The organism is Bacteroides sp. AF32-8BH (assembly GCF_003435205.1).
Classification (GTDB): Bacteria; Bacteroidota; Bacteroidia; order Bacteroidales; family Bacteroidaceae; genus Bacteroides; species Bacteroides ovatus.
On record NZ_QVLZ01000006.1, the window covers coordinates 1 to 57,671 of the forward strand.

37 protein-coding genes and 2 pseudogenes (1 of these 39 running past the window's edge) are annotated in these 57,671 nt (G+C 41.3%); 30 read left to right on the plus strand and 9 right to left on the minus strand.

Annotated features, from left to right (window positions below; genetic code table 11):
• Positions 1-579 precede the first annotated feature (579 nt).
• Positions 580-2,097: a sulfatase-like hydrolase/transferase gene (locus DWZ47_RS05485; RefSeq protein WP_117512502.1), complete on the plus strand. Its 1,518-nt coding sequence runs from the start codon at positions 580-582 to the stop codon at positions 2,095-2,097.
• A 101-nt stretch (positions 2,098-2,198) separates the two neighbouring features.
• Here DWZ47_RS05485 and DWZ47_RS05490 read toward each other — a convergent pair whose 3' ends face one another.
• Positions 2,199-4,013: a glycoside hydrolase family 2 protein gene (locus tag DWZ47_RS05490; RefSeq protein WP_117512572.1), complete on the minus strand. Its 1,815-nt coding sequence runs from the start codon at positions 4,011-4,013 to the stop codon at positions 2,199-2,201.
• A gap of 282 nt (positions 4,014-4,295) precedes the next feature.
• Here DWZ47_RS05490 and DWZ47_RS05495 point away from each other — a divergent pair, with 282 nt between their 5' ends.
• Positions 4,296-5,858, plus strand: a complete 1,563-nt coding sequence (locus DWZ47_RS05495) for a sulfatase (RefSeq protein WP_117512503.1) — start codon at positions 4,296-4,298, stop codon at positions 5,856-5,858.
• A 114-nt stretch (positions 5,859-5,972) separates the two neighbouring features.
• Here the strand turns inward: DWZ47_RS05495 and DWZ47_RS05500 are convergent, their stop codons facing one another.
• Complete coding sequence (locus DWZ47_RS05500; protein ID WP_117512504.1) at positions 5,973-7,082, minus strand: family 43 glycosylhydrolase; 1,110 nt, start codon at positions 7,080-7,082, stop codon at positions 5,973-5,975.
• A 164-nt stretch (positions 7,083-7,246) separates the two neighbouring features.
• Here DWZ47_RS05500 and DWZ47_RS05505 point away from each other — a divergent pair, with 164 nt between their 5' ends.
• The 16 genes and pseudogenes from DWZ47_RS05505 (at position 7,247) to DWZ47_RS05580 (ending at position 34,310) form a co-directional block, all read left to right on the plus strand.
• Positions 7,247-8,236: a glycoside hydrolase family 43 protein gene (locus tag DWZ47_RS05505; protein WP_117512505.1), complete on the plus strand. Its 990-nt coding sequence runs from the start codon at positions 7,247-7,249 to the stop codon at positions 8,234-8,236.
• A gap of 105 nt (positions 8,237-8,341) precedes the next feature.
• On the plus strand, positions 8,342-8,914 hold the full coding sequence (locus tag DWZ47_RS05510) for an RNA polymerase sigma factor (RefSeq protein ID WP_055235137.1): 573 nt from the start codon (positions 8,342-8,344) through the stop codon (positions 8,912-8,914).
• A gap of 113 nt (positions 8,915-9,027) precedes the next feature.
• Positions 9,028-10,230 carry a FecR family protein gene (locus tag DWZ47_RS05515; RefSeq protein WP_055235268.1) on the plus strand — a complete coding sequence of 401 codons (1,203 nt, stop codon included), beginning with the start codon at positions 9,028-9,030 and terminating at the stop codon, positions 10,228-10,230.
• A 159-nt stretch (positions 10,231-10,389) separates the two neighbouring features.
• Positions 10,390-13,821, plus strand: coding sequence for a TonB-dependent receptor (locus DWZ47_RS05520; RefSeq protein ID WP_117512573.1), 3,432 nt, complete (start codon positions 10,390-10,392; stop codon positions 13,819-13,821).
• An 11-nt stretch (positions 13,822-13,832) separates the two neighbouring features.
• Positions 13,833-15,752, plus strand: a complete 1,920-nt coding sequence (locus DWZ47_RS05525; protein ID WP_055235139.1) for a RagB/SusD family nutrient uptake outer membrane protein — start codon at positions 13,833-13,835, stop codon at positions 15,750-15,752.
• 23 nt (positions 15,753-15,775) lie between these two features.
• Positions 15,776-17,098 carry a glycoside hydrolase family 76 protein gene (locus DWZ47_RS05530; protein ID WP_117512506.1) on the plus strand — a complete coding sequence of 441 codons (1,323 nt, stop codon included), beginning with the start codon at positions 15,776-15,778 and terminating at the stop codon, positions 17,096-17,098.
• A 25-nt stretch (positions 17,099-17,123) separates the two neighbouring features.
• Positions 17,124-18,266: a DUF4972 domain-containing protein gene (locus DWZ47_RS05535; protein ID WP_052587962.1), complete on the plus strand. Its 1,143-nt coding sequence runs from the start codon at positions 17,124-17,126 to the stop codon at positions 18,264-18,266.
• A 22-nt stretch (positions 18,267-18,288) separates the two neighbouring features.
• Positions 18,289-19,755 (plus strand): DUF4972 domain-containing protein, encoded by a 1,467-nt coding sequence (locus tag DWZ47_RS05540; protein WP_117512574.1) that lies wholly within the window; start codon positions 18,289-18,291, stop codon positions 19,753-19,755.
• Positions 19,756-19,987: 232 nt separating this feature from the next.
• Positions 19,988-21,247, plus strand: coding sequence for a glycoside hydrolase family 76 protein (locus DWZ47_RS05545; RefSeq protein ID WP_117512507.1), 1,260 nt, complete (start codon positions 19,988-19,990; stop codon positions 21,245-21,247).
• Between the two features lie 28 nt (positions 21,248-21,275).
• Positions 21,276-23,447 (plus strand): hypothetical protein, encoded by a 2,172-nt coding sequence (locus DWZ47_RS05550; protein ID WP_117512508.1) that lies wholly within the window; start codon positions 21,276-21,278, stop codon positions 23,445-23,447.
• 30 nt (positions 23,448-23,477) lie between these two features.
• Positions 23,478-25,955 (plus strand): glutaminase domain-containing protein, encoded by a 2,478-nt coding sequence (locus DWZ47_RS05555; RefSeq protein ID WP_117512509.1) that lies wholly within the window; start codon positions 23,478-23,480, stop codon positions 25,953-25,955.
• Positions 25,956-25,967: 12 nt separating this feature from the next.
• Complete coding sequence (locus DWZ47_RS05560; RefSeq protein ID WP_117512510.1) at positions 25,968-28,259, plus strand: GH92 family glycosyl hydrolase; 2,292 nt, start codon at positions 25,968-25,970, stop codon at positions 28,257-28,259.
• Positions 28,260-28,363: 104 nt separating this feature from the next.
• A pseudogene (locus tag DWZ47_RS05565) lies at positions 28,364-29,725 on the plus strand (glycoside hydrolase family 125 protein); the annotation flags it as partial.
• A gap of 143 nt (positions 29,726-29,868) precedes the next feature.
• A complete protein-coding gene (locus DWZ47_RS05570) occupies positions 29,869-30,999 on the plus strand; it encodes an aldose epimerase family protein (protein WP_117512512.1) in 1,131 nt (376 codons plus the stop codon).
• A gap of 141 nt (positions 31,000-31,140) precedes the next feature.
• Entirely contained in the window at positions 31,141-33,195 is a 2,055-nt protein-coding gene (locus DWZ47_RS05575) for a beta-L-arabinofuranosidase domain-containing protein (RefSeq protein WP_117512513.1), read from the plus strand.
• 26 nt (positions 33,196-33,221) lie between these two features.
• Positions 33,222-34,310: an acyltransferase gene (locus tag DWZ47_RS05580; protein ID WP_117512514.1), complete on the plus strand. Its 1,089-nt coding sequence runs from the start codon at positions 33,222-33,224 to the stop codon at positions 34,308-34,310.
• A 182-nt stretch (positions 34,311-34,492) separates the two neighbouring features.
• Here the strand turns inward: DWZ47_RS05580 and DWZ47_RS05585 are convergent, their stop codons facing one another.
• A complete protein-coding gene (locus tag DWZ47_RS05585) occupies positions 34,493-35,836 on the minus strand; it encodes a VapE domain-containing protein (protein ID WP_008649388.1) in 1,344 nt (447 codons plus the stop codon).
• Positions 35,837-36,169: 333 nt separating this feature from the next.
• On the opposite strand from DWZ47_RS05585, the gene DWZ47_RS05590 reads away from it, so the two are divergent.
• Entirely contained in the window at positions 36,170-36,805 is a 636-nt protein-coding gene (locus DWZ47_RS05590; protein ID WP_004299544.1) for an HU family DNA-binding protein, read from the plus strand.
• 220 nt (positions 36,806-37,025) lie between these two features.
• On the opposite strand, the gene DWZ47_RS05595 is transcribed toward DWZ47_RS05590, so the two are convergent.
• Positions 37,026-37,493, minus strand: a complete 468-nt coding sequence (locus tag DWZ47_RS05595; protein ID WP_117512515.1) for a hypothetical protein — start codon at positions 37,491-37,493, stop codon at positions 37,026-37,028.
• A 337-nt stretch (positions 37,494-37,830) separates the two neighbouring features.
• Between DWZ47_RS05595 and DWZ47_RS05600 the strand changes: the two genes are divergently transcribed.
• The 3 genes and pseudogenes from DWZ47_RS05600 to DWZ47_RS05610 all read left to right on the plus strand — a co-directional run bounded on the left by DWZ47_RS05600 (position 37,831) and on the right by DWZ47_RS05610 (position 40,941).
• A complete protein-coding gene (locus tag DWZ47_RS05600) occupies positions 37,831-38,850 on the plus strand; it encodes a DUF2059 domain-containing protein (protein WP_004309559.1) in 1,020 nt (339 codons plus the stop codon).
• A gap of 178 nt (positions 38,851-39,028) precedes the next feature.
• Positions 39,029-39,977, plus strand: a pseudogene (locus tag DWZ47_RS05605) (IS1595 family transposase).
• Entirely contained in the window at positions 39,967-40,941 is a 975-nt protein-coding gene (locus tag DWZ47_RS05610; protein ID WP_004309561.1) for a P63C domain-containing protein, read from the plus strand. Before DWZ47_RS05605 ends, DWZ47_RS05610 begins: the two are co-directional and overlap by 11 nt.
• Positions 40,942-40,998: 57 nt before the next feature.
• Here the strand turns inward: DWZ47_RS05610 and DWZ47_RS05615 are convergent, their stop codons facing one another.
• Entirely contained in the window at positions 40,999-41,385 is a 387-nt protein-coding gene (locus DWZ47_RS05615) for a lipocalin family protein (protein ID WP_008776013.1), read from the minus strand.
• 384 nt (positions 41,386-41,769) lie between these two features.
• Here DWZ47_RS05615 and DWZ47_RS05620 point away from each other — a divergent pair, with 384 nt between their 5' ends.
• Positions 41,770-42,960, plus strand: coding sequence for a TlpA disulfide reductase family protein (locus DWZ47_RS05620; RefSeq protein ID WP_233525009.1), 1,191 nt, complete (start codon positions 41,770-41,772; stop codon positions 42,958-42,960).
• A gap of 88 nt (positions 42,961-43,048) precedes the next feature.
• Here the strand turns inward: DWZ47_RS05620 and DWZ47_RS05625 are convergent, their stop codons facing one another.
• Positions 43,049-44,116, minus strand: coding sequence for a M20 family metallo-hydrolase (locus tag DWZ47_RS05625; RefSeq protein WP_004299550.1), 1,068 nt, complete (start codon positions 44,114-44,116; stop codon positions 43,049-43,051).
• A gap of 109 nt (positions 44,117-44,225) precedes the next feature.
• On the opposite strand from DWZ47_RS05625, the gene DWZ47_RS05630 reads away from it, so the two are divergent.
• The gene (locus tag DWZ47_RS05630) at positions 44,226-46,040 is read left to right on the plus strand and encodes an AMP-dependent synthetase/ligase (RefSeq protein WP_004305211.1); all 1,815 of its coding nucleotides are present in this window, start codon (positions 44,226-44,228) and stop codon (positions 46,038-46,040) included.
• A gap of 188 nt (positions 46,041-46,228) precedes the next feature.
• Here DWZ47_RS05630 and DWZ47_RS05635 read toward each other — a convergent pair whose 3' ends face one another.
• Positions 46,229-49,147, minus strand: coding sequence for a M16 family metallopeptidase (locus DWZ47_RS05635; protein WP_199488144.1), 2,919 nt, complete (start codon positions 49,145-49,147; stop codon positions 46,229-46,231).
• A 99-nt stretch (positions 49,148-49,246) separates the two neighbouring features.
• Here DWZ47_RS05635 and prfB point away from each other — a divergent pair.
• From prfB to DWZ47_RS05655, 5 genes are all read left to right on the plus strand, one after another.
• Positions 49,247-50,363, plus strand: a protein-coding gene (gene prfB, locus DWZ47_RS05640) for a peptide chain release factor 2 (RefSeq protein WP_143256892.1) whose coding sequence is annotated in 2 segments (ribosomal slippage) — positions 49,247-49,309 and positions 49,311-50,363 — 1,116 coding nt in all. Because the reading frame shifts where the segments join, the coding sequence is not laid out codon by codon here.
• Positions 50,364-50,447: 84 nt separating this feature from the next.
• On the plus strand, positions 50,448-50,582 hold the full coding sequence (locus DWZ47_RS31255; protein WP_004299554.1) for a hypothetical protein: 135 nt from the start codon (positions 50,448-50,450) through the stop codon (positions 50,580-50,582).
• Positions 50,583-50,817: 235 nt separating this feature from the next.
• On the plus strand, positions 50,818-51,870 hold the full coding sequence (locus DWZ47_RS05645; protein ID WP_044919045.1) for a porin: 1,053 nt from the start codon (positions 50,818-50,820) through the stop codon (positions 51,868-51,870).
• A gap of 118 nt (positions 51,871-51,988) precedes the next feature.
• Entirely contained in the window at positions 51,989-52,456 is a 468-nt protein-coding gene (locus DWZ47_RS05650; protein ID WP_004305204.1) for a CYTH domain-containing protein, read from the plus strand.
• Between the two features lie 58 nt (positions 52,457-52,514).
• Entirely contained in the window at positions 52,515-53,807 is a 1,293-nt protein-coding gene (locus DWZ47_RS05655; RefSeq protein WP_117512575.1) for an MgtC/SapB family protein, read from the plus strand.
• Positions 53,808-54,025: 218 nt separating this feature from the next.
• On the opposite strand, the gene DWZ47_RS05660 is transcribed toward DWZ47_RS05655, so the two are convergent.
• Together DWZ47_RS05660 and DWZ47_RS05665 are read right to left on the minus strand one after the other, a co-directional pair.
• Complete coding sequence (locus DWZ47_RS05660; protein WP_008642847.1) at positions 54,026-55,183, minus strand: DNA/RNA non-specific endonuclease; 1,158 nt, start codon at positions 55,181-55,183, stop codon at positions 54,026-54,028.
• Entirely contained in the window at positions 55,180-56,205 is a 1,026-nt protein-coding gene (locus DWZ47_RS05665; RefSeq protein WP_004305199.1) for an endonuclease, read from the minus strand. The genes DWZ47_RS05660 and DWZ47_RS05665 overlap by 4 nt, the downstream gene beginning before the upstream one ends.
• 200 nt (positions 56,206-56,405) lie before the next feature.
• Here DWZ47_RS05665 and DWZ47_RS05670 point away from each other — a divergent pair, with 200 nt between their 5' ends.
• Positions 56,406-57,671 carry the 5' portion of a TonB-dependent receptor gene (locus DWZ47_RS05670; protein WP_008024272.1) on the plus strand. 1,263 nt of this gene lie beyond the right edge of the window, so the window shows 1,266 of its 2,529 coding nt (coding positions 1-1,266); the start codon lies at positions 56,406-56,408; its stop codon lies beyond the right edge, outside the window.

The window sequence follows — 57,671 nt, forward strand, 5'->3', positions numbered from 1 at the left end:
AAGAAGACAGTTGAAATAAAAAAGAGATTACCACCAAATTTGACGAAGAACCGAGATTTATCTTTTTTATTTCTCATTTCTCATAAAATCTAGATAATGAGTTTATAATCAGTGGTATATAGTATGAGAAATGCTTTCTATGCAGGCATTTCTCATACTTTTTACAGATATTTTAACGAAAAAACGGCTATTTCTCATTCGTTTTTCAATGATTTCTCATACATCTGCCCTGTATTCATCCTGCATTTCTCATACATTTCTCATGATGACTGCATAGACGATGGTTGCTGATCTTATTTACATTGAAAACAGATGAAAGGTACTTATCATTCAAACAACCCTATGCCGGCATGTTTTTCATTCGTTATCGTCCAGTTATTGATAGAGCATCTCCATCGTTCCACTAGAGTGACGAGGGTTGTTCACTAGAGTGCATAGATTCGTTCACTGGAGTGAAAAGACTTGTCTACTGGAGTGGAACGATTGAGATGTCAGTCAGATAATCCGGGCATGTCGGTTGGAAAACATGAAGAGATAGGTTATATCATACACAAACTATAGCTTTAATACATTCAATATATGAATAAACTAATCACAATCTCTTCTGCACTTCTTACAGCTGCTGCTGTAAAAGCGCAAACGCCCAATATCGTATTTATATTGGCGGATGATTTGGGTTATGGAGACATCTCGGCCTTCAATCCCGAATCTAAAATCCATACTCCTAACATTGACAAATTGGCCGAGCACGGGATTGCCTTTACGGATGCCCATGCTTCTTCCGCTTTATCCACTCCTTCCAGATATTCTCTTCTGACCGGAAGATATCCGTGGCGAACTAAGCTGAAACGAGGTGGTCTTGATGGCGATTCGCCTGCAATGATTGATCCTGAACGTCGTACCATCGCGCAAATGTTTTCAGCGAATGGCTATAATACCGCTTGTATCGGTAAATGGCACTTAGGTTGGGACTGGGGATATACGAACAATGGCAGAAGTATGAAAGATATAGATTTCTCGCTTCCGATCAAGAACGGACCTACCGACAGGGGATTTGATTACTACTTCGGCATACCCGCGTCATTGGATATTTCTCCCTATGTTTATGTAGAAAATAACAAAGCAACCTCTATCCCCGATCATGTGATAGAACCCCAGAAAAAGAATCTGGCATTATTGATGCACGGAGGAATGGCAGGAGCCGGCTTCAAGCCGGAAGAATGTTTTCCCAACATCATTCGTCATAGTCTGAACTATATCAATGAACAAAAAGACAGCAAGAAGCCGTTTTTCTTATATTTGCCTATTACTGCTCCCCACACACCTATATTGCCTTCGAAAGAGTTTCAGGGTAAAACCAGTATCGGTCCTTATGGCGATTTCGTAGTTATGATAGACGACATGGTGCGCCAAATCGTAAAAACATTAAAGAAGAACAAGCAACTGGATAATACCATCATTGTCTTTGCTTCGGATAATGGGTGTGCCGGTTATATCGGCGTGAAAGATATGGAAAAGAAAGGACATTTTCCTAGTTACATCTACAGAGGCTACAAAAGCGATATTTACGAAGGTGGACACAGAATTCCCCTTATTGTCTCCTGGAAAGGAAAATATGGGAAAGAGATAAATAACTCTTTAGTCTCATTGATAGACTTTTATGCCACTTTTGCCCAAATGCTTAATCACAATCTGGAGACAGAAGAAGCTGTTGACAGTTACAGTATGTGGCCGATATTGAGTAAGAAAGGTGCTTCTACGCGTAAAGACTTGGTGCACGAAGCGGGAGAGGGGTATTTGTCTTTGCGTACTTCCCAACTGAAATTGGTGTTCTACGGAGGTTCGGGTGGCTTTTCTTATCCTGTCAAACCTTCTGATGTGGCGAAGTTCCCTCCGATGCAATTGTTTGATATCGTGAAAGATCCTTCGGAAAAAGAAAACATTATCGGTGATAAGCGTTACGAAAATGAGGTGAAAGAAATGAAACGGGCTATGAAGCAATATGTAGAGAATGGTCGTTCTACTCCTGGTGAAAAAGTATCGAATGATACGAAGAATAGTTGGAATCAGGTAAAGATCTTCATGCAGGAAGAATAAGCATTTCTGAAAAAGAATATGAATATAAAAAAACAGCACCCTGAATAGACGTCATAGGTGCTGTTTTTAGTTCAACAAGGAAAAGAGTATTATTCTATTTATTATTTATTCAGAGAGTTACAGATCTGTTGGTTGATTTCTCTGACTTTAGCTTCATTCATCTTGATAACTTTACGGTCATAAGTCATCAGACCGTTGATTTCACCTTCTACGTCTGTTGTCTGGGTATATACGGCAGCAGAGAATCCTTTCTGGATCAATTCCAACAGATGTTTGCCATATTTAATGTATTCGTTCGTTACTTCGTCCGATGTATTGAACTTCACATAACCCCAGTTTTTCTTGTCATTCACCCAAGTGTTTCCTTCTACTACCAAGCCGATACCTCCATATTCACCCAATACGGTAGCGCGTCTCGGATCATAAAGGAACATGTTCGGACCCGGATAGTGGTGAAGGTCGAGAATATCGCCACAAGTATAGTGATTACCACCACTGGCAGGATTCACCAGGCGGCTAGGATCGTATTCTTTGGTCCATGCTACGATTTCCGGAGTCTTGAATTGTCCCCATGCTTCATTGAAAGGAACCCATACGGCGATACTCGGATAAGAATACAGACAGTCGATGATTTCTTTCCACTCTTTGCGGTAGTTAGCTTCGGAAGCAGCAGAACGAATCACTTCCGTACCGTTGAAATAATTGCGTGCCTGCCACTGTGGGCTAGGACCACCGTTCGGCATATCCTGCCATACGATCAATCCTAATTGGTCGCAATGAGTGTACCAGCGTGCAGGTTCTACTTTGACGTGCTTACGTACCATATTGTAGCCGAAGTCTTTCGTCTTCTTCAAGTCATAAACCAATGCCTCGTCTGTCGGTGCAGTATATAAACCGTCAGGCCACCATCCCTGGTCGAGCGGACCGAACTGGAAATAGTCTTTGTTGTTCAATTGCAGGCGAGTGATACCATTCTGACCCTTGCGGATAGAATATTTACGCATAGCGGTATAACTCTTTACTTGGTCTATTGCTTTTCCGTCTTTATACAGAGTCACTTCCATATTGTAGAGGAAAGGAGAGTCCGGAGACCACAGTTTGGCATTGGCAGGCATTGCCAGTTCAACGGGTACTCCGTTCAACGCTGCACCTTTGGCTACAAGGTTCTTGCCATCGAATACTTTTACTTCCACTTTGTCTGCAGAGGTCGTATTGGCGGCAACTTCTACCTTAACAGAATTATTGTCAATATCGGGAGTAGTTTTCAGATTAGTGATGTATTGTGTTGCTACCGGTTCCAACCACACTGTTTGCCAGATACCTGTAACCGGAGTGTACCAAATGCCATGAGGATTTGCTATTTGCTTTCCTCTGGGTTGTTCGCCACGATCTGAAGGGTCCCATACTTTTACTACCAAGTCATTATTCCCTTTATTAAGTACAGAAGTAATATCGAAGTAGAAAGGAGTAAATCCGCCTGTGTGTTCGCCTACTTTTACATCGTTCACCCAAACTTCTGCTTTCCAGTCTACCGCACCGAAATGCAACAGGATTTGTTTACCACGCCAGGCAGAAGGAACATCAAAAGTGCGTTGGTACCACAGTTCCTCTTTCTCGTTTATCATTTTACCTACGCCCGATAAAGACGATTCTACGGCAAAAGGAACAAGAATATCACCTTGGTAAGCAGCAGGCGTAGGAGTACCTTTGGGAGTGATTGCATATTTCCAAAGCCCGTTCAGGTTTTTCCAGTCACTGCGTTCCATGATAGGACGCGGATATTCCGGCAATACGTTTTTAGGGTCAAGCTGTTCACCCCACGATGTCTTGATTTTGTCACCGGCAGGTTTCCATTGAGCAAAAGTCGAACTGCATAGAGCCAATGCAAGCAGCATTGTTAGAAAATTCTTTTTCATGTTCATGGTATAAAAATATAGTTAGTTATTAGATATAAATTCTATTAAAAGGATATTGCAAAGAAAGGGGAATTAAAAGAGAATAAAGGAAATTTACCGTTCAAAAAACAATAAATTCTCTTCTTTTTGATCAAATAAAGAGTTTTTTGCTAATAAAACGGACTGTTGACTAATTTTTGTCCTTTATTGAATGGCTATTTTCGTAACTTATCGGAAAGATTGCCGAACTTTGGGTGTGAGTAATTCATATACTTTTTGTTACTAACTTATTACGATGCTATTATGAATAGAAAAGTTTTATTCTCAATCTCTGCTGTTTCCGGTATGATAAATATCATCCCAATGTCAGCACAAACACCCAAACCCAATGTTGTTATCATCATGACCGACCAACAGCGAGCTGATTTGTGTGGTCGCGAAGGTTTTCCGATGGCTGTGACTCCTTTTGCCGATTCTCTGGCATTGAGCAATGTGTGGTTTGATAAAGCGTATACGGTAGCTCCTGCTAGTATGCCTGCGCGTTGTTCCATGTTTACAGGACGTTATCCAACTGCTACGCATGTCCGTACTAATCATAATACTCCTGATATGTACTATAAGAAAGATATGCTCGAAGTGTTTAAAGAACAAGGATATAAAACTGCGTTAGTAGGTAAGAACCATGCGCATGTGAAAGGGAAAGACTTTGATTATTGTGAGGAATATTTTCATTGGGGAAAGAATCAGCGTGATACGCAGGAAGACAAGGACTTTGCATATTTTCTGAATAATAAAGCGAGAGGACAATATTTAGAACCTACTCCTTTCCCGGCAGAAGCGCAGAACCCGGTGAAGATTGTCACTAAAGCCTTAGCTTGGGCGAAACAGCAAAAAGATTCAGCATTCTTTATGTGGGTTTCAATGCCTGAACCGCATAATCCATATCAGATATCAGAGCCTTATTTCTCAATGTTTTCTCCGGAAAAGATACCGGCAACTTTGACTGGCCGGAAAGATTTATCTAAAAAAGGAAATAAGTATGAGATTTTGGCGGAATTGGAAGATACATCCTGCCCGAACCTGGCAGAAGATCTTCCTCGTTTGCGTGGAAATTATTTAGGAATGCTTCGGCTGATTGATGACCAGACCAAACGTTTGGTTGAGGGGTTTAAAGCTGCCGGACTTTATGAAAACACCATTTTTGTAATCCTGTCAGACCACGGAGATTATTGTGGGGAATATGGCTTGATTCGTAAAGGTGCGGGAGTGCCCGAATGTCTCACCCGTATTCCAATGATTTGGGCAGGATACGATATTCATCCGCAAAATGCTCCAATGGATGCGCATGTTTCTATTGCTGATATCTTTCCCACCATTTGTACGGCTATCGGTGCAGATATACCTATGGGAGTGCAGGGACGCAGTTTATGGCCGATGCTGACTGGTAAGTCATATCCTCAGAAAGAGTTTTCAAGCATTATGGTGCAGCAAGGTTTCGGTGGTGAAGATTTTACTCGGGATGAACCGTTGACATTTGTTAAAGAGGGGGCTTTGCAACCCAATAAAATAGCTCACTTTGACGAACTGAATACCTGGACACAAAGCGGAACTGAACGTATGGTCCGCAAAGATGACTGGAAACTGGTACTTGACAATTATGGTCGTGGTGAACTGTATAACTTAAAAGCCGATCCTTCCGAGATTAATAATCTTTATAATAAAAAGAAATATGCCTCCAAACAAATGGAATTGCTGGAAGAATTGATGACTTGGGAACTCCGTGTACAAGACCCATTGCCCGTGCCAAGAAATCGTTATCATTTTAAGCGGAATCCATATAACTATCATTTTGAAGATAAAAAATAGAACTGAATAACTAGAACTTCTGTATCAGTGAGATTCTTTTGTTATTCAGAAAATATTCATTGCCATGGGAGGATTAAAACGCTCATATCTTGGCTCTGAAAGTACAGAATGTCATTAGTTCTGATTGTCTGGAGAACCCGAAGGCTTAGCTATCGGTTCTCCGGCTTTGTCCGGGATGCCCAATACAGGCATCCCGTCTTTATCCCACTCTATTTTTTGCAAGCGGGGAGAACGTGAGTCCATAGCACCCGGAGCATCATTCGGTATCTGACGGGCATGATAAAGCATATAACATTCCTTTCCATCCGGTGAAGAGACGAAAGAACTGCCGCCGGGGCCAAAAACTTCATTCTCCGGTTCCTGCTGAAATACGGGTGTCGGATGTTTCTTCCAGGAAGCAGGGTCCAATAGGTTGGCATTGGCGTCTGCTGTCAGTAATCCTACACAATAATAGGGAGTCCAGCTACCGCTGGCGGAATAAAAAATACATACTTTATCTTTATTCTTCGGCTGAAAGAAATGAGGTGCTTCGTTCACATGGATCGGATAGGCTGTTTTGCTGCCATCGGGATTCACCCATTGACACTCCCATTCATATTCAGGTTTGGAAATCAGGACTCTGTCGGAAGAAAGAGTCCATGGATTTTCCATCGAAGCGATGTAAATACATTGTGTTTCGCTGTCAATCCTTCGTTTTTGCCATCCGCACCAAATCATGTAACGCTGTCCGTTGTGCTCGAAAGTACTCGCATGAATTGCCCAGTTGTTATCTTTGTCGGTCGGGATGCGCCCTTTCATGACAAACTTACCCTCTGTAGGAATATTAGCTTCATTCTCAATTACATAAATCTGGTGATTGTCCATGTTGCCATCGTCTGCAGCGAAGTAAATATACCATTTGTTGTTGATGCGATGCATTTCGGGAGCCCATAAGTGATGGGAGTTACTAGGGTCGGTTGGTATCCATACAGGCTTTTTAAGACTATCGTTCAAGTTTGTAATATCACTGGTTTCCCAAAGCACGATTCTGCTTTCAGCGCCTTGTGTATAATAATATTTCCCTTCATGAAAAACGGCCCATGGTTCTGCTCCCCTTTCACGTAACGGATTTGTATAAGTAGCTCCTGTTACGGCTTCCTTTTTCGGCTCTGTTTTCTTCTTGGGTTGACAGGATACACAAATAATGACTAAAAGTACGGCTAATAATAACAATCTGCTTTTCATGGCATTTTTCATTTAATAATGACACTGCAAAGAAAGCACAAAATCTTGATAAATCATCTTTTTTTTGCAGATTGGTTAGTATTTATCCTTAATTGGTTGGTATTTATTGAATTTCTAGTTGTTTTTTCTCATCTTTGTAGCACGAACTTTAAAATTGATATTGTATGAAACTGAAGCACTTTATTCTTCTTAGTATTATTTGCTGTTCCCAGTCTGTATTTGGACAAAAAGCCAATCAACAACTGAAGACGAGTGGCAATCCTGTATTCCCGGGATGGTATGCCGATCCGGAAGGAGTTGTATTTGGGGATGAATACTGGATTTATCCTACGTATTCAGCACCTTATGATGAACAAACCTTCATGGATGCTTTTTCGTCTAAAGACCTGGTGAATTGGACAAAGCATCCGAAAGTGTTATCAAAAGAGAATGTAAGTTGGTTTAAACGTGCTTTATGGGCACCTGCCGTGATTCATGCGAATGATAAATATTATATATTCTTCGGTGCGAATGATATCCAAAGCAATAATGAACTGGGCGGTATTGGTGTAGCTGTGGCCGACAATCCTGCCGGACCATTCAAAGATGCGCTAGGCAAACCTCTGATTGATAAATTTGTAAATGGTGCGCAACCGATCGATCAGTTTGTTTACAAAGACGATGACGGACAGTATTATATGTATTATGGTGGCTGGGGACATTGTAATATGGTGAAACTGGCCCCGGACTTGTTGAGCATCGTGCCGTTTGAAGATGGTACCCTTTATAAGGAAGTAACCCCTGAAAAATATGTAGAGGGACCTTTCATGCTAAAACGTAACGGAAAATACTATTTTATGTGGTCGGAAGGCGGTTGGACCGGACCGGATTATTGTGTTGCTTATGCAATTGCCGACTCACCGTTCGGACCTTTCAAAAGAGAAGCGAAAATATTACAGAGAGATCCCAATATTGGAACAGGGGCCGGCCATCATTCAGTTGTAAAAGGACCGGGAGAGGACGAATGGTACATCATTTATCATCGCCATCCTTTGGGGGAAACGGATGGAAACGCTCGTGTGACCTGCGTTGACCGTATGTACTTTGATAAAGATGGAAAAATAAAACCCATAAAGATGACTTTCGAGGGAGTAAAGGCAAGCCCATTTAAGTAAAATCTGAAAAGTTCAGCCCGTCCGTAATTAATATTTTAATAAAGATGGGCTTTTTTTGATTTATTGTTTTATTTTTGTCCTTGTAAATCAAACATACTTATTATAATGAAGCCAGATATACACACTCTTTCCGACTCCCTTTTGTGGAAAAGGTTTCTCGAGGGAGATTCGAGTGCGTATACCCAAATCTATAATCGAACGGTGCAAGATCTGTTTCGATTCGGACTATTATATACTTCAGACAAAGAATTAATCAAAGATTGCATACATGATGTGTTTGTGAAAATCCACGTGAATCGTGCAAAGTTAGCCCCAACAGATAATATTGCAGCTTATTTGACGGTAGCGTTGAAAAACACTCTTTTTAATGCGCTAAAAAAAACAACAGATTCTCTTTCGTTTGATGAAATAGGTGAGAGAGAAGAGACGGTTGACGAATCCCCCTCCACTCCGGAAACTATATATATTAATAATGAACAGGAAAAACAAGTTCAGGCAACCGTACATACTATGATGTCTGTATTGACGGACAGACAGCGTGAAATTATTTATTATCGATATATCAAAGAGATGAGTATCGATGAAATAAGTAAGGTGACAGACATGAATAATCAATCTGTTTCTAACTCCATTCAACGGGCTTTGGGACGTATCCGGGACTTATTTAAGAGAAAATAAGAGAGAATAATCAGCCTATTTTTCCTGCCTATCAAAAAAAAGTGGAAAAAACTTCGGAAAAGGTGAGTATAAAATGAAAGTACAACTGTTATTCATACGTAAAGACAATGAAAATGATGAACTCTGAACAAAAACATACAGATTTTTCCCTATATACTTTTGAAGAATTCCTTCAGAATGATTTCTTTATTTCTTCCATGAATCATCCTACGGAAGAAACACAGAAGTTCTGGGATGAATTTGAACAGATGAATCCTTCTAATATAGATGAATATATAGCAGCAAAAAGATATTTGGAGGTTTTTTCAAAAGAGAAAGAAGAAGTACTTTCAAACGAGGAAACGGATGATTTATGGACTCGTATTCAGGCAACCAATATAAATAAGGAGAAGGCGAAACGTAAGAACTATTTCTTAATAGGATTGAGCTCGGCGGCCAGTGTTGCTATTCTTGTGGGATGTTTCTTCTTATTAAAGAGTTATTCTTCGGTGCTGGATCCGGATATTGCCACTTTTGCAGTGAATACCAAAGCTGATTTGCCTCTGACGGAAGAAACACTATTGATTTTGGCGGAAGATAACGTAGTGAGCCTGAAAGAAAAAGAAACGGAGATTACGTATGATTCCGTAGAAATCAAAACAAATCAGGAAAGTATACAAAAGGAAAAATCGGCAGCTTACAATCAATTGGTCATTCCGCGTGGAAAGCGATCGGTATTGACGTTTGCCGATGGATCTAAAGTCTGGGTGAATGCCGGCACGAGAGTGATTTATCCGGTAGAGTTTGAAAAAGATAAACGTGAAATCTATGTGGACGGAGAAATCTACATAGAAGTAGCCAGAGATGAAAACCGCCCTTTCTATGTGCGGACTAAAGATATGAATGTCAGGGTGCTTGGTACTAAATTTAATGTAACGGCGTATGAGTCGGAAGCGATTAGAAGTGTAGTGCTAGCGCAAGGATGTGTTCAGGTAGAAACAGCCCGGACTCCGAAAGCGATTTTGGCTCCTAATCAGATGTTCAGTTCTGCCGATGGAAAGGAAAATATATCACAAGTAGATGTAGAACAGGCAATATCGTGGATAAATGGACTCTATTGTTTCCAAAGTGCCGATTTGGGAATAGTCTTGCAACGCCTGTCTACCTATTATGGTGTGAATGTAGAATTTGACCCAGCGCTAAGTAAAATAAAATGTTCCGGAAAAATCGATTTGAAAGACAACTTTGAAACAGTTATTAATGGATTAACCTTTGTTGCACCAATTTCTTATGCCTATGATGAACAATATAAAACGTATCGAGTAGTAAAGAAATAGATATAAAAAAATAAGATAATAAACTAATCTAACTCCCGTATTTTATGGTAATTATTGAAGAGAGTGGATGATACGAACTATCATCCAGATGGGACTTGTGTGCCTATGAATGTTTAGATACAGAAAATAATATTATGAGAAATTTTTAACATGTTTAATATGAAAAATGCAATTAGAGAACGAAAGAGTAAGGTTCTCGGGCTATTCCTGTGCTTTTTACTTCTCGGAATAGACTACTCTTTCGCAAGTTACAACAATTATTCTCAATTAAAGACCCTTTCGGTCAGCATGAGTAACTCGACATTGAGAGAAGTGCTTAAAACAATAGAGAAAAGTAGTCAATTTGTTTTCTTCTATTTAGATGACGCTGTCAACTTAGAACGTAAGGTATCTATCGACAGTAAGAATAAGAATATAGAAGAAATTCTTTCTGAACTTTTCGAAGGTACTTCGTGTACTTATCGGATCTCTGACAGGCAAATATTTATTTCCGGAAAAGCCCCTGCTTCAACCGAACAGCAACAGAATAAGCGGAAAATATCCGGACGTGTCACTGATATAAAAGGAGAACCGCTTATTGGGGTGAACGTCACTGTGGATGGAGATGCAAACGGTTCGATTACGAATATGGATGGTTTGTATGAGATATTCGTAACTAAGAAGAGCGTAGTGCTTAAATTTACCTATATCGGGTTTAAAACTTCTGAAATACGAACCAATGCTTCGACCAACATTTATGATGTCACCTTGGAAGAACAGGTGAACGAATTGGAAGAGACTGTTATTGTGGGTTATGGTACCCAGCGTAAAATAAGTAATATCGGTGCACAGTCTTCCATGAAGATGGAAGATATTAAGACGCCTTCTGCCAGTTTAACAACTACATTGGCAGGTCGTTTGGCGGGTGTTGTGGCCGTACAACGTACAGGAGAACCGGGAAAAGATGCTGCTGATATCTGGATTCGTGGTATTTCCACTCCCAACACTTCTTCTCCGCTGGTATTGGTGGATGGAGTGGAACGTTCGTTCAATGACATCGATCCGGAAGATATTGAATCGTTGACAACGTTGAAAGATGCATCAGCAACAGCTGTGTATGGTGTACGTGGTGCCAATGGCGTAATTTTGATTAAAACCAAACCGGGAAAGGTAGGAAAACCGACAGTGAGCGCGGATTATTATGAATCGTTTACCCGTTTCACGAAGATGGTTGATTTGGCGGATGGTATCACTTATATGAATGCAGCCAACGAGGCAATGCGTAATGACGGTATTGCTACGAAATATACAGAAGATCAGATACGTAACACGATTGCTGGTAAGGATCCTTATCTATATCCGAATGTGGATTGGTTGAAAGAAATCTTTAATGATTGGGGACATAATCGCCGTGTGAATGTAAATGTACGCGGTGGTAGCGAGAAAGTCGCTTATTATGCATCAGTCAGCTACTTTAATGAGACAGGTATGACGGTGACTGATAAGAATATCGACACCTATGATTCTAAAATGAAATATAGCCGTTATAACTTTACTACCAATTTGAATATCGACGTAACTCCTACTACTAAGGTCGAGATCGGTGCGCAAGGTTATCTGGGAGAAGGAAACTATCCGGCCATCTCTTCTGCCGATTTGTATAATGCGGCAATGTCTATCTCACCGGTTGAATATCCGAAGATGTTCTTTGTTAACGGAGAAGCCTTTGTGCCGGGAACTTCAACCAATAATAACTTTAACAACCCTTATTCACAGGCTACACGTCGTGGTTATGACAACCTGACGAAAAATCAGATTTACTCTAATTTGCGCGTCACACAGGATTTGGATATGCTTACGAAAGGACTGAAACTGACTACTATGTATGCATTCGACGTATACAATGAGATACATGTACATCAGGACCGTGCAGAGTCTACCTACAACTTCCTGGACACTAGTGTTCCTTACGATATGAATGGACAACCTATTCTGCAACGTATTTATGAAGGAAGTAACGTGTTAAGCTATAAACAGGAAACGAGTGGTAACAAAAAGACCTATTTGGAGGCTTCCTTGAACTATGACCGGACATTCAACGACGATCATCGTGTTAGTGCTTTATTCCTGTTCAATCAGCAATCCAAACTATTATATCCGAAAGGGACATTGGAAGATGCGATTCCGTATCGTATGATGGGTATTGCCGGTCGTGCCACTTATTCATGGAAAGACCGTTACTTCGCAGAGTTCAACATCGGTTATAACGGTGCCGAGAACTTTTCGCCTAAACATCGTTTCGGAACTTTCCCTGCATTTGGTGTAGGATGGGTTGTTTCAAATGAGAAATTCTGGCAACCTCTGTCGAAGGCAGTTTCTTTCTTGAAGATACGTTATACGGATGGTAAAGTGGGTAATAGCGAAGTTTCCGACCGTCGTTTCATGTATCTGGATCAGATGAAAGAAAATGGAGACTATGGTTATAAATTCGGACCGAATGGAACTAAGTGGTCCGGTTATGAAACAGTGAATATGGCTGTTGACCTGATTTGGGAAGAATCTCGCAAACAAGACCTGGGTATTGACCTTAAGCTATTTAATGACGATCTGTCTATTGTATTCGACTTGTTTAAAGAACGTCGTGAAAACATCTTGTTGAAGCGTGAACATTCTATACCTTCATTCTTGGGATACAACACATCTGCTCCTTACGGAAACATCGGTATCATAGAAAATAAAGGATTTGATGGAACGATCGAGTATAACAAGCGTATCAATAAAGACTGGGTAATTGCGCTTCGTGGTAATGTCACCTTTAATAAGGATAAATGGATTCAGGGAGAATTGCCGGAACAGAAATACGAATGGATGAACCAATATGGGCACAACATCAATGGAGTGAAAGGATATGTTGCCGAGGGGCTGTTCACTCAAGCTGAAATAGATGATATGGCACGCTGGGAATCTTTGTCGGATGCCAATAAAGCCATTACTCCCAAACCGTTTGCATCACAGTTTGGAACAGTGAAAGCCGGAGATATCAAATACAAGGATTTAAACAATGACGGTCAGATAGACGCATACGACCAGACTTACATTTCTCGTGGTGATGTGCCGACAACTGTCTATGGTTTCGGATTTACAATAGGTTGGAAAGACTTGTCTGTGGGTATGATGTTCCAGGGCGTAGCAGGAGCCGAACGTGTTTTGAATGGTAGCAGTGTTAATCCGTTTAATGGCGGTGGTGGTAGTGGTAACCTTTACTCTAATATTGGCGACCGTTGGACAGAGGACAATCCGGATCAGAATGCTTTTTATCCGCGTTTGTCTTATGGAAGTGAAACAACCAGTAATATTAATAACTTCCAGAAAAGTACCTGGTGGGTGCGTAACATGAACTTCCTGCGTTTGAAGACATTGCAGATTTCTTATAATCTGCCTAAACCCTGGGTGAATAAAGTTCATCTGAAGAATGCGGCTGTATATGTAATGGGAACTAACCTGTTCACTTTGAGCCGTTTCAAATTGTGGGATCCGGAGTTGAATACCGATAATGGTGCTTCTTATCCGAATACGACTTCTTATTCAGTTGGTATTAATTTCACATTCTAAACAAAAAGATAATGAAAAAATATAATTATATAATCGTTAGTTTGCTGGCGTGTCTCTTGACGACATCTTGTAATGACTATTTTGACCAGGTGCCTGATGACCGTTTATCACTCAAGGAGATTTTCACAACCAGAGATGGAGCCTTGCGGTATCTTTCGAACGTATACACATTCTTACCGGATGAATTTAATCAACGTCAGGTGCATGAAACAAGTCTGTACCGTACTCCCGGTCCCTGGACAGGCTCCAGCGACGAAGCAGAGTGGACAAATGATAATAAAGGGAAATTGATAAATAACAACTCAATCGATGCTACCGAAGGAACGATGGTATTGTATCGCTGGAAGAGCTGGTTTTCAGGTATTCATGAAGCGGCAGTATTTACAGAAAATGTAGATCAGGCACCGCTGACTGTTACAGAAAGAAATCAATGGAAAGCGGAAGCAAGAGCTTTGCGGGCGATCTACTATTTTTATTTAGTACGTACTTATGGTCCGGTTCCTTTGCTTGAAAAGGACTTCCCGATGGATACTCCGAGTGATGAGTTGCAACTCCCGCGTAATACGGTAGACGAGTGTTTCGATTTTATCGTATCAGAGTTGAAAGGTGCGCAAAACGATGGTTTACTGGATGATGCTTCTACCGACAAAGTGTCCGGATATGGCCGTATTGATAAGGCGATTGCACAGGCGTTTATCATTGAGGCATTGACTTATCGTGCCAGCTGGTTGTTTAATGGAGAGTGCAATTACTATTCTGACCTGGCTAATACGGACGGAACAAAACTGTTCCCTAACAAACCGGACGAAGCTACCAAACGTGCTAATTGGCAGAAAGTGATTAATGAATGTAACACTTTCTTCTCTAATTATGGAAGTCGTTATCATTTGATGTATACCAATAAGGACGGTGTTTCTGTTTCCGGTCCGGACTCGGAAGGCTTCAGCCCGACAGAATCTTATCGCCGTGCAGTAAGAACCCTGTTTTCTGAAATGGGTAACAATAAAGAAATGATTTTCTATCGTTTGGATAATGCTGCCGGAACCATGCAGTACGACCGTATGCCGAATAGATCCGGTAATACGACTAATTATAGAGGTGGTAGCTTGTTGGGAGCAACCCAAGAAATGGTAGATGCCTATTTCATGTCAAACGGAGAATCTCCTATTTCCGGTTATAGTGCTGACGGAGTCACTCCGATTATCAACGAAAAATCCGATTATGTAGAAGAGGGAGTCTCTACAACAGAATACAAAGGAACAGACGGTACCTTATATGCACCGGCAGGAACCAGAATGATGTATGTTAATCGTGAACCTCGTTTTTATGTAGACATTACCTTTAGTAATTCAAAATGGTTTGATGGAACAGAAGGCGATTATATAGTAGATTTCACTTATAGCGGAAGTTGTGGTAAAGAACAAGGTAGCAATGACTATACAAGTACAGGTTATTTGGTGCGTAAAGGAATGGATTCCGGCGACCGTAACCAGAACTTGGTTTGTGTGCTCTTGCGTCTGACTAATATTTATTTTGACTATATCGAAGCGCTTGCGCATGTCAGCCCGACTCATGAAGACATCTGGACGTATATGAACATGATCCGTAAGCGTGCGGGTATTCCGGGATACGGTGAAACAGTCAATCTGCCTAAACCGACTACAACGGAAGAAGTCATGGAGCTGATTCGTAAGGAGAAACGCATTGAATTGAGTTTCGAAAACTGCCGTTATTTTGATGTACGTCGCTGGGGATTGGTAAATGAGTATTTCAACAAGGCAATTCACGGTATGAATGTCAATTATGACGGAAATGAATTCTTCAAACGTACGGAGATTGTGAAGCGTATTTTTGACCGTCAGTACTTCTTCCCCATACCACAGGGCGAAATTGATATTGATAAAAACTTGGTTCAGAATACAGGATTCTAAATACTGATTATAAAATAGAAATTATGATGAAACAATATATTTTCTCTGCAGTTTGTCTCATGTCCGGTGTCCTTTGTATGTCCTCTTGCAATGAGGATAAACAGGCAAAGCCATATACCCCGGATTACGAGATTGTACCGGAGTATACTAATGCGGATACCTGGACTGCCTATGAAGCATTTAATGATAACTTACTGGATCCCGATAAGAACATTTATAAAACAAGTACCGCTTATACTGCTGCTACCGACCGTAATAACGGAGCTGCCGCTATCTGGTGCCAGCCGATCTATTGGGATATGGCTATGAACGCATATAAACGTGCAAAAGCGGAAGGAGATACGGAAAGAGAAAACAAATACAAGCAGTTGTGTGATGATTTGTTTGCCGGAAATAAAGCACATTATGTAAACTTTGATTTCGACAATAATAATGAGAATACCGGCTGGTTTATCTATGATGATATACAGTGGTGGACCATTACTTTGGCACGTGCTTACGAATTATTTAAAGTGGAAGAGTATCGCAGTCTGGCAGAAGCAAGTTTTGCACGTGTATGGTACGGTTCTCCCCGCGTAGGTGATACGGGTTCTTATGCAGATCCTGAAAAGAATTTGGGTGGAGGTATGTTCTGGCAATGGCAGCCTATCGGCAATCCGAATGAAAATGCCGCCGGTGATGGTAAGATGGCTTGTATCAATTTTCCGACAGTGGTAGCTGCATTGACCCTTTACAACAACGTTCCTGCCGATCGTGTGGCTGATCCGAATCCGGAAAATTGGAGTAATAAGTACGGTGATTTTACCCGTCCGCATTATGAAACGAAGGAAGCTTATCTGGCAAAAGGAAAAGAAATCTATGAATGGGCTGTGAAGAATCTGGTAGACAGCAATACCGGAGAGGTTGCCGACAGCAAGCATGGTGAAGGCAATCCGGCATGGTCGGACCATGTATACAATCAGGCCACTTTTATCGGAGCTTCGTTATTGCTTTATAAAGCTACCGGTGAGAAAACATATTTGGACAATGCAATTTTGGGAGCTGACTATACAATGAATACCATGTCCGAAACGTACGATTTACTGCCGTTCGAGAGTGGCGTGGAACAGGGTATTTATACCGCTATCTTTGCGGAATACATGGCCATGCTGGTGAATGATTGTGGCCAGACCCAGTACGTACCGTTCTTGAAACGTAACATTAATTACGGCTGGGCTAATCGCGACCGGACACGTAATTTGTGTGGTGGCGAATATTATAAGGCACAGATAGAAGGTGCTACTATTGACAGCTATAGTGCATCCGGAATACCGGCATTGATGTTGTTGTTTCCGGCAGATAAATAATTGTAACCCATAAAAAAGAAGAATAATGAATACGAAATATTCAAATTGGAAAATGTGGTATTATGTGTTATGCATGGTACTGACACTTCAATTGGCAGCTTGTTCTGAAGAAACGCATGACGAGTATACTGCGGCTCCTGAAATAGAAGATACCTATATCGACCAACTGGATGCATTGATTGCTGAAATGACCGATTTGCAGCAAAATTCAGACTACGGGGATAAGAAAGGACAGTACCCCACCGAAAGCCGGGCAATTCTGACAGATGCGATAGATGATGCCAATCGTGCGGTACTTTTAATCAAATATCAGCAACCCTCTCCGTCGGAAAGTGAGAAACAACGCTATGTGGCAGAAGCCAAGGCGTCTATGGAACAGTTCAAGAGTACGATCCGTACAGAAGACGCTGAAACAACACCGGCTGAACTGTTTGTGGACGGACGTGGTGATGGTGGTTCTTATATCGATTTCGGACGTAGCGAAGAATATGTCAATTTCGGAACCGAAGGAAACCAAGCCTTTACTGTTGAGTTTTGGGTGAAAGTAACCAAAGGTGGTGGAAAAGACCAGAATGTGTTCCTGTCAACTTATATGGGCGGTGACGGATGGCGTAATGGCTGGATGATGTACTGGCGTAATGCGGACGGTGGTATTTATCGTGCAACTTGGGGCGAAACAGGAGGAAATATCTGTGAACCGTCACTAAAGGCACCGGAAGATGGAGAATGGCAACATTTCTTGTTTGTGTACAGTGATAAAGGCTTGCCGGGCAGTCCGGAGCTTCGTGCGAAATTGTATGTGAACGGAGAAGTGAAAACAACCGAGGGAAGCGTGGGTAACAGGTTCTATAATTCGAGCAACTATGCCAACTATAATGCACCGATGACCGCTTTCGGACGTTATATGCGTACCAGTGATAATCTGTTTGAAGAAGGCTTTGCCGGTTATATGAAGAAAATCCGTATCTGGAAAAGCGCAAAGGATAACGAATATGTTCAGAATTCTTATAATGGAACGGCTGAAGTGACGGGTAAAGAAGCAGACTTGGCGGCAGCATGGGATTTCATGACCAAACCTTCCGGTTCGGGTAATGAAGTAATAGACCTGACAGGCCGTCATACTGCTAAGATTATCGGTACTTACGAGTGGCAACGTATTGTTGAATAATAATGTAAAAACGATGAAAAACATGAAATGTTTAACTAATAAATGGAGAGAGGGAGCAATGCTCCTCTCTTTCCTCCTGATTTCTTGTCTGGCAGGGATATTTACCGCTTGTGACGATATTGAAGACGAGTATATAACAGATACACAGTTGAGTATCTTGCAGGAAAATCGTGCGTCATTGAACTATTTATTGAAGAATTCAACCTACGGAACTGCTCCCGGGACATATCCTGAAACCGGAAAGGATATATTAAATGCCGCTATTGCCGAGTTGGATGCACTGATAACACGGGTAGAAGCTGGCGAAGAACTGGATGAAACAACTTTGGAAGCTGCTGTAGCAAAGGTAAATCAAGCGATTGACGAGTTTAAAAATTCAAAATATTACAATCTGTCTCCGGAAGCACAGCAATATATCAATAATTTACTGGCTAAGGCGGATGAAATACTTGCAATCGTTAATGATGAAACGAAGTGGGGAAATCATCAGGGACAATATCCGGTAGAAAATAAGTCGGTTTTGGAGAGTGCAGCTAAAGATTTGGAAAGTCTGGCTGAAAGAATCAAATCCGGTTCCATCACAGATATGACGCAGGAGATTTATGATGAGGCTATTGCTGCTGCCGATAAGAAAGTAGAAGAAGTTGAAGATTCTGCATGGCCGGATAACAGTCAGATTACCTGGAATCTGTTTGTAGATGGAAATGCCGGTTCCTATATAGACTTTGGTTATAGTGAGGATTATGTGAAGTTTGGAGAGGATGACAATCAGGCATTTACGATTGAACTTTGGGTGAATATCAAAGAATATTGCAATAAACAGGGAGAAGACAACTGTACTTTCCTTTCTACCATGACCAACGATCCTTATTGGAGCGGATGGCGTGCCCAGGATCGTACAAAGGGATTGTTGAGAACAATGGTTGCTCACTGGCAAGATAATAATCATACAAATCCTCTAGAATGGGAACCGGGATGGAAAAAGTCGGACAACTGGACCAAAGATCGTTGGACGCATTATGCATTCCTGTTCAGGGATAAGGGACTGCCGGGATTTGATACTCCGACAGATGTGAAGTGTTATTCCATGATTGACGGTACGAGACAAGGAGATCCTATTCGTGTGGGTGAGTCCTGGAGAACGTATATCAATGAACAATCCATAGCTAATCAGATTCGCATGACCGGATTCTGTATGATGGACAAAAATGGAAATCGTAACGAATGGTTCTCCGGTTACATAAAGAAGATCCGTATCTGGAAAACAAATCGGACAGAAAATCAGGTATATGCTTCTTATATGGGTAATGAAGAAGGTGTAAGTGCCGATAACCCGGATTTGGTAGATGCTTGGGATTTTGAAGTGAAAGGTGATCAGCCTACTCAAAGTGCTACCAATACAATAACAGGTTTGAAAGGCCATACGGCGACATTAGTTGGTGATAACTGGCAATGGATTGAATCCACAGACATTACAGATAACAAATAATTGTTTACCGGGATGAGTTTTCAATAGGTAGATTAAATATTCCCCTTATCTCTGTCATAAGGACAGAGTGAGGGGAAATTATTCTCCAATACCCCTTTATTAATCCTTTATTTTTATTGTAGAAAAGTGTTTTGGTCTGTATTTGTTCTTTATTGAATAAATATTATCGTTTTTTTTCAGCTATTTCTGCAATCTTTGTAACAGGAAAAATACTATAAACTTATAAACTATCATGAAAGGCAAAATTCTTTTAGCTCTGACACTACTATTGGGAGCATCAACTACTATATGGGCAGTCGGCAATTCAGGAAAAGCAAACCAGAAGAAGCGCGCATATACGAACGAAGATGTATGGGCAGCTTATGAAGGATTTAATAATACACTACTAGACTCCAATAAATATATTTACAAGACAAATTCGTCCTATCCGAGTGCTGTTGACCGTGGCAATGGAGCAGCGGCTATCTGGTGTCAGCCTATTTATTGGGATATGGCAATGAATGCTTATAAACTGGCAAAGGCACAGAAAGACAAAAAGAAAACGAATTATTATAAAACACTCTGCGAGAAAATATTCGCAGGGAACAAAGCGCAATATTGTCAGTTTGATTTTGATGATAACAATGAAAATACCGGTTGGTTCATCTACGATGACATCATGTGGTGGACTATCAGCCTGGCACGTGGCTACGAACTTTTTGGAGTGGATGAATATCTGAAACTCTCGGAAGCCAGTTTCAAACGTGTGTGGTATGGTTCGGAAAAGGTGGGTGATACCGGTTCGTATGACAAAGAAAACGGAGGTATGTTCTGGCAATGGCAACCTATTCGGAATCCGAAACCGAATAAATTCGGTGATGGAAAGATGGCATGTATTAACTTTCCGACAGTGGTGGCAGCATTGACCCTCTACAATAACGTGCCTGAAAATAGAAAAGAATCGACCAGCAAACGGCCGGATTATCAGACGAAGGCTCAATATCTTGCCAAAGGCAAAGAAATCTACGAATGGGGAGTGGAAAATCTGCTGGATAAAGAAACAGGAAAGATTGCTGATAGCCGTCATGGAAATGGCAATCCCGCGTGGAAGGCACATGTCTACAACCAGGCAACCTTTATCGGTGCATCCATATTGCTTTATAAGGCGACTGGAGAGAAACGTTATCTGGACAATGCTATTCTGGCAGCAGACTATACAGTGAAAGATATGTCAGCAGAACATAAAGTGCTACCTTTTGAAAGTGGTATTGAACAGGGAATCTATACTGCCATTTTTGCTGAATACATGGCAAGGTTAGTATATGATTGCGGACAAACCCAATATCTTCCATTCCTGAAACATACCATCAAAACAGGTTGGGCAAACAGAGATGAGACGCGAAATGTGTGTGGAGGTGAATATCATAAGAAGTTGCCGGCAGGTGCGGAAATCGACAGCTATTCTGCTTCTGGTATACCGGCATTGATGCTTTTATTCCCGGCTAAGAAGTAAATAGAAAACGACACAGAACCACGTAAAAATGAATAATAAACAACTACTGATTATATTCAGCCTGTTATTAACCGGCAATTATGCTTCTTTTGCTCAAACTCAAACGGCCAAAGACAAGGAAGCAAAAACAACTTTTCAAACAGCCGAACCCTGGAAACCCGAAACGGATGTGCGTGCTGATGCCACGATGGTGTATGGCACGCTGGATAAAAAGGGTGTTTCTTTTGAACAGCGTGTTCAGTCGTGGAGAGACAAGGGGTATCAGACACAATTTATGACCGGAGTGGCATGGGGAGACTATAAAGACTATTTTCTCGACAAATGGGATGGAATAGACGGTCACCTGAAAGAGGGGCAGCGGGATCGTAACGGAAACGAGATAGCCCACGGCCACTTGATACCTTACATTGTGCCTACCGAAAGTTTTATCCGTTATATGCAGGAAACGCAGATAAAGCGGGTGATTGATGCCGGCATTACTTCCATCTATCTGGAAGAACCGGAGTTCTGGATGCGTGGCGGATATAGTGAAGCCTTCAAGTCCGAATGGCAGAAATATTATAATTTTCCCTGGAGGCCCCAACATGAATCTCCCGAAAATACCTACCTCTCCAATAAATTGAAATATCATCTCTACTATAATGCATTGGATAAGATATTCACTTATGCGAAAGAATATGGCAAATCGAAAGGGCTGGATGTGAAATGCTATGTGCCTACTCACTCTTTGATTAACTACACTTCCTGGCAAATTGTAAGTCCGGAGGCCAGTCTGGCTTCATTGGATTGCGTAGATGGTTACATCGCACAGGTGTGGACTGGTACTGCCCGTGAACCGAACTTCTATAACGGCGTAAAGAAAGAGCGTGTATTTGAGAATGCTTTTCTCGAATACGGCTGCATGAAATCCATGACTGCCCCTTTGAATCGTAAAATGTATTTCCTGACCGATCCGATTGAAGACCGTGCCAAAGACTGGCTGGATTATAAGATCAATTATCAGGCCACTTTTGCCGCACAGTTAATGTACCCGATGGTAGATACTTATGAAGTGATGCCATGGCCGGACCGTATTTATCAGGGATTATACCGGATAGCAGGAACGGATCAGAAAGAACGTATTCCCCGTTCGTATTCTACGCAAATGCAGGTGATGATTAACACATTGAATGACATTCGCACTTCTGACAAACAAATCAGCGGTACGCACGGCATTGGTGTATTGATGGCAAATTCGCTGATGTTCCAGCGTTTCCCGGATCATAACGGATATGACGATCCGCAATTCTCCAGTTTCTATGGGCAAACCTTGCCTTTATTAAAAAGAGGAATTCCGGTGGAACTGGTACACATGGAGAATACTCCGTTTAAAGATACTTTCAACGGACTTCAGGTACTTGTAATGTCCTACTCGAACATGAAACCGATGAAATCGGAATACCATAACTATCTGGCAGACTGGGTTAAAAAAGGAGGTACGTTGGTGTACTGTGGAGAAGATGTCGATCCTTATCAAACAGTTTTAGAATGGTGGAATACGGAAGGAAACGCATACAAAGCTCCTTCGGAACATCTGTTTGAGGCGATGGGGTTGTCCCGTAATCCCGGTGACGGAACCTATCGGTTTGGGAAAGGCACCGTGATTGTCATGCGCGAAGATCCGAAACATTTTGTATTAAAAGGCGGAAACGACCGGAAATACTTTGAAACGATTGCATCCGCTTATGAGAGCAAAACAGGTAAGAAGATAGAAATCAAAAACAATTTTATGGTGGAACGTGGTCCTTATACGATTGCGGCAGTAATGGATGAGAGTTCTTCTAAAGAGCCTTTGAAACTGTCGGGATTGTATATCGATTTGTTCGACAAAGGCTTGCCGGTATTGACAGTCAAGCAGATTAATCCCGGTGAACAGGGGTATTTGTACGATTTGAATAAAGTATCGGGTAAAGTGAAAGCAAAGGTACTTTGTGGAGCCTCCCGCATTTATGATGAAAAAGTAGGGAGGCAGAGCTACTCGTTTGTAGCTAAAAGCCCGTTACATACGACGAATGTATCAAGAGTCCTTTTGCCGCGTAAACCTGAAAAGGTCTTGGTAAACGGAAAGGCGGAACAGCCGGAATGGGATGAATCTTCCAAAACTCTTTTATTGAGTTTCGAGAATGATCCCGCCGGAGTGAATGTATCGATAGAATGGTAAAATAGATTAAATAAACAGGTGAATTAAATTATGAAACAACAACTGATGATGCTGTTGCTGGGAACAGCTTCTGTACTTTGTAGCTGTGAGACCCAGATAGAACAGCACGAGAAGAATGAATTACGTGCTCCGGCATACCCGCTGGTGACGATCGATCCTTATACCAGTGCATGGTCCACTACGGACAATCTGTATGACAGTCCTGTGAAACATTGGACAGGCAAGGACTTTCCTTTGCTTGGCGTTGCTAAAGTAGACGGACAAACCTACCGTTTCATGGGAACGGAAGAACTGGAACTACGTCCTTTGGTGAAAACATCCGAACAAGGTAGCTGGACGGGAAAGTATACCACTCAACAGCCTGCTGACGGATGGCAGAATGCTGGATTTAATGATAAAGCATGGAAAGAAGGCGAAGCTGCCTTCGGAACCATGGAGAATGAACATACAGCAAAGACTCAATGGGGTGAAGAATTTATCTGGGTACGCCGGGTAGCTGATATTCAGGAAGACTTGACAGGAAAGAATGTATATCTTGAATTCTCTCATGACGATGATGCTATTATTTATATCAACGGCATCAAGGTAGTGGATACAGGTAATGCTTGTAAAAAGAACGAGAGAGTGAAACTGCCCGAAGAAGTGGTAGCTTCTTTGAAACCGGGTGAGAATCTGATTGCCGGCTATTGCCGTAACCGTGTAGGAAACGGATTACTGGATTTCGGATTGTTGGTAGAACTGGACGGTTACCGTTCTTTCCATCAAACAGCACAACAAACATCTGCAGACGTGCAGCCTATGCAGACTTATTATACATTTACTTGTGGTCCGGTAGATCTGAAACTGACATTTACCGCTCCTATGTTCATGGATAATCTGGACTTGTTGTCACGTCCTGTCAACTATATCTCTTATGAAGTAGCCTCCAATGATGGAAAGAAACATCAGGTTGAACTGTATTTCGAAGCATCTCCGCAATGGGCAATCGACCAACCTCACCAGGAATCTGTTGCCGACAGCTTTACTGACGGCGATTTGTTATTCCTTCGTACCGGAAGCCGCAATCAGGATATTCTGAAGAAAAAGGGTGATGATGTTCGTATTGACTGGGGACATTTCTATCTGGCAGCTGAAAAGGAAAACAGTACCTATGCAATCGGTGACGGCAGAGAGCTGCGCAAGAACTTCGTAGCCAATAAACTGGAAGCTCCTACCACAAACGGTTATGATAAACTGGCTTTGGTACGTTCATTGGGCGAAACACAAAAAGCTGATGGCCATCTGCTGATCGGATATGATGATATTTATTCTATCCAATACTTTGGTGATAACCTGCGTCCTTACTGGAATCGTGAGGGCAATGAAACGATTGTTTCCCAATTCCAGAAAGCGGAGAAAGAATACAAGACACAAATGAAGAACAGTGCTGCTTTCGACAAGAAACTGATGGAAGAAGCTATTGCTGCCGGTGGACGTAAATATGCCGAACTTTGTGCATTGGCTTATCGTCAGGCATTGGCTGCACATAAACTGGTACAGGCTCCGAACGGCGACTTGGTATTCCTTTCTAAGGAGAACTTCAGTAATGGTTCCATCGGAACAGTCGACCTGACTTATCCGGGAGCTCCGTTGCTTTTATACTACAATCCGGAATTGGTGAAGGCTACCATGAACCATATCTTCTATTATAGCGAAAGCGGAAAATGGGCGAAACCATTTGCTGCACATGATGTCGGTACTTATCCATTGGCTAACGGCCAGACTTATGGCGGTGATATGCCGGTAGAAGAATCGGGTAATATGGTAGTATTGGCTGCTGCCATTGCAAAGGTAGAAGGTAATGCAGATTACGCACAAAAACATTGGGAAACTCTGACTACATGGACAGACTATCTGGTAGAGTACGGACTTGATCCGGCCAACCAACTTTGTACCGATGACTTTGCAGGGCACTTTGCACACAATGCCAACCTTTCTATCAAAGCGATCATGGGTGTTGCTTCATACGGTTATCTGGCAGATATGCTGGGCAAGAAAGACGTGGCTGAAAAGTACACACAGAAAGCGAAAGAAATGGCTGCCGAATGGGTGAAAATGGCGGATGATGGTGACCACTATCGTCTCACATTTGACAAACCGGGAACATGGAGCCAGAAGTATAACTTGGTGTGGGATAAACTGTTGGATCTGCAAATCTTCCCTAAAAATGTTGCAGAAACGGAAATAGCTTACTATCTTTCGAAGCAAAATAAATATGGTCTTCCGTTGGATAACCGTGAAACATACACAAAGACCGACTGGATCATGTGGACAGCTACATTGGCAAATGACAAAGCTACCTTTGAGAAATTTATCGAACCCGTATATCTGTTTATGAACGTGACACCTAACCGTGTTCCGATGTCCGACTGGGTATTTACAGACGAACCGAATCAAAGAGGCTTCCAGGCACGTTCCGTTGTAGGTGGATATTATATCAAAATGCTTGAAGGAAAACTGATTAAATAAAACAAAAATACCATGAAGAAACTAGCTCTATTCGCTTTTACGTTACTTAGTGCATGGGCTATGACTGCAAAAACAATTACCGGACCGGTGGACTACGTTAGTCCGCTGGTTGGTACGCAGTCAAAGCACGCATTATCTACCGGAAATACTTACCCTGCCATTGCGCTGCCTTGGGGAATGAACTTTTGGGTTCCGCAGACTGGTAAAATGGGCGATGGATGGGCGTATACGTATGACGCTGACAAGATCAGAGGATTCAAACAAACCCATCAGCCAAGTCCCTGGATCAATGATTACGGTCAATTTGCCATCATGCCGGTAACCGGTAAGGCAGTATTTAATCAGGATGAGCGTGCCAGTTGGTTCTCTCATAAAGCTGAAACGGCTACTCCTTATTATTATAAAGTATATCTTGCCGATCATGATGTAGTGACCGAAATTGCTCCGACAGAGAGAGCAGCTGCTTTCCGTTTCACTTTCCCCGAAAACGACCACTCTTATGTAGTGGTAGACGCCTTTGATAAAGGTTCGTTTGTGAAAGTAATCCCTTCGGAGAACAAGATTATCGGTTATACCACTAAAAACAGCGGTGGTGTTCCTGCCAACTTTAAGAACTATTTTGTACTAGTATTCGACAAACCGTTTACTTATACGGCTGCCGTAGCCAGTGGTGTGATTGACACCAACAAACTGGAAGCGACAGACAATCATGCCGGTGCATTGATCGGTTTCAAAACCCGCAAGGGCGAACAGGTAAATGTGCGTGTGGCTTCCTCTTTTATCAGCCCTGAACAGGCGGAACTGAACCTGAAAGAGCTGGGTACGGACAACATTGAACAGATTGCTGCGAAAGGTCGCAAGGTATGGAACGATGTTTTAGGACGTATTGAAGTGAAAGATGATGATATCGATCATTTGCGTACCTTCTACTCTTGTCTGTATCGTTCAGTATTATTTCCCAGAAGTTTCTACGAGATAGATGCTAAAGGAGACGTGATGCACTACAGCCCTTATAATGGTGAAGTACTTCCGGGATATATGTTTACCGATACCGGTTTCTGGGATACGTTCCGTTGTCTTTTCCCATTCCTTAACCTGATGTATCCATCCATGAATACAAAGATGCAGGAAGGATTGGTGAACACTTATAAAGAAAGCGGATTCCTGCCGGAATGGGCAAGTCCGGGACACAGAGGTTGCATGGTTGGAAACAACTCCGCTTCCGTAGTTGCCGATGCCTACCTGAAAGGATTGAAAGGATACGATATCGAGACATTGTGGGAAGCCGTGAAACATGGAGCGAATGCAGTGCATCCGAATGTTCGTTCTACCGGACGATTAGGACATGAGTATTATAATAAGTTGGGATATGTACCTTATAATGTAGGTATTAACGAGAATGCAGCCCGTACACTGGAATATGCATACGATGACTGGTGTATCTATCAATTGGGTAAAGCCTTGAAGAAACCGAAAAAAGAGATTGAAATCTTTGCAAAGCGTGCAATGAATTATAAGAATCTCTACGATCCCGAACACAAACTGATGCGTGGTAAAAATGAAGACGGTACGTTCCAGTCTCCGTTCAATCCGTTGAAGTGGGGGGATGCCTTTACGGAAGGTAATAGCTGGCATTATACCTGGTCGGTATTCCACGATCCTCAAGGTCTGATCGATTTGATGGGTGGTAAAGACGGATTCAACCAGATGATGGACTCTGTATTTATCCTTCCTCCGATTTTCGATGAAAGTTATTATAGAGCCGTTATTCATGAAATCCGTGAAATGCAGATTATGAACATGGGCAACTATGCACATGGCAACCAACCGATTCAGCACATGCTCTATATGTACAACTATTCCGGCCAACCCTGGAAAGCGCAACATTGGATTCGTGAAGTGATGGACAAGCTCTATACTCCAGCTCCCGACGGTTATTGCGGTGATGAGGACAACGGCCAGACTTCTGCCTGGTATGTATTCTCGGCAATGGGATTCTATCCGGTATGTCCGGGTACGGATGAATATGTCTTGGGTACTCCTTACTTCAAGGAGATGAAGCTGCATCTGGAAAACGGAAAGACGGTGACTATCTCCGCTCCGAATAACGGAGACGATAAACGTTACATTTCGTCGATGAAATTGAACGGTAAAGAATATACCAAAAACTACCTGACTCATCAGGACCTGCTGAATGGTGCCACCATTTCTTTCAAAATGGACGCAAAACCTAATCAGCAACGTGGTACCAAAGAGGCCGATTTCCCTTATTCTTTCTCTAACGAATTTAAAAAGAAGAAGTAATCATGAAGAAACAGATCAAATATATCAGCGCAGGTATGCTGGCAGGTATGCTTCTCTGTGGCGGGGAGCTACAAGCCTCCAACCGTATGACGGAAATGCATGTATGTCTGGCGGATGCCATTCAGAAAGATAACCGCCCGGAAATATCCAATCGTTTGTTCCGTTCCAATGCGGTAGAGAAGGAGATTCTCCGTGTACAGAAACTTTTGAAGAATGCGAAGTTGGCATGGATGTTTACCAACTGTTTCCCGAATACACTGGATACAACCGTACATTTCCGTAAAGGAAGCGATGGCAAACCGGATACGTTCGTATATACGGGCGATATTCACGCCATGTGGCTACGCGACTCCGGTGCACAGGTATGGCCTTACGTACAATTGGCTAATTCGGATCCTGAACTGAAAGAAATGCTGGCAGGTGTTATTCTCCGCCAGTTCAAATGTATCAATATCGATCCGTACGCGAATGCTTTTAATGACGGCGCTATTCCTGACGGTCATTGGATGAGTGACCTTACAGACATGAAACCGGAGTTGCACGAACGTAAATGGGAAATTGACTCCTTGTGTTATCCTTTGCGCTTGGCCTATCATTACTGGAAGACTACCGGAGATGCGAGCATATTCAACGAAGAATGGATTCAGGCAATCACTAATGTACTGAAAACATTCAAAGAGCAACAACGCAAAGACGGAGTAGGTCCTTATAAATTCCAACGTAAGACGGAACGTGCACTGGATACTGTGAGCAATGACGGTCTGGGAGCACCGGTGAAACCAGTCGGTTTGATTGTTTCCAGTTTCCGTCCTTCGGACGATGCTACTACGCTTCAATTCCTGATTCCTTCCAATTTCTTTGCCGTATCTTCTTTGCGTAAGGCAGCCGAGATTCTGGAGACGGTAAATAAGAAAACGGCTTTGTCTAAAGAATGTAAGGACTTGGCGCAGGAGGTGGAAACAGCTTTAAAGAAATATGCGGTGTATAATCATCCTAAATATGGTAAAATCTATGCATTCGAGGTAGATGGTTTTGGAAATCATCATCTGATGGACGATGCCAATGTGCCGAGTTTGCTTGCGATGCCTTATCTGGGTGATGTGAATGTAAACGATTCGATTTATCAGAATACCCGCCGTTTTGTGTGGAGTGAGGACAATCCTTATTTCTTTAAAGGCAAGGCAGGCGAAGGGATCGGCGGACCGCATATCGGTTACGATATGGTGTGGCCGATGAGTATTATGATGAAAGCCTTCACAAGTCAGAATGATGCCGAAATCAAGACCTGTATCAAGATGTTGATGGACACGGATGCCGGTACCGGTTTTATGCACGAATCTTTCCATAAGGACAATCCGAAGAAATTTACCCGTGCATGGTTTGCCTGGCAGAATACTCTTTTCGGTGAGTTGATTTTGAAGCTGGTTAATGAAGGAAAGGTAGATTTATTGAATAGTATACAGTGATATGCTGACATAGTAAATTGAACGCGGATAACGCGGATGATGCGGCTCTTTTTCTGATGCAAAATTAGAAAAAACGCGTTATCCGCGTCGTCTGCATCTAAATATGAATAGCTGAAAACTAATATTTAAAAACCAATTGTATCATGAAAAAGTTATGTGTATGGGCAGTTGCCGCCCTTTTAATGGCAGCTTGTACTCCGAAAGCTGAAAAGGCTACAGATTCCGGTTTACTGCAGAGTAAATTCCAGACAGAAGTAGATGGAAAGAAGACTGATTTGTTCACTCTGCGTAACAAGAACAACATGGAAGTTTGTATTACGAACTTCGGTGGACGTATTGTTTCAGTGATGGTTCCCGACAAAGACGGACAGATGCGTGACGTTGTTCTCGGTTTCGATTCTATTCAGGACTATATCAGCAAGCCTTCGGATTTCGGTGCGACTATCGGACGTTATGCCAATCGTATCAATCAGGGACAGTTCACCTTGGATGGTGTAGAATATCAGCTTCCTCGCAATAACTACGGTCATTGTCTGCACGGCGGACCGCAAGGATTCCAATACCGGGTGTTTGATGCAGCATTGTTGAATCCGCAGGAATTACAGTTGACTTACCGTGCAGAAGACGGTGAAGAAGGTTTTCCGGGAAACATCACTTGTAAAGTGTTGATGAAACTGACGGACGATAATGCCATCGATATTCAATACGAAGCGGAAACAGACAAACCGACGATTGTAAATATGACCAACCACTCTTATTTTAATCTTGAAGGCGATGCCGGCAACAACTCCGGTCATTTGTTGATGGTGGATGCGGACTATTATACTCCGGTGGACAGTACCTTCATGACAACTGGCGAGATCGTTCCGGTAGAAGGAACTCCGATGGATTTCCGCACCCCGACTCCGGTAGGCGAACGTATCAACGACTATGATTTCGTACAGCTGAAAAATGGCAATGGTTACGATCACAACTGGGTATTGAACACGAAAGGCGACGTAACCCGTAAATGCGCTTCTTTGAAATCACCGAAGACTGGTATCGTACTCGACGTTTATACTAATGAACCGGGTATTCAGGTATATGCAGGTAATTTCCTCGATGGTTCACTGACAGGAAAGAAAGGCATTACTTACAACCAACGTGCTTCCGTATGTCTCGAAACACAGAAATATCCGGATACTCCGAACAAAGCGGAATGGCCGTCGGCTGTACTTCGCCCGGGCGAAAAGTATACAAGCCAATGTATCTTCAAATTCTCTGTTGATAAATAGGTTATAAAGGCAGTTCATGCCATTGAAGAACGGGTTGTCTGATTAGAGATTATCCGTTCTTTATTTTAATGTAATTTGTTAGTGCTCAATTGGGTTCATAGGGAAATTAGGATGATTTCCGGAAGTAGTAGAATAGACGAAATGAAGAAAAATAAAACGAAAGGACTTTTTGCATCGATAGTGCTTGGAGTGGCGGTTACAGCTTGTGCGCCTGCTTCTTCTTGTGGTACGGTGACAGTAGTGGACCGACCGGACATACAGTCCGTCAATACCAATTACATCGGGTATCGCGCTCCGCTTCGACCGTTGAATTTTATAAAGTTGCCGGTAGGCAGTATTCAGCCCGAAGGCTGGGTGAAGAAGTATCTCGAATTGCAGCGCGACGGTCTGACCGGACATTTGGGGGAGATCAGCGCCTGGCTGGAAAAGGATAATAATGCCTGGTTGACAACCGGTGGCGATCACGGTTGGGAGGAAGTTCCTTACTGGCTCAAAGGGTATGGCAATTTGGCATATATCCTGAATGACCCGAAGATGATTGAAGAAACCAAATATTGGATTGAAGGTGTATTTGCCAGTCGCCAGCCGGATGGCTATTTCGGTCCGGTCAATGAACGTAACGGCAAACGCGAACTTTGGGCACAGATGATTATGCTCTGGTGTCTGCAATCTTATTATGAGTATTCTCAAGATCAGCGTGTCATTGACCTGATGACGAATTACTTCAAGTGGCAGATGACTGTTCCCGATGACCAGCTTCTGGAAGATTATTGGGAGAAAAGCCGTGGCGGTGATAACCTCATCAGTATCTACTGGCTTTACAACCATGCCGGAGATGCTTTCCTACTCGAATTAGCCGAGAAAATTCACCGTAATACAGCCGACTGGACGAAATCCACCTCCTTACCTAACTGGCACAATGTCAATATCGCCCAATGTTTCCGTGAACCTGCCACTTATTATATGCAGACCGGAGATTCAGCGATGCTGAAAGCCTCTTATAATGTCCATCATCTGATTCGGCGTACTTTTGGTCAGGTTCCCGGAGGTATGTTCGGTGCGGACGAAAATGCCCGTCTGGGATATATCGATCCTCGACAGGGAGTGGAAACCTGCGGCTTGGTAGAACAAATGGCTTCCGATGAAATCATGCTTTGCATGACAGGAGATCCCATGTGGGCGGAACACTGTGAGGAAGTAGCGTTCAACTCTTATCCGGCTGCCGTGATGCCCGATTTCAAGGCATTGCGTTATATCACTTGTCCGAACCATGCCATCAGTGATTCGAAGAATCATCATCCGGGCATTGACAATCGTGGCCCGTTCCTTTCGATGAATCCTTTCAGCAGTCGTTGCTGCCAACACAACCATGCACAAGGCTGGCCTTACTTCACCGAACATCTGGTATTGGCAACTCCCGACAACGGAGTGGCAACAGCTATTTATGCAGCTTGCAAAGCTACAGTGAAAGTGGGTGACGGCAAGGAAATCACTCTTCACGAAGAGACAAATTATCCTTTTGAAGAAGCTATTGCCTTCACTGTTTCTACCGGTGAAAAGGTCGCTTTTCCGTTCTATCTCCGTATTCCTTCATGGACAAAAGGAGCAGAAGTGCGCGTGAATGGTAAGAAGGTTAGTGTAACTCCTGTAGCGGGAAAATATCTTTGCATCAATCGTGAGTGGGCGAATGGTGATCGTGTGGAATTGACTCTTCCGATGTCTTTGTCTATGCGTACCTGGCAGGTTAATAAAAACAGCGTAAGCGTAGATTACGGACCTTTGACTTTGTCTCTTAAGATTGCAGAGAAATATGTAGAGAAAGACAGTCGGGAGACAGCTATCGGTGATTCAAAATGGCAGAAAGGTGCTGATTCGAAAAAATGGCCTACTACTGAAATCTATCCGGATAGCCCCTGGAATTATTCATTGGTATTGGATAAGAAAGAACCTTTGAAGAATTTCAAGGTAATCCGTAAATCCTGGCCGACTGACAACTATCCTTTCACAGTAGCCAGTGTACCTTTAGAAGTAAAAGCTATCGGTCGTCCGGTTCCTGAATGGAAGATAGACGAAACAGGACTGTGTGGCGTATTGCCGGAAGAAGATGCGGTGAAAGGTGATAAAGAAGAAATAACATTGATCCCCATGGGTGCGGCACGGTTGAGAATCTCTGCGTTCCCGAACACAAAAGAATAAATTAATAACTAGAAAACTTAGAATAAATGAAACGTGTTGTTTTTTTAGATTACATCCGTGTGTTTGCATGCTTTCTCGTCATCCTTGTTCATGCCAGTGAGAATTTCTATGGTGCTCCCGGATCCACCGATATGGCAGGCCCGCAGTCTTTTCTAGCGAATGAAGCAGACCGGCTATGGGTATCAGTATACGATGGCTTTTCACGTATGGCAGTACCCCTGTTCATGATAGTCTCCGCCTTCCTGCTTGCACCGATGAAGGAAGAGCAGTCTATGTGGCAATTCTATCGCCAGCGCTGTCTTCGCATCCTTCCACCGTTTTTCATATTCATGCTACTGTACAGCACTCTACCTATGTTGTGGGGACAGATAGACGGAGAAACATCTATGAAGGACTTGTCGCGGATATTCCTGAATTTCCCGACGCTAGCCGGACATTTGTGGTTTATGTATCCTCTGATAAGCCTTTACTTGTTTATCCCAATTATATCCCCCTGGTTGAGAAAAGCCACGGCTAAAGAAGAACGTTTCTTTATCGGGCTGTTCGTGTTGTCAACCTGTATGCCTTATCTCAACCGTTGGTGCGGTGAAGTGTGGGGACAATGTTTCTGGAATGAATACCACATGTTGTGGTACTTCTCCGGTTATCTGGGCTATCTTGTTCTGGCACATTACATTCGTGTACACCTTACCTGGAACCGTTCCAAACGTTTCACTATAGGAACTATTTTAATGGTGATCGGTGCTGTATGGACTATTTATTCATTCTATGTGCAGGCTATACCCGGCGAACTCCATTCCACACCTGTAATAGAAATAGGATGGGCTTTCTGTACGATTAACTGTGTGCTTCTCACAACGGGTACATTCCTTATGTTTACATGTATCAAACGTCCGCAAGCTCCCAAGTTGGTGACGGAAACATCGAAACTTAGCTATGGTATGTATCTTATGCACATATTCTGGCTCGGACTGTGGGTGACTGTGTTCAAAGATACATTGGCGCTTCCCACTGTTGCCGCTATACCATGTATCGCAGTGGTTACGTTTATCTGTTGTTTTGTAACAACTAAGATAATCTCGTTTATACCGGGCAGTAAATGGATAGTAGGATAAATATCCGGAAACAATAAGATTTTGAATAGATAATCAAGTTTTTCCTGATTTTCTATTCAAAATCTTATTGTTTATAGCTTATTTCCCTCTTAATATCCTCTTTCTCTTTTCACCTCTTTCACCCCTTTGTAAACAGTTTTTCCCCAGCTTCTTACGGGTGAACCCTCCCTCTGTTTGGAGCTTTATGCCGCTTTCATCGGTTTCACCAAATACACGTTCCCATATTTGGTATGTTTGCGGGTGACCCCTGCCGCAAGCAAAACTTGCGCGAACGTAGCCGGATTACTTCCACGCATGGCAGCGGGGTTATACATCTTCAGTCTCCTGAATATGTCCGAAGCCGAGAGCCGTTCGCTTCCCTCTTCATCATCTTTAGCTATCCGGAAGCAGGCATGAAAGACTTCCTCTGCCGGACACGGATGATAAAAAGCAGCATTGTGGCGTTGCAGTTCCCGTTCCTCTTCTTTTGTGAACCAATAGTGGATGCCGGAGAGCAGTTCAGCTTTCAGTTGGGCATAGATCTGATCGTGCATGATACCTTCGCAGTCGATCAGATGTTCTGCTTCAATGCAGATGAATCGCCGGCTACCGGTGGGATCGGTGAGCAAGTCAAAACGGTTGCTTGTACCGATGAAAGAAGCGATGCGCGGCAAGTTGCGGAAATTCTTTTGATAAGCTTTGCAGATATTCAGGTTTGCCATTTGCATCAGATTTTTCAATAATGGCATTTGCTGCGTTCCGTACTTGTCAAATTCATCCATGTTCAGAAGTCCCATTTCGGCAAGTAACCTTTCGGGTTTTCCTTGTGCAGACAGTTTCAGGTTGTCCATGTAATAACGTGACAATGCCGGCGGCATCAGTGCCTTGCAAAATGTGGATTTTTGTCGTCCCTGCTCGCTGCTGACAAGTATGGGGGCTACACTGTTGGCATGTATTCCCGTCATGCCCATCCATTGGGCGGTGAGTCCCAGCATCCAGGTATGGAAACTTTTTATCCAGAGCTGATGGTCAGAGACACGCCGTGCCAAAGCCTCCAGTCTGTCTGTCCCATCCCAGCCGGGCAGTTCTTCCATGTAAAGCCGGAAAGGATGGTATTCGGGAATACAAGTGGAATAAATGTAACGGCTCAAGTCTTTATCCCAGCAGGATATGCCCTGGTCGTGTGCTTCCATGCAGAAAGTGTTCAGTTCCCGCTTACTTACAGGTTCGAAAGGAACGGCACGCTTGTTGGCAGGACGATATTCCGTTTCTTCCGTCAATAGGTTGTAACGAAAATCATACTGTTTTTGCAGGAATGTACGTACCTCTTGGGTTAATCGGACCGGTTGTTTTCGTTCTGTCTCTTTCTCCCTTCCAGTAGGCGGTGCAGTGTCCGGCAGGGGAATGGTATATTTAGCTTCATGACATTTTAGCGTTTTCTGTGGCTCTTTGTCTGTTTTCTCAACTGCATCTTCTTTGTTCTCCTTCATTTGAAACAATTTTAGTTCCTTCAATACCTGTTTCCATATCAATGTTATTGCATTCATCATTTTTTCTATTTTTAAGTGATTAAAATCGGTTTATTGTTCAGCGCTGATACTGCGAAGGTACTATAGGATGATACCGGTTTGCAAGTATTTCTCCGGAAAAAATATTAATTTCTACGTATCTGAAGAAGTCGGCTTCTTATCGTCCTTTTCTCTATTTTTTATCGTATCTTTGACGAAGAGTTATTGATGATTCACTTTCGTGGTCCAATCAAATGACAAAGGTGATTTAATTGGATAACAACTGTGATTTGAATGAACCACGGTAGTGGTTTAATAATAAGCTTAAAGTTTTTACATGAAATATAATCACTATCAAAACGTTAACTACTAATGGCTATACTTTACGATTGGTATGAGAATCCCGGTGAGTCCGACGATTCGGAAGAGAAAGGTTTGCATCCCCGCATTTTTTTGAATGGTAAGGTGGGAACGGATAAACTGTGCCGGATGATTCACGGGCGCAGTTCGCTTTCCGTAGGTGATGTAAAAAATGCGTTCGAGATGCTTGCCCAAATTTGTGGTGAAGAACTGCGCGAGGGACGTGAGGTGCATATTGAGGGACTTGGCTATTTTGCTCCAATCTTGCGGAGTACACAAAAAGTGACTCGCAGCACTAAGAACAAATGGTTGAAAATGGAGTTGAAAACAATCGGTTTTCGTCCCGACGCTCGTTTGCGAGGGGAACTGGTAGGTGTTAAGGGCAGCCGGAGCAAGTATGCACGCCATTCGGAATCCTTGTCGGTAGTGGAGATAGATATGCGGCTGAAGGAATATTTCGCCGATCATGACGTAATGCTTCGTTACGATTTTCAGGAGGTATGCTGCATGACACGGACTACGGCGAACCGTCACCTCCGGCGATTACTGGAAGAAGGCAAATTGAAAAATATCGGCAAACGTATGCAGCCGATTTATGTGGCTTCAGCAGGTTATTACGGGGTGTCTCGTGATGTGCTCCGGCGGTAAGCGGAACTTTTGAAGTGTGTAGGTGAAACCTTTGAAAGTAGGATGGAAGGGTTTTTCATGGTCGCTTTCACCCGCTTTCCTGCTTTGGGTGGAGGTTTCAGGAAGAAGGTGAAAGCGGTGAAGGATGTAGTCTTATAGATGATTTACTTTCATTGTTTGATTGAATAGTAAGGCTTTTTTAGTTATCTGTTAAATTGATAATATATCTGCTTAGAGGGGATTATTTAATAGCATCGAACTTCAGTGTCCCGTTTACGTCGATAATTTTCAAAGTACGGTTACCCTTTATTCCCATATCAATGAAATTGACCTTGTATAAACCATTTTCCAATGTAGTTACTGATGTTACTTTAGATATGTCGCTTGGTCCGTCTTGCATACCTGTTCGGAAGTTCCATATCGCATATCCTTCGCCGTCATACTCGTAGTTATCTTTCAGCTGCTTTTGCAATTTGGCTGTACAATGCTTTTTTACTGCCGGAACATAATTTTTTGCTCCAAAAACGTAGTTTGCGTAGAAATCTTTGATGAACTGAATGGTTTTGGTATTGTCCACTTTAGGTGATTGTAGAATAATGGTAGTTCCATTGGCGAGAACAACCTCATTGTCGAGACAACAAGCTTGAATTTGTATGGGTTGTAGGGCAAATCCTAGATGAATGATATATAAAAATAAAATCTTTTTCATATTCGTATATTATGTATTTTGAAAGCCTTATTTAGATTTAGCGACCTATTGCAAAGATAGCGTTAATTACGAAAAATGAACGAAGTATGTGAGAAAAAGATAATAATATCATATCAAAAGATGAAATGAATTGTTCAAAGCCATTTTGATAAGAGAGGGGGATGAATGTTATAATTAGGGATGAATAGGGGGTATTTCGTTTATCTATACATTGCAGGGCAGCCGGATAGTAGCCTCATTGATTGTACTATTCTATTAAATGATATAGATTTAATGTGTATCTTTGTAGGAAATGCAAAATAAAATATGGAATCAAAATAAATAAAATCAGATAATTATGAAAAACATTTTCCTTCCCAAAGTAATGATGTGCATAATTGCACTGTTTACTTTAATTTTACCAGCTTCTGCACAAAATACAAATGCGACAGATGAGTACAAAGAAACGTTGAAAAAGATTATGGTACTTTCCGGTGCTTCGGCTACTACGGATGACTTCTTCCAAAAAATCACATCTGTGATGAAATTAAATGCGCCGGAAAAGGATGAGGCTTATTGGAATGAGTTTTCTAAAAACTGGAAAGAGAAAATAGAAAGTAAGGTGTTTGAAATGTATATGCCTGTTTATGAGAAGCATTTAACTTTGGAAGAATTAAAAGCTGTTGCTGCATTTTATGAATCTCCCGTAGGTAAGAAATATAAAGAGGCTTCATTGATTGTTATGCGTGAGACAATGCCGTTGTTAGTGAAGCAACTCCAGACAGAGACATTCAAAGTGGTTAGATCAGAGAAAAGTGAACGAGTAAAAAGAGGTGAACAGCGGTTGAAAGAATATGAGCAAAAGAAGAAACGTGATAAAGAATTATATGCACAAGCCTATATGCTTCCAAGCGATAGTATAGTTATAGTTCCTGAAGAAGTGTATGAGAAAGCGTATGAAAATGGGATGTCTACAAGTCCTTCTTTATATTCGATTGAAAGGAGAAAGAATGATACTAAAGTGACATTTATACAACCTATTTATTGGGACTGGCAATGGTTGTATTATAGTCCGGGATTTAAGATTATCGATAAGAAAAGTGGCGATGAGTATAATGTACGAGGATATGATGGTGGAGCTCCGATAGGTAGGCTGTTGGCTGTCAAAGGATTTAATCATAAATATATTTATATCAGTCTTTTATTCCCGAAACTGAAGAAGAGTGTGAAAGAAATAGATATTCTTGAGTTGCCACACAAAAAAGATAAAGAACAGTTGCCTTCTAATGATGATGGAAAGTCTAAATCATATTTTAATATAAAGGTGAAAGATTATCAGACCATTTCCGATAAGAAAAATAAGAAGATCTATTATTAGTTTAAATGATTATCAGAATTTGAAATGATAATAGCAGGTATTGAACATGAGTGTTTACTGTTTTTGATATAAATTTAGGCAACTATACCTTGATTACACAAAATAGGAAAATTTTCCCGAATATTATTTGGATATTATGTAAATAACTACTATATTTGTGATATAAAAAAGTGTTCTTATGTTTAATAGTAGATTCACCTCCCTGTCAGATTTGCGGAAGGCTTTTCCAACAGAGCAATCCTGCATAGATTATTTGGAAGAAAGACGGTGGCATGGAAACGTAATTTCCCCATTCGATAAAACTTCCAAAGTCTACAAGTGCAAAGATAATAAATATCGTTGTAAAAACACAGGAAAATACTTCGATGTTAAAACAAAAACTATTTTTCAAGGAACAAGGATTCCTTTGATTAGTTGGTTTGAAGCAATATGGACGATTTTATCCTACAAAAAAGGTATTTCTTCCGTTCAGCTAGGAGAAAACATCAAAGTGTCACAAAAGACAGCATGGTTTATGATGCACCGAATTCGGAAAGCATTAGGAATAGACAATGACGTTGGAAGTGAAGATGAGGGTGGAGGTGGTAAATTAAGCGGAACTGTAGAGATCGATGAGACTTTTAATTGGAGGAAAGAACAAGAACAGGCATTGGAACAAGAAAGTTCCAAGAAGTCAAGGTAGGTCTTTCAAAGATAAAACGCCAGTGTTTGGATTAATACAACAAGGTGGAAGGGTGATAGCGAAGGTCGTTCCTAATACACAGGTTAAAAATCTTTCGCCATTAATCCTAAGATATGTCAAGTTAGGAAGTGATCTTTATACTGATGAATGGAATTATGGAAAGAAAGCTGATACGTTATATAATCATCAAAACGTAAACCATAAGAAAGGATTCTACGGAAAAGGGGCATTCACTACTAATCATATAGAAAACTTTTGGTCGGTAGTTAAACGAGGTGTTATCGGTGTATATCATTATTGGTCTAGGAGACACATGCAGAAATACATAGATGAATTTGTATATAGGGCAAACAATCGAGAACTTACTAATCGAGAAAAATTTGACCGACTTTTAGAGAACTTAGAGTATAGATTAACGTATAAAGAATTGATATATGGAAAATAAAGTTTTAAAAGCAAAGTTTGGCTCTGATAAAACACCATTATATTTAGGTGAATTATCTATCCCTTGTTATGTGTTAGAAGATGGAACTCGCGTATTTTCAGGGCGGGGAATCCAAAATGCAATTGGTGCAAACCCAAATTATTCGGGTACATGGCTATCTAAGTTTATTAATAGTAAACCTATATCTACTAATTTGCCTCCCGGGATTTATGATAAGTTATCTCATCCTATTAAATTTAAAAGACCCACCGCAAGTGGTTCTCAATCAGATACATACGGATATGAAGTAACATTATTGATAGACTTGTGCTATGCAATAATTGACGCTTATGATTCCCGAGTATATCAAGTAAGTGAGGAATATTACAAAGCAGCACGTATAATAACTAGAGCTGTTTCAAAAGTCGGAATCATAGCTCTTGTAGATGCAGTAACAGGCTATGATAAAGAGAAAAAAAGAGCAAAGGATGAATTGCAAAAGTTCTTAAATCAATTTTTGTCTGATGAAGCATCTAAATGGATAAAAACATTTGAGGATAGTTTTTTTGAAATGATATATAAAATGCGGGGATGGAATTGGACTATGACTAATAAAAGACCGGGAGTTGTTGGACAATGGATAAACAATATTGTTTATGAAAGAATAGCCCCATTAACTCTTTCAACTTTAAATGAGAAAAATCCTAAAAATGATAAAGGATATAGAAAAGATAAACATCATCAATTTTTTACTCAAGATATTGGTAAACCTAAACTAAAAGAATATTTAGCAAGTGTCGAAGCATTGGGAAGAGCAGCTAATTACAACTGGAATATTTTTATGGAACTTTTAGATAGGGCTTTCCCTAAACAACCACAAAAGATAATAGATGTAGAAGCAGAAGAAATAAAAGAAGATTCACCTAACGATGAATTCGACAAAGGAATAGATGATATATTAGGATATGAGCCAAAAGAGGATTGAAATAGAATGACCGGAGTTTATCGCTCCGGTCGTTTAATCAGTTGCTAAATAACATTGTTACTTTTTAGTTAGATTGAAGTAACCATCTTTTTCATTCCCTAATTTCATGTTGTTACCTGAAATGCTTATTTCATAATCTAATGTTACCTTATCATTCTTCAAAGTAATAGTACTACCTTTATATTCATAAGTAAAATTAGTACTTGTGTCCCTAGAAGTAACATTGTTGAATTTCAGAATAACTCTTTGAGTAGCCGTATTATCGGAATTGAAAGTCCACATCACTTCCATATAACTAGATATGTACTCTCCGGGAGTTTCACTTATTTCACTCCAAGAGCCTGTGATGTCTGGGTAATTTGTTTCGTCGTCATCACTTGAACACGCAGAGAACGTTAAAAACATAGCTGTAAGTAACAGCGTCATACTTAAAAACTTTTTCATAAACTTGAAATTTTATGGTTAATACTAAAAATAAAGGGTCGCCAATTTCAGCGATAACCACGCATTACAAGTATACAAGAAAGCGCAGACTATCACCCATACGCCTTCTTGGCTCACCACAAGCCACAATACATTATGGGGAAGTCTACGCCTAAAGGTTTCAACTCGCCCAATATGTATTGGTTCATTTATAGCTCGTTTAATTTCCGAGGTGGTGATTCAGAAGGCGATTGAGCTATTTTATGTCGTTACAATGATTGGAAAAGTCCAATCTTATTTGTATATTTGGTGCAAATATAACAAATAGTTTAAATGTTATAATCATAAACGTGAATTTTTTAAATATTAATGTAAACAAGGTATAGTTGCCTAAATTTATTCTATATGAGAAATCGAATTATGATTTTATGCACTTTTTGTGCTATTGCTATATTTTCTTCTGCCCAAGAGAAATTCTCTATCCGAGGTATTGCTAATGAGGAATTGAATAATCAATTGTTGTATTTATGCCTGATGGGAGATGGAGAGAAAGCCAAAGAAGTCGTTTTGGACAGTACAACAGTGGAAAAAGGTAAGTTCTCTTTTTCTGGTGTACATCAGATGCCGGATATTGCAATCATCAAGGATATGGATGGAGAAACCTATCCGTTGATTTTCGAAAAAGGAGAAATATCAGTAAATATTGCTGCGAATAAGAGAGGGGGAACGCCTTTAAATGATTCATTGAATATAGCTTTAAATCGTATGCAGCTAATAATGGATAATATGTTGAAAACATCGAATGATATTTATAAGTTAATGCTTGGGATGAAACCGGAAGTATTTTCGGATAAGATGAGGAATGATACTGTATTTAAAGCGGAATTTGATCGGAATAATAAATTATTTCTTGCACAAATGGATTCAGTATCACATTGTATAAAGGATTATAAGAATAGTATAGTGGGTGTATATCTTTTCTCCGTTGGAGGTATGATGATGCCTTTTGATGATATGAAGATTCTGATGAAAGAAGCTTCGCCTCTGTTTTCACAAAATAATTTGGTGAGAAATATTGTGGAAAAGAAGAACCAAGCAGAGCTCCGAATGAAGGCGGAACTTGAAAATAAAATGACTCCGGAACAGCGTGAAGAACAAAAGAAACGGCAGGAAATGGATGCCAAGATAAAGATTGGCGAACGTTTCCCGGATGCTAAAGTGAAAGACAATGCTGGCAACATGAAGCTCTTGTCTGATTATGTGTGTAAAGGAAAATATGTCTTGATTGACTTTTGGGCTTCATGGTGTGGACCTTGTCGGCATGAAATGCCCAATGTGAAAGCTGCTTATGAAAAATATGCTTCTAAGGGATTTGAGGTGATTAGCATATCCACAGATCGGAAACTGAAACCTTGGAGGGCTGCTGTTGAAGAACTTGGAATGAATTGGGTACAATTGTTGGATGTGGATGCTTCTGATATATATGGTATCCATGCTATACCCAGAACTTTTCTTGTAGATCCTACGGGAATTGTTATAGACAAAAATTTAAGGGGTGAAAAACTGGAGGAAGCTTTATCGAAGTTGTTTGAATAATCGTTGCTTTGTTTTTATTGTATGGGTGAATTGATAGTTGAGAAACTATATAATAGGATAACCACTATCAATTCACCAATGACTTTTATTAAATCAGAAGTCCGTCCAATAGCTCTAAATAAAGTCCGATCGCTTCTTCTATTTCTTTTAACATGATATATTCTTCTGCCGTGTGTGAACGTGACGAACGTCCCGGACCAATTTTTACCGATGGGAAGGACATTAAGGCCTGGTCGGACAATGTTGGAGAACCAAAAGGAACGCGTCCTAACTTCATAGCTTTCTGTACAAATGGGTGCTTTTCGTCAATTCGTGAAGAATTGAGACGGAATGAACGGGCTTGGGCTTCACAGGAAATATGCTTTTTGATTTCAGCAAACAGTTCTTCATTTGAGTAAAGCTCGTTACTCCGGACATCGACGATGAAAGTACATTTGTCGGGAATCACATTGTGTTGTGTACCGGCATTGATGACAGTGACACTCATCTTTACGGGACCCAACAAGGGTGACTCTTTCTCAAAACGATAGTCACGGAACCAGGCAATATCATCTAATACTTTGTAAATAGCATTGTCTCCTTCATTACGCGCTGCGTGTCCCGCCTTACCTGTGGCAGTAACATCCAATACCATTAATCCCTTTTCGGCAATGGCGGGTTGCATCTCTGTCGGTTCGCCCACTATGGCAAATGAGACTGGAGGAAGTCCCGGCAATACGCTCTCAATTCCGTCTTTTCCAGAAACTTCTTCTTCACAAGAGGCCAGATAAATCAGATTATACTTCTGCGAAGTGCGACATAGTTGCAGGAACACCTGTAATAACGAAACAACGCTGGCACCGGCATCGTTACTTCCTAATCCATATAACTTACCGTTTTCTTCACGTGGAGTGAACGGATCTTTCCGCCAACCGTTAACAGGTTTCACTGTGTCTATGTGGGAGTTAAGTAAAATAGTCGGCTTCTTCAGATCAAACATAGGACTAAAGCACCACACATTATTTCCTTTACGTCCCGTCTGCATACCTGCCATTTCAATATAGTTTTGCAGGAAATCCGCAGCTTGGGTTTCTTCCCGGCTGATTGAAGGAATACTAATCAGTGATTTAAGCAGGCTTACAGCCTCTGTTGTCATATATGGAATATCATATTTCATAGTGCAAATCTTTTATCTATATCTTAATCTTTGCACAAAGATAGTCGTTTTGAGCAATAGTTTCAAATAAAACTAATACCTTTGTACCATATTTACTAATACAAAGAGTATGACTTATCATCATTTATCTGTCCTGGTCCATCGTCAGGCCGAAAAATATGGCGACAAGGTAGCCTTAAAATACCGTGACTATGAGACAGCTCAATGGATTCCTATTTCATGGAAGCAGTTCTCCGGAACAGTACGGCAAGCAGCTAATGCTTTCGTGGCATTGGGAGTGGAAGAACAAGAGAATATCGGTATATTTTCACAGAATAAACCCGAATGGTTCTATGTAGACTTTGGTGCATTTGCCAACCGGGCGGTTACCATTCCGTTTTATGCAACGAGTTCACCTGCGCAGGCGCAATATATCATTAATGATGCGCAGATTCGTTTTCTTTTTGTCGGTGAGCAATACCAGTATGATGCCGCTTTCAGTATCTTTGGTTTCTGTTCTTCTTTGCAACAACTGATAATCTTTGACCGTTCGGTGGTAAAAGACCCTCGTGACGTATCATCTATCTATTTTGATGAATTTATGGCGACGGGAGAGGGATTGCCTCATAATGATACGGTAGAAGAACGTACGGAGCGGGCTTCTTATGATGACTTGGCAAATATTCTCTATACTTCCGGCACAACGGGGGAACCGAAAGGGGTTATGCTTCATCATTCTTGTTATCTGGAACAGTTTCATACACATGATGACCGTTTGACGACGATGTCGGATAAGGATGTATCGATGAACTTCCTTCCATTAACACACGTGTTTGAGAAAGCATGGTGTTATCTCTGTATTCATAAAGGAGTGCAGATTTGTATCAATCTCCGTCCGGCAGATATACAAACAACCATTAAGGAAATTCGCCCGACACTGATGTGCAGTGTTCCCCGTTTTTGGGAGAAGGTGTATGCAGGGGTACAGGAAAAAATAAACGAAACAACCGGGTTGAAGAAGGCACTGATGCTGGATGCTATCCGGGTAGGTAGAATCCATAATCTGGATTATCTGCGTCTGGGAAAGACTCCTCCGGTGATGAATCAACTGAAATATAAGTTTTACGAAAAGACTATCTATTCTTTGCTGAAAAAAACAATCGGTATTGAGAATGGTAACTTTTTCCCGACTGCCGGTGCTGCCGTTCCCGATGAGATTAATGAATTCGTTCATTCGGTAGGAATCAATATGGTGGTAGGATATGGACTGACGGAATCTACGGCTACTGTATCTTGTACACTGCCGGTTGGCTATGATATCGGTTCGGTAGGTGTTGTACTGCCGGGGATTGAAGTGAAAATCGGTGAAGACAATGAAATCCTGCTTCGGGGTAAGACGATCACAAAAGGCTATTACAAAAAAGCGGAAGCCACAGCTGCCGCTATTGAGCCGGATGGCTGGTTCCATACAGGTGATGCCGGTTACTTTAAAAATGGACAGCTTTTCCTGACGGAACGTATTAAAGATTTATTCAAAACATCAAACGGCAAATACGTCGCTCCGCAAGCTTTGGAAACGAAGTTGGTCATTGACCGTTATATCGACCAGATTGCCATTATCGCCGATCAACGTAAGTTTGTCTCGGCTCTGATTGTTCCTGTATATGGATTTGTGAAAGAGTATGCCAAAGAAAAGGGTATTGAATATAAGGATATGACGGAACTGTTGCAGCATCCGAAGATTGTAGGATTGTTCCGTGCGCGGATCGATACACTTCAGCAACAATTTGCGCACTATGAACAAATCAAACGTTTCACTTTACTGCCTGAGCCATTCAGCATGGAACGTGGAGAATTGACTAATACACTGAAACTGAAACGGGCGGTGGTTGCCAAGAATTATAGTGAGCAGATAGAGAAGATGTACGAAGAAAGTGAGAAATAGGCGATAAGCGGTTTATCGTTAAAAATGAAACGATAAACCGTAAATGATAAATCGGAAACAATAAAGAGTGTATTGGAGCTCTCTTTAAAAGTATTACCCCTGTTACAGTTCAATTTGTAACAGGGGTAAACTTTGTGTTTAGGGGGGCTTTGACACCTGCTAATTATTTATGACCGGCTCGTTTCTTTTTAGTATCCGAAAATCTGTTCTTGGGTCAATTCTTCAATAGGACCTACAGCTTTCAATTTATCCAGCTCCAAATCTTTCTTATCTCCCAGGATGCAATAAACATACGTACGTCCTTTTACCCATTGCTTTTGGAAATCGACAATATCTTTTAGCGACATGTTCTGTATGTCGTTGTAGAGCTTGATGCGCGGGTCTACGTTTTGCCCTAAATCTTGTGCATTGATATAACTCCAGATAATGTCATCTTTGATGATACGTTCGGTGCGCAGACGGTTGGTTAATCCGTCTTTAGCCAGTTTGAAAGCAGCTTCGGATTCCGGCATATTATTGATGATGTCATTAAATGTAGTGACGGCATCAATCATTTTGTCGTTTTGCGTGGCAATCTGTGTACGTAGTACATAGGGATACTTCAAGTAGCTCGGCGGCATTATGCTAGCCCAGGCGGAATAAGCCAATCCACGTGTTTCACGCATTTCCTGGAAGACGATAGAGTTCATGCCCCCTCCGAAGTATTCATCATATAATGCGCGGATAGGTTCAATGGCAGGATCATACTTCTTATCGAGATTGGATATCTGTGCCATGTATATTTGCTTGGCGTCATAAGGAGCTACTAGAACTTTAGTGACGGGAGTTTCGAGATAAGGATACTCGTTTCCGGCAGGAATATCCTTCAGGGCTGCCGGAACCTGATGATATTGGTTGATGGTAGCCAGTAAATCTTTGCTGCTGCTTGGGCCGTAGTATAAAATACGGTGCTTGTAGCTGTTCTGATTGTGAATCCGGTCTACCAGTTCCTGTGGATTCATATTTGTCAGTTCCGCCTCCGTCAGTAGATTGGTGGCAGGGGATTTGGGACCGTACATGGCAAAGCTCATCAAACGGGAGAAGTTCTGTCCCTGATTCAGTTTGGCGTCCGAACGGGCTTTCAGTATATCGCTGGTCATATTAGTATAGGCTTCCTTATTAACCTGCGCATCTGCCAGTAGCTTTTCGAATAATTGTACGGCAGCAGGCATATTCTCATTCAGTCCGGAAAGTACGACATACGTGCGTTCGTTACCCGGAGAAACATAGAAAGTACAAGCCAGGCGATAGAATTCACTTTTCAGTTCTTCCGGTGTCATGTCCGAAGTACCGAGATATTCGAGATAATCGAATGCTGTTCCAAAAGCTTTGTCATGGTTGTTTCCCATATCAAAGACATAAATCAATTGGAACAGGTCATTGGCTACATTCTGTTTGTAAAGAACCGGAATATCCGATTTTGCCTTTAATTGGCTCATATCCTTTTGATAATCGAGAAACACTGGTTCAATCGGTTTGACTGCGCTTTCCTGTACCTCCACAAGGAACGGACTGGCTACATCACGATTGGTTATGATAGGAGTAATCTCCGGTTTCGTCATCTTCTTTTCGTTCGGGTCTTTTCCTTGCTTTTTGTAGATAACGGCATAATTATCTTCTTTCAGGTATTTGTTGGCGAACGCTACGATGTCTTCTTTGGTCAGTTTGGCCATACGGTCGATGGCAGTAACTTCATTTTTCCAGTCTGTGCCGTTAATAAATGAGTTGACAAACATATCGGCACGTCCTTCGTTGCTTTCCATGTTTTGCAGTTCACCGAGTTTGAAATTGTTGATGTTCGCTTCCAGCATTTTCTCGTCGAACTCTCCGGCACGGAGCTTCTTGATTTCGCTGAGTAGCAAGTCTTTTACCTCTTCCAGTGTTTGTCCTTGTTTAGGAAGTCCTCCTAACAGCAATGCAGAGTAATCTGCCAGTCCCATCGGGTAACCGTAACTATTCAAGACCTTCTGTTGCTGGTTCAGGTCAAGGTCGATAAGTCCTGCCTTTCCATTGTACAATACTTGCGAAACGACTTGCAGGATTTCAAAGTCTTTGTCGGATACACCGGGGAATCTCCAAGCCAATGCAACGCTTTCGGCATCCGGACCTAACACCTCTTTTACAACAGGTTGCGTGATTGGCGCCTCTTTCGGAAGGTCCAGTTTCGGGAGTTCCGGATTGGGTTTCAATCCACCAAAATATTTATCGATTAATGCAATTGTTGCATCCGGGTCTAAATCGCCAGACATACAGATTGCCATATTGTTGGGCACATACCATTGTTTATAGTAGTTCTTGATATTCGTGATAGAAGGATTCTTTAGGTTCTCCTGTGTACCTAACACAGTCTGCGTTCCATAAGGATGCTTGGGAAAAAGAGAAGAAAAAATAGCTTCCTGCACTTTGCTGTTGTCACGGGTGAGTGACATATTTTTCTCTTCATATACAGCTTCCAATTCAGTATGGAAACCACGAATTACATTGTTTTCAAAACGATCTGCCTGAATCTTCGCCCAGTTGTCTATCTGGTTGGAAGGAATGTCTTCCTGATAGACCGTCTGGTCATACCAGGTATAAGCATTGCTGCCGGTAGATCCGATGGCTGCCATTAATTTGTCATATTCATTAGGGATAGCATACTTGGAAGCTTCGTAAGAAAGGCTGTCGATGGTGTGGTAGATCGCCTTACGTTCCGCTTCATCCGTAGTCTTACGATAAATTTCGAACTGTTGTTCGATTGCATCCAGCAGAGGTTTTTCGGTCGCGTAGTCTTTTGTGCCAAACTTGTCGGTGCCTTTAAACATGAGATGTTCGAAATAATGGGCAAGTCCCGTCGTTTCTGCCGGGTCATTCTTCCCGCCCACTCTTACTGCGATAAATGTTTGTATGCGCGGAGTTTCCTTGTTTACGGTGAGGTAAACCTTTAGTCCGTTGTCCAGTGTGTAAATGCGGGCTTTTAGCGGGTCATTGGGCACTGTTTCGTAGCTATACTTCTTTTGTGAGCTACAGCTGCAAATCACTAATGCCAGGAAGAGTGACAAGCAAGAAAGTTTCAATCGTTTGTTCATAATATGACAACATTTTAATAACAAAAACAAAGGTAGCAGAATTTTGCTTATCTTTGTCCCCGATATCTGAAATTTGTAAATAATAAATTTGTAAATCAAATGATTACTATTGAACAACTTAAAGACGTGAAAGAGCGCACTGATGCGCTGAGGAGGTATCTTTGACATCGACGGGAAGAAAATTCAAGTCGAAGAAGAGCAATTAAGAACACAAGCTCCGGGATTCTGGGATGACCAGAAGAGAGCCGAAGCTCAAATGAAACTGGTGAAAGACCTGCAAAAGTGGATTGAGGGTTACAACGAACTCAAAACGCTGGCAGACGAACTCGAACTGGCATTTGATTTCTATAAAGAAGAACTGGTGACTGAGGAAGATGTAGATGCTGCTTATGCAAAAGCCAGTGAGGCGGTAGAGGCACTCGAACTCAAAAATATGCTTCGTGATGAAGCCGACCAGATGGATTGTGTGCTGAAAATCAATTCAGGTGCCGGTGGTACGGAAAGTCAGGACTGGGCTTCCATGTTGATGCGTATGTATCTGCGTTATGCCGAGACGAATGGTTATAAAGCTACCATTGCCAACCTTCAGGAAGGGGATGAAGCCGGAATCAAGACCTGTACTATCAATATCGAAGGTGACTTTGCTTATGGTTATTTGAAAGGAGAGAACGGTGTGCACCGTTTGGTTCGTGTTTCTCCCTACAATGCGCAGGGTAAACGTATGACCTCTTTTGCTTCTGTGTTTGTTACTCCGTTGGTAGATGACAGTATTGAAGTTAATATTTTGCCTGCCAATATCTCTTGGGATACGTTCCGAAGCGGTGGTGCCGGTGGACAGAATGTGAATAAGGTGGAGTCCGGTGTCCGTTTGCGTTATCAGTATAAAGACCCTTATACCGGTGAGGAAGAAGAAATCCTGATCGAGAATACCGAAACCCGTGACCAACCGAAGAATCGTGAGAATGCAATGCGTCAGTTACGTTCTATCTTATATGATAAGGAATTGCAGCACCGTATGGCAGAACAGGCGAAGGTGGAAGCCGGTAAGAAGAAAATCGAATGGGGTTCACAAATCCGAAGCTACGTATTTGATGACCGTCGTGTGAAAGACCACCGTACCAACTATCAAACCTCGGATGTGAACGGCGTGATGGATGGCAAAATAGATGGTTTTATCAAAGCTTATTTGATGGAGTTTTCTTCACAAGAATCATAAAAAATAAAATTAGCAAGAATTATTTTTGGAAAGTTAATAGATTTGTACTTACTTTGTTAGCGTTGAACTTTAAAGCTAACTATTATGGGTAAGGTGAAGAAAAAAGTAGCAATTAGTAAGAAAGAAGAAGAACAAGCCCAGAAGGTTGTCAAAATAGTGTTCGTCTCATTAATTATTTTGGCATTGATTATGCTGATCGCATTTTCCTTTTTCGGCTGATAAGTTCGCCACAAATTATACGGTTAACCCAGATTGTTTGGTTATTGATAGGATAAATATCAAATCCGATCTGTGTTAATCTGCGTAATTTGTGGCGAACTCTTTGTTTTGTAATGCATTTGTGTTCTCTGTAATATAAATGTAACTTTTCTGTCATTTTCCCGTAGTTAATTTGTCATCTCCGTGTATCCTCACAGTTGTACTTTTGCCGTGAATTTAGTAGCAGACAACTGAAATGAGTAGAATCAGAACAACCGTCGTTATGCTTTTGCTGGCGACAATGGCCTTTGGACAGGCAAAAGAAGATGCAGGGGATGGTAAGATGCTGGATAAACAGACCATGGAGTTTAAGGATTATCTGCCGGAGATTCACGGAACAATCCGGGGAAAGTACGAATACCAGACAGAAACAAGTGAAAGCCGTTTTGAAGTACGTAATGCACGCTTCAGTGTTTCGGGAAATGTGCATCCGATAGTTGCTTATAAAGCGGAAATCGACCTTTCCGATGAAGGCTCTATCAAGATGCTTGATGCGTATGCACGTGTTTTTCCGGTGAAAGACCTGAATTTTACGATCGGTCAGATGCGCGTTCCTTTCACGATAGATGCTCACCGCTCACCACATCAGCAGTATTTTGCCAACCGTTCATTCATTGCCAAGCAAGTAGGAAATGTGCGTGATGTCGGTTTGACGGCTGGTTATACGAATAAAAAAGGTATCCCATTTATTCTTGAAGGGGGATTGTTTAACGGCTCCGGTCTGACAAATCAGAAAGAATGGCATAAAACGTTGAATTACTCCATAAAAGCGCAGTTATTGCCCAATAAGAACTGGAATCTGACACTTAGCACCCAAATGATAAAACCGGAAAATGTGCGGATTAATATGTACGATGCCGGTATCTATTATCAGAATGACCGTTTTCATATTGAGGCGGAATATTTATATAAAATGTACGGTCACGAAGCATTTAAAGATGTTCATGCAGTGAATAGTTTTATTAATTACGATTTACCATTAAAGAAAGTGTTCAATAAAATCTCTTTCCTGGCTCGCTATGATATGATGACCGATCATAGTGATGGCAAGATGGATGAAACGACAAAAGCTCTGATTATAAATGATTATGCCCGACATCGTGTGACAGGCGGAATCACACTAAGTCTTTCCAAAGCTTTCATTGCTGACCTCCGACTGAACTTCGAGAAATATTTCTATAAGAACTCCGGTGTTCCAAAAGAATCGGAACGGGACAAAATCGTGATTGAGTTTATGACGAGATTCTGAAATAAGTTGAGACTTGAAAATTGAGAATTAAGAATTGTAGTTTTCTGATACATGATGTGAGGTATCAAACTATCATTTTTTAATTCTCAATTTTCAATTTTTAATTTATCTTTGTGCCATGGCACAGGAAATAGAACGTAAATTTTTAGTTATCGGTGAATTCAAGTCTTCGGCTTTTGCGCAGAGTCATATTGTGCAGGGGTATATCAGTAGTGCTCGCGGGCGTACTGTCCGGGTTCGTATTCGGGATGAAAAAGGTTATCTGACAATAAAGGGAGCTTCTAATGCTTCCGGTACCAGTCGTTATGAATGGGAAAAGGAGCTGGCCTTATCAGAAGCAGAAGAATTGATGAGGCTTTGCGAACCGGGGATTATTGACAAGACCCGTTATTTGGTACGTAGTGGCAAACATGTATTTGAAGTCGACGAGTTTTATGGTGAGAATGAAGGACTTATTGTGGCAGAAGTAGAGTTGGAATCGGAAGATGAGGCTTTTGTAAAACCCGACTTTATTGGTGAGGAGGTAACGGGCGACATACGCTACTATAATTCACAGCTAATGAAAAAACCGTATAAAACGTGGTGAGCGTTAACAAATAAACCGTATATTTGTTCTTATATAAAAAAGAGAGCAGTGTATGGATATGGAACAGTTGTACAGCTATGTGCCGCGTGAATTGGTTACTTTTGTTTTAGTAACCTTGTTTTCTTTATTAATCGGACTTTCGCAACGTCGAATCAGTCTGAAGCGTGAGGGGGAAACTACTCTTTTCGGAACCGACCGCACCTTTACCTTTATTGGTATACTGGGTTACTTGCTTTATATCTTAGACCCTACGGATATGCGTCTGTTTATGGGAGGTGGAGCGGTATTGGGATTGCTGTTGGGATTAAACTATTATGTAAAGCAATCACAATTTCATGTTTTTGGTGTAACTACCATCATTATTGCCCTGATTACTTATTGTATGGCTCCTATCGTAGCTACCCAACCTTCCTGGTTTTATGTTATGGTAGTTGTGACTGTGCTCCTGCTGACAGAACTCAAACATACTTTTACAGAGTTTGCGCAACGGATGAAGAATGATGAAATGATTACGTTAGCCAAGTTCTTGGCTATCAGCGGTATCATATTACCGATGCTTCCGCATAAGAATCTGATTCCGGATATTAATCTTACTCCTTATTCTATCTGGTTGGCAACGGTAGTAGTATCCGGCATTTCCTATCTCTCTTATCTATTAAAGAGATATGTATTCCATGAATCCGGAACGTTAGTTTCCGGTATTATTGGTGGATTATACAGCAGTACGGCTACGATCTCGGTACTTGCCCGTAAAAGCCGGAAAGCCTCTGAACAGGAAGCTACTGATTATGTTGCTGCCATGTTGTTGGCTGTCAGCATGATGTTTCTGCGATTTATGATACTGATACTTATTTTCAGTAGAGAAATCTTCCTGTCTATTTATCCGTATCTGTTGACTATGGCGGTGGTGGCGGCTATTGTTGCTTGGTTTATCCATTCCCGACAAAAACGACCGGAAGACCAGCCTGCTGAAACAGAAGAGGATGATAGTAGCAACCCGTTGGAATTTAAAGTTGCTTTGATTTTTGCCGTACTCTTTGTGATATTTACTTTCTTAACTCACTATACGTTAGTGTATGCGGGCACAGGCGGATTAAATCTCTTGTCTTTTGTTTCCGGTTTTAGTGATATAACTCCTTTCATCTTAAACTTGTTGCAAAATACAGGTAGTGTGGTTGCATTGATAATTACTGCTTGTAGTATGCAGGCTATCATTAGTAATATAATGGTAAATATGTTCTATGCTCTATTCTTTGCAGGAAAGGGGAGTAAACTTCGTCCTTGGATTTTGGGAGGATTCGGTGTGGTAATTACTTGTAATCTCGTTTTGTTGCTGTTCTTTTATATTTAAGAAAAGCGAGCAATTGATCGTTTTTCATTAATCCAATTCAAGTAATTTACTATTTTGTCGAATATAATCGATAAAATAGAGGTGTTTTTATCGACTATACTCGATAAAGTGAAATGGATAAAAAATGAAGAGTAAATTTCATTAAAAAGGAAACTTACTCTTCATTTAAATTCAAAGTGAGATATTTGTTGAATATCTTTAAGTAGTGGTATGACTTGTTACCATTTCCAGTTGTCTTTACTCTTTTCTACCTCTTTTTCTATGTCTGAAGGAAGATTAGGGAAAAAATCAATATCCGTATTAGCTTCTAACTCGTCTATAGTAACCTCATATTTAGAAAAGGGTTCTTTACTATTATAAGATTTATGCTCAAACCAATACCCTATGGCAGAATATTTTCCATCTTTAAGGGATAACAGTGCCATAAAATAGTATTTGGGAACGGCTATATTATGAGAGCCATCAGATATATATTTTAGTATCTGGTCATCCCTAATTGTTCCCCCTTTTACTACATATAATGTATCTTTTGAATTAGTAATGCTATAGCCTTTACTTTGAACTTGTCTTTCTAAATTTAGCCAAATACCTCCGTTGAATCCATCTTGAATTTGTGGACTCATATTTGACATGTAGAATGTTTTTTTGTTGGCTGCTACTGAATATTGTCTGTCTTCGGAAGCTATTAAATGTCCTCTACTGTAGTTAGAACCAGAAAAAGCTTTTTCTCCAAGTCTGTATGCTGGAGGTAATGAAAGATCTTCTGTAAAGTTCTCATTTCTTCCTGCATCTTGGTCAGAAGTGGCGGTGCTAAAAGTGCATGCGACCCAACGAGAATGCATTTTGTTACAATCATACTCATAGCTATAAGTAATAATCTCTTTGTTATTCTCTTTAGTAGTGTGTGTGATGAACTTATACATATCTCCAGAACGCAAAGCTGGAATTTCAATCCTCCCTGCATATCCTGAAGGCTTTTCCGGGTCTGGATCTGGATCAGGATTAGAACCATTGCCTGCTAATTGTTTGAGTGTAAACTCTGCTTTTTCTTTCCCTGCTATGATTGTAATAATGACACTTCGTTCAGCTCCGGTATTTGCTTTCATATATCCACTGATAGAGCCATTTCCATTGCCGGATGTTCTACTCAATGTACACCAAGTCTCACTACTTGAAGCCTGCCATGTGCCATCAGCTTTTACACGAATGATAAATCCGCCTCCATTTGCATTGATTTGCGTTTGGTCAATAGAGGCAATTCCTTGATTGGTATTGCCCGGATTGTCCGGAAGTTCTGGAGAATCCTGTTCACTACATGAGATTACAGTGCTACAAGTTATGAACAGGATGAATAGTTTAAATAATGCTTTTGTCATTTCACTTCTTTAATTAGATAAATAATAGTAGGCAAGTGATCGCTATACCCATTTAGCCATACACCACCTGCTTGCGTCCGTTTAGGATAACCTTTGTATTTCCCTTCTTTTTGGAACATAAAATCACGGCGGAAGATTTCATGTTTATAGAATTTCAGTGTACTGCGATCAGTGCCCAATAAATTCCCGGTGAATACGATTTGATCGAACAAATTCCATTTGCCTTTGTACATCAGAGTTCCGTATCCTTTTTTCAAAGTATCCCACCAAGGATTGTACAAATCTGTAGGTCCTACATCAGCAGGCTTACGTTTAGCTCCAAGTGCTACGGCCATACTTTTATCCATCGGGTCGTCATTCATATCCCCCATGATAACAATTTTGGCTGCGGAGTCTTCCCTTAACAGTGAGTCTTTGATCGCTCTAACCTGCTCCCCTGCGCGTTCACGCGCCGGAGAAGCAGCTGCTCTCGAAGGCCAGTGATTGACGATAAAGTGCATTTTCTCACCTGCGATATTACCGCTGGCAATCAGGAAACCACGTGTCTTATGCACCGTATCATTGATATATACATAAGGTACGAGTTTACTATTTGTCAGTTCAAACAATTTGGGATTATAGAAGAAAGCACAGTCCACACCACGTTGGTCTGCTCCTTCGTAGTGAACATATTGGTACCCTCTGTCCGCTAAAGCAGGTTGTTTCAGTATGTCCTCCAATACTCTGTAATTTTCGATTTCAGAAACGCCGATAATGGCGGGACCCATTGGTAACTTGTCGGTACTTAACATACTTAATATTTCCGACATGTTTTTCAGCTTAGCCTTATACTTCATCGTATTCCACTGATTAGTACCGTTAGGAAGATACTCGTAGTCATTCTTACCTTCATCATGAATGGTGTCAAACAAATTCTCCATATTGTAGAACGCTACACTGTAGAGGGCAAATTTCTTTTCTTGTCCGTAGGCCATGAGGACAAAAAGAGCGAGTACACCTAAAGTCATTAAGCTTTTTTTCATCTTTAAAATTGATTTTAAAAGTGGGTAATTTGTCATTTGTATGACAAATATCTAAAAAGAAAACGGAAAAACCACCCTTGCTAGTTACTTTTTTTGCAAAAAACATTGTTATATATAAAATTCTTTGTTATTTTGCGTAACAACATATTTCTTTTATGTTGCAAAATGAAAGACCAATTAACATTAATATAAATTAAATTATGAAACAACGACTAGGGTTAGCGATCGTGCTATTTTGCTTAATGCCAGCACTTTTTGCGCAGCAAAAGGCAAAGCAAAACGCCCGTGAGGACAATGCTTCTTTCATGTTTACAGAATCACAATTGAATGAGGATGATGATGCAGCACAGAGCACATCTGCATTGGTCACTTCTAACAATGATGTTTATCTGTCAAATGTAGGTTATCTGTTTAGCCCAATGAGATTTCGTGTAAGGGGATATGATTCCCAGTACAGTGACATGTATATCAATGGGGTACAGTTTAATGATGCAGAAACAGGACGTTTCAGCTACGGATTAATAGGAGGATTGAACGATGCTACCCGTAATAAGGAAGGGATCGGTCCTTTTGAATTTAACAACTTTACTTTTGGCGCGATAGGAGGTGCCACCAATATCAATTTACGTGCCAGCCAATATGCGGCCGGCTCAAAACTAACACTGTCAGGTAGTAACCGCAACTACATTTTGCGTGGAATGTATACTTATTCTACAGGTCTGATGAACAATGGTTGGGCATTTACCGGATCATTGGGTTATCGCTGGGGTAATGAGGGAAATATTGAAGGAATCAAATATAATTCTTTTTCTTACTTTCTCGGTGCGGAGAAAGTATTCAACGAACGCCATAGTCTCTCTTTGGCAACTTGGGGAACACCGACAGAGAGAGGACAGCAAATGGCGGCAACCGAAGAAGCTTATTATTTAGCGAACAGTCATTATTATAATCCGAACTGGGGATATCAGAATGGAGAAAAACGAAATGCACGTATTGTACGTCAGTTCGAACCATCGGCTATTGCTTCATGGAATTTCACCATTGATGATAATAAGAAGTTAGTGACAAGTGCCGGATTCAAATATTCCAACTATGGGAAAAGTGCTCTAGGCTGGAATGGTAATGCGGCCGATCCACGCCCGGATTATTATAAAAAGTTGCCTAGCTCAATCTTTGATGTATGGGAATCTGTTCCTACTGCCGATGAATTGCAGCAGTTTAATGAAGTTACAGATAATTGGAAAAATAATAAAGCTTATCGTCAGTTAGATTGGGATGCTCTTTATTTTGCCAATAAACAGGCGAATGCATTAGGTAAAGAGACACTTTATTATGTAGAAGAACGTCATGATGATCAGTTGGCTTTCAACCTTAGTTCGGTATTCAATCATCAATGGAATGAACACAACAGCTACATTGCGGGAGTTGCCGTGAATACAACCAAAGGTATGCATTATAAAAAAATG

What these genes read in the sequence shown, in the direction of transcription:
- DWZ47_RS05655 (WP_117512575.1), top strand. Translation starts at nt 52,515, where the DNA reads ATGGAACAGTTGTACAGCTATGTGCCGCGTGAATTGGTTACTTTTGTT.
- DWZ47_RS05555 (WP_117512509.1), top strand. Translation starts at nt 23,478, where the DNA reads ATGAAACAACAACTGATGATGCTGTTGCTGGGAACAGCTTCTGTACTT.
- DWZ47_RS05520 (WP_117512573.1), top strand. Translation starts at nt 10,390, where the DNA reads ATGAAAAATGCAATTAGAGAACGAAAGAGTAAGGTTCTCGGGCTATTC.
- DWZ47_RS05595 (WP_117512515.1), bottom strand. Translation starts at nt 37,493, where the DNA reads ATGAAAAAGATTTTATTTTTATATATCATTCATCTAGGATTTGCCCTA.
- DWZ47_RS05495 (WP_117512503.1), top strand. Translation starts at nt 4,296, where the DNA reads ATGAATAGAAAAGTTTTATTCTCAATCTCTGCTGTTTCCGGTATGATA.
- DWZ47_RS05515 (WP_055235268.1), top strand. Translation starts at nt 9,028, where the DNA reads ATGATGAACTCTGAACAAAAACATACAGATTTTTCCCTATATACTTTT.
- DWZ47_RS05650 (WP_004305204.1), top strand. Translation starts at nt 51,989, where the DNA reads ATGGCACAGGAAATAGAACGTAAATTTTTAGTTATCGGTGAATTCAAG.
- DWZ47_RS05585 (WP_008649388.1), bottom strand. Translation starts at nt 35,836, where the DNA reads ATGAATGCAATAACATTGATATGGAAACAGGTATTGAAGGAACTAAAA.
- DWZ47_RS05580 (WP_117512514.1), top strand. Translation starts at nt 33,222, where the DNA reads ATGAAACGTGTTGTTTTTTTAGATTACATCCGTGTGTTTGCATGCTTT.
- DWZ47_RS05630 (WP_004305211.1), top strand. Translation starts at nt 44,226, where the DNA reads ATGACTTATCATCATTTATCTGTCCTGGTCCATCGTCAGGCCGAAAAA.
- DWZ47_RS05645 (WP_044919045.1), top strand. Translation starts at nt 50,818, where the DNA reads ATGAGTAGAATCAGAACAACCGTCGTTATGCTTTTGCTGGCGACAATG.
- DWZ47_RS05590 (WP_004299544.1), top strand. Translation starts at nt 36,170, where the DNA reads ATGGCTATACTTTACGATTGGTATGAGAATCCCGGTGAGTCCGACGAT.
- DWZ47_RS31255 (WP_004299554.1), top strand. Translation starts at nt 50,448, where the DNA reads ATGGGTAAGGTGAAGAAAAAAGTAGCAATTAGTAAGAAAGAAGAAGAA.
- DWZ47_RS05545 (WP_117512507.1), top strand. Translation starts at nt 19,988, where the DNA reads ATGAAAGGCAAAATTCTTTTAGCTCTGACACTACTATTGGGAGCATCA.
- DWZ47_RS05490 (WP_117512572.1), bottom strand. Translation starts at nt 4,013, where the DNA reads ATGAAAAAGAATTTTCTAACAATGCTGCTTGCATTGGCTCTATGCAGT.
- DWZ47_RS05575 (WP_117512513.1), top strand. Translation starts at nt 31,141, where the DNA reads ATGAAGAAAAATAAAACGAAAGGACTTTTTGCATCGATAGTGCTTGGA.
- DWZ47_RS05505 (WP_117512505.1), top strand. Translation starts at nt 7,247, where the DNA reads ATGAAACTGAAGCACTTTATTCTTCTTAGTATTATTTGCTGTTCCCAG.
- DWZ47_RS05550 (WP_117512508.1), top strand. Translation starts at nt 21,276, where the DNA reads ATGAATAATAAACAACTACTGATTATATTCAGCCTGTTATTAACCGGC.
- DWZ47_RS05525 (WP_055235139.1), top strand. Translation starts at nt 13,833, where the DNA reads ATGAAAAAATATAATTATATAATCGTTAGTTTGCTGGCGTGTCTCTTG.
- DWZ47_RS05500 (WP_117512504.1), bottom strand. Translation starts at nt 7,082, where the DNA reads ATGAAAAGCAGATTGTTATTATTAGCCGTACTTTTAGTCATTATTTGT.
- DWZ47_RS05600 (WP_004309559.1), top strand. Translation starts at nt 37,831, where the DNA reads ATGAAAAACATTTTCCTTCCCAAAGTAATGATGTGCATAATTGCACTG.
- DWZ47_RS05610 (WP_004309561.1), top strand. Translation starts at nt 39,967, where the DNA reads ATGGAAAATAAAGTTTTAAAAGCAAAGTTTGGCTCTGATAAAACACCA.
- DWZ47_RS05540 (WP_117512574.1), top strand. Translation starts at nt 18,289, where the DNA reads ATGAAATGTTTAACTAATAAATGGAGAGAGGGAGCAATGCTCCTCTCT.
- DWZ47_RS05615 (WP_008776013.1), bottom strand. Translation starts at nt 41,385, where the DNA reads ATGAAAAAGTTTTTAAGTATGACGCTGTTACTTACAGCTATGTTTTTA.
- DWZ47_RS05560 (WP_117512510.1), top strand. Translation starts at nt 25,968, where the DNA reads ATGAAGAAACTAGCTCTATTCGCTTTTACGTTACTTAGTGCATGGGCT.
- DWZ47_RS05665 (WP_004305199.1), bottom strand. Translation starts at nt 56,205, where the DNA reads ATGAAAAAAAGCTTAATGACTTTAGGTGTACTCGCTCTTTTTGTCCTC.
- DWZ47_RS05660 (WP_008642847.1), bottom strand. Translation starts at nt 55,183, where the DNA reads ATGACAAAAGCATTATTTAAACTATTCATCCTGTTCATAACTTGTAGC.
- DWZ47_RS05570 (WP_117512512.1), top strand. Translation starts at nt 29,869, where the DNA reads ATGAAAAAGTTATGTGTATGGGCAGTTGCCGCCCTTTTAATGGCAGCT.
- DWZ47_RS05535 (WP_052587962.1), top strand. Translation starts at nt 17,124, where the DNA reads ATGAATACGAAATATTCAAATTGGAAAATGTGGTATTATGTGTTATGC.
- DWZ47_RS05620 (WP_233525009.1), top strand. Translation starts at nt 41,770, where the DNA reads ATGAGAAATCGAATTATGATTTTATGCACTTTTTGTGCTATTGCTATA.
- DWZ47_RS05485 (WP_117512502.1), top strand. Translation starts at nt 580, where the DNA reads ATGAATAAACTAATCACAATCTCTTCTGCACTTCTTACAGCTGCTGCT.
- DWZ47_RS05510 (WP_055235137.1), top strand. Translation starts at nt 8,342, where the DNA reads ATGAAGCCAGATATACACACTCTTTCCGACTCCCTTTTGTGGAAAAGG.
- DWZ47_RS05625 (WP_004299550.1), bottom strand. Translation starts at nt 44,116, where the DNA reads ATGAAATATGATATTCCATATATGACAACAGAGGCTGTAAGCCTGCTT.
- DWZ47_RS05530 (WP_117512506.1), top strand. Translation starts at nt 15,776, where the DNA reads ATGATGAAACAATATATTTTCTCTGCAGTTTGTCTCATGTCCGGTGTC.
- DWZ47_RS05635 (WP_199488144.1), bottom strand. Translation starts at nt 49,147, where the DNA reads ATGAACAAACGATTGAAACTTTCTTGCTTGTCACTCTTCCTGGCATTA.